Below are 56,776 nucleotides of genomic sequence, written 5' to 3' on the forward strand. Positions count from 1 at the left end.
ATTGCCGGCGAAGGTGACGTTCAGGGCGCCCGAGGTCTGGCCGGCCGCGACTACCACAGCGAGGCCATTGGACAGCGTGACGGTCAGGTCACTGGTGGGGGCCTGAGTGACGAACACGGTGTAAACCACTACGCCACCGGCTTCGGTGATGGTCGGCGTGGCGGTCAGGGTAATGGTGACGTTGCGCGGGTCGACGCCGTTGTTATCAGCGCCGGTCAGGGTGTTAGCCGCCGCATCTGCAGCATTTAAACCGTTGGTCGGATAACCGATGGTTGGGTCGACCACACCGGCCGTCGCTTCCAGCACGACAAAGCTATGGCCGCCGCCGACGGCGCCGTCTGCACCGGCTGCGGTCGGGCCTGCCGCAGTGGCTTCAAGATCTTGGGTCGGGTCGGCACCGGCGGCGATGGCTTGCTGCAGTTCGGCGACGGACGGTGCTGCTTGAGCGGTGGCGGCGCTGAGGTCGGTGGTCGAGTCAGGTGCATTGGCGCTCCACTGGGTGTCGCGGCCCAGGTCAATGACGCGGCCATCGGTCAGTTCCAGCGAAACGGCGCCCGCCGGGCCAGTGTCGACCAGCTCGCCGGCGAACAGACGATCACCTTCTACCAGCAGGCGGCGGATCCCTTCTGGGGATACTGCGAACACTTGACCGACAATGCTTTTGACGACCGCAACGCTGCTCATAAAAGACTCTCCGTGTATTGCCATTCAGGGGGTATCCACCCAGGAGACCGGCCCTGTCGCTGGTGCCGATTCAATAAGCTGGAGTACTTAATTTCTTCGAAAACTTACTGGCGTCAATTTTTTGATGGCGCGCCAGAAAAATTACTTTTCCGTCAAGGTATTGACCTATTGGGCGTCATCCTAAACAATCCGCCCGGTAATGTCACATTGATATTTAAGCGGCTTCGCGACTTTCTGTTTGCGCCCTCCGGCGCCCAATAAAAACGGGCATTTCGAGTTGCCACTCCCATGCAATATTTCAAGTTTGTTGCGGCTTTCAGGCAACCAATCCCCGGGGAAAAATCAGAATGCGTTTGCACTTATTCACAGCTGTGCCGTTTGTTCTCGCGGCAAGTTTCGTACAGGCTCAAACACTGCAAGAAGCCATGCAGAAGGCTGTGGATGTTCACCCGGAGATTCAGGCCGCCGTCAACGCACGTATCGCTGCCGACTATCAGGTCCGGGCAGCCCAGGGCGGTTACCTGCCTAAAATCGATTTGCTGGGCGGTTATGGCCGTGAAAGCTCCGACAACACGTCGACCCGCGCCGCCAGCAACAGCCATGACTGGAAAACCCTGAATCGCGGCGAGTCGAGCATTCGCCTCCAGCAAAACCTGTTCCAGGGTTTCGGGACGCAGAATGAAGTCGGGCGCCAGCAGGCCACCGCCAACTCTCGCGGTTATGCCCTGCTCAATACCACCGAGCGCACCGCGCTGACCGTTGCCCAGGTTTATCTGGATGTCCTGACTCGTCGCGAGATGGTGCAGTTGGCAGAAGACAACCTGAAGAGCCACGAGCGCATCTTCGACCAGATCAAATTGCGCACCAGCCGCGGGGTCGGCCGGATGGCCGATATGGACCAGGCCGAAGCCCGTCTGGCCCAGGCGCGCAATAACCTGCTGACCGAGCAGACCAACCTTGAAGACGCCAAAGCCAACTATGTAAGCGCCGTGGGCCAAGAGCCCGATGAACTGGAACGGCCGCAGGGCTTCGTCGCCCTGATGCCTGCCAGCCTTGATGAGGCACGCCGGCAGATGGTGGAAAGCAGCCCGGTGCTGCGCTCGGCCGAATCGGACATCGCTGCCGCTGAAAAGCAGTACGAATCCGCCAAGTCGACGTTCTATCCACGCTTCGACGCAGAGCTGCAGCGTTCGGCCAACAACAATGTCGGCGGCGAAGAAGGCCACGACAACGGTTACTCCGCGATGCTGCGCATGCAGTTCAACCTGTACTCGGGCGGCAGCAACAAGGCCGACCTGCAGTCCAAGGCCTCCCAGGCGTCCCAGGCGCTGGATATCCGCAACAATGCCTTGCGTGAGTTGAACCAGGAATTGAGCCTGGCGTGGAACGCCTACAACAACGCCACCTCGCAATTGCCGATCGCCCAGGAATACGTGGACCGCAGCACCCGCGTGCGCACGTCATACCAGCAGCAGTTCAGCCTGGGTGAGCGTACACTGCTCGACTTGCTCGACAGCGAGAACGAACTGTTCACCGCATCGCAGCGCCTGGCGCAGATCAAAAACCTGCAGTTGTACACGCAATACCGCATCAAAGCGGATATGGGCCAACTGCTGCGAAGCCAGGGCGTCGTTGCGCCGCTGGCATCGGTTGTGCAAAACGAAGTCAAAACGAAGGTGAACCTGCCAGGGATGAACTGATTCTTGACGGAGTTGAACCGTTCAACTGCATTAAGAGAGAGTCAGCTTGGATTCTGAAATAGGTGTGGCGCAACTCAACCATGACCCGCGCAGTCAGCATGACGACCCCTTGCTGGACGGGTTGCTGACGCTCTGTTCCCTGCATTACAAGCCCGCCAGCCGGGCGATGCTGACCACCGGCCTGCCACTGGCCGGACAGCGCCTGGGCCCGGATCTGCTGCCTCGCGCAGCGGCACGGGCGGGTTTGCAGGGGCGTTTGCTGCAGCGCAAGCTTGAGCAGATCCCAACCATTGCACTGCCGGCGTTGCTGTTGTTGAAGGAAGGCCGCAGTGCAGTGCTGTTGGGCTGGGAAGGTGACACCGCGCGCTTGTTGCTCAGCGAAAGCGAAGGCGGCGAAGTCCAGGTCAGCCGTGAGGCACTGAGTCAAGATTACAGCGGTCGGGTTTTCTTCGCCCAGCCGCAACATAAATTTGACGTTACCAGCGGCACGCTGATCCCCCGCGCGCGCTCCTGGTTCAAAGACACGCTCAAACGCTCGCGTTGGTTATATGCCGACGCTATCGCCGCCAGCCTGGTGATCAACCTGATCGCCCTTGCCGCGCCATTATTCGTGATGAACGTGTACGACCGCGTGGTGCCGAACCAGGCCACCGCCACCCTATGGGTGCTGGCCATCGGTATCTGTGGCGCTTACCTGTTCGACCTGCTGCTTAAAAGCATGCGCAGCCTGTGCCTGGACCTTGCGGGCAAGAAAACCGACCTGATCATTTCTGCGACGCTGTTCGAGCGCATCGTGGGCATGGCGATGAAAATGCGCCCGGCGCGGGTCGGCAGCTATGCGCAGAACATCCATGAATTCCAGGGAATGCGCGATTTCCTGACTTCGTTGACCCTCACCAGCCTCATTGACCTGCCCTTCACGCTGATCATTCTTGGCGTGATCGCGCTGCTGGGCGGCCATCTGGTGTGGATCCCCATTGTCGCTTTCCCGCTGGCGCTGGGTATCGGCCACTTTCTGCAAAAACCACTCACCGCGACCCTGGAACGCACCATGGCGCTGAGTGCAGAACGCCAGTCGAGCCTGATCGAAACCCTCGCCGGGCTGGATGCGGTGAAGGTCAACAACGCTGAAAGCGAACGCCAATACCAGTGGGAACAGACCATCGGCACCCTCAGCCGCCTGGAGCTGCGGGTCAAAGTGCTGTCCGGCCTGGCGATGAATATCACACTGCTGATCCAGCAAGTGGCCGGCGTGGCGATGATCATTTTCGGCGTGTATCAGATCATCGATGGCACCCTCAGCATGGGCGGCCTGGTGGCGTGCTACATGCTCAGCGGCCGTGCCCTCGGCCCGTTGGCGCAGCTCTCGGGCCTGCTGACGCGCTACCAGCAAGCCAAGGTGACGATGGTGTCGGTGGACCAGATGATGGAGCTGCCGCAGGAACGCAACTTCGAAGAGCGCCCCCTCAGCCGTAAAACGCTGCAAGGCGCGATGACGTTCCGTGAGGTCGACTTCACTTACCCGAACCAGCAGACGCTGGCGCTGCGCGGTATCAACCTGAGCGTAAAACCCGGTGAAAAAATCGGCATCATCGGCCGCAGCGGCTCGGGCAAAAGCTCCCTGGCCAAACTGCTGGTGGGTTTGTATCAACCTGACTCCGGCTCGCTGCTGGTGGATGGCGTGGATATTCGCCAGATCGATGTCAGCGAGTTGCGCCACAACATCGGCTACGTGGCCCAGGACATCCAATTGCTGGCCGGCACCTTGCGCGACAACCTGGTCTGCGGTGCACGCTATGTGGATGACGAGATGGTGCTGCAAGCGGCAGAGTTGGCCGGCGTGCATGAATTCGCCAGGCTTCACCCGCAAGGCTACGAGCTGCAGGTGGGCGAGCGCGGGCAAAACCTTTCAGGCGGTCAGCGCCAGAACGTCGCCCTGGCCCGTGCGTTGCTGTTGAACCCACCGATCCTGTTGCTGGACGAACCGACCAGCGCCATGGACAACACCGGTGAAGAGCGCCTGAAACAGCGCCTGCAGTCGGTGATCGAAAACAAGACGGTGATTCTGGTGACCCACCGTGCTTCGCTGCTGAGCCTGGTCGACCGCCTGCTGGTGATCGACCGTGGCCAGATACTCGCAGACGGCCCGAAAGCGGCCGTGATGGAAGCACTGAAGAAGGGGCAGATCAGTGTCGCTTAACTCCGGTTCGGGCCGCTTTAAACGCGGCATCTTCAATTACTTCAAAGGCACCGACTCCCTCGACGACCAGCCATTGCCCGAAGTGGAAAAGGCGCTGGTGGACGATGCACCGCGAATCGTACGCCTGACCATCTGGGGCGTGATCGGCTTCTTCGTGTTCCTGGTGTTGTGGGCGCACTTCGCGATTATCGACGAGGTAACCAAGGGCGAAGGCAAAGCGATCCCTTCCTCGCGCATTCAGAAAATTCAGAACCTGGAAGGCGGCATCGTCGCGCAGATCTATGTGCACGAGGGCCAGATTGTCGAAGCCGGCGCGCCGCTGGTGCGCCTGGACGACACGCGATTTGCCTCCAACGTCGGCGAAACCGAAGCCGACCGCGTGGCCATGGAACTGCGCGTCGAACGCCTGAGCGCGGAAGTCGACAACCGCCCGCTGAATATCTCCGATAACGCGCGCAAGACCGCGCCGAACCAGGCCTCGAACGAAGAGTCGCTGTACCTGAGCCGACGCCAGCAACTGGCGGACGAGATTGGCGGGTTGCAACAACAGTTGCTGCAACGTCAGCAGGAGTTGCGTGAATTCAGCTCCAAGCAGGAGCAGTACCGTAACAGCCTGGGCCTGCTGCGCCAGGAGATCGGCATGTCCGAACCGCTGGTGCAGCAAGGCGCGATATCGCCGGTAGAAGTACTGCGCCTCAAGCGCTCCGAGGTGGAAACCCGAGGCATGCTCGACGGCACAACCCTGGCGATCCCGCGCGCCCAGGCGGCGATCAACGAAGTGCAGCGCAAAATCGACGAAACCCGCGGCAAATTCCGCAGCGAAGCCCTGGCCCAATTGAACGAAGCCCGCACCAACCTGAGCAAGGCCCAGGCCACCTCAAAGGGCCTGGAAGACCGCGTCAGCCGCACCATGGTCACCTCCCCGGTGCGCGGTATCGTCAAGCAGATGCTGGTCAACACCGTCGGCGGCGTGATCCAGCCCGGCAGCGACATCGCCGAAGTGGTGCCGCTGGACGACACGCTGCTGGTGGAAGCGCGAATCCGTCCGCAAGACATCGCCTTCCTGCATCCTGGCCAGGAAGCCGTGATCAAATTCACCGCCTATGACTACACCATCTACGGCGGACTCAAAGGCAAACTCGAAACCATCGGCGCCGACACCGTGATGGACGAAGAAAAGAAGAACACCTTCTACGTCATCAAACTGCGCACCGACCGCAGCCACCTGGGCACCGATGAGAAGCCGCTGCTGATCATCCCGGGCATGGTGGCGTCGGTAGACATCATCACCGGCAAGAAAAGCATCCTGAGCTACCTGCTCAAGCCGATCATCAAATCGCGGGCAGAGGCATTGCACGAGCGCTGATATTTTCACGAGCAGTGAAGGGAAATGCAGGGAGATGTGCGAAAACTTGGGTTTTCGCAAAAATAGTCAGATTTCAGGGGTTTACAGAACCTCGGCAGTCGCTATAATCGTCGCCCTAACACGCCGGTATAGCTCAGTTGGTAGAGCAACTGACTTGTAATCAGTAGGTCCCGGGTTCGACTCCTGGTGCCGGCACCATACAAAACAAGGGCTTGCAGCGATGCAGGCCCTTGTTGTTTCTGCAATACTTACAATCACACGTACATTAGGCAACGGGCCGCATTCAACCCGCTATGCTTTCGACCATTTATCCACAGCCATTTCCCGACATGCGGTCAGGGACAGGAAAGTGACGACGATGCTCTCCGGAAAGATCAAAGTGACGTTTGAAGTTCCTGACGAGAGTGAAGCAGAAGACGGCGTTCGTCCTTTCATTTCGCTTGATACAATGGACCTTGTGGACGCGGCCATCGAGTCGGGTCTTCCAGACCACTCCCCTCTGGTCGGCCTCATACATGAAGCAGTGGAAGACCTGGACTTTCAGGAGTTGCTAGAAGCACACCTGTTGTCATGGGTGCCAGAGGACCGCCCAGCTGCGGCAGATGCCATCGCGGATTGGTTGGAATATCTGGCCAGGTTGATCCGTAAACAGAATGATCATTTGTCGCTGGACTTGAAGCCAAGACCGTCTCAGGGCCCTCGCTACTGAGCGACCACTGTCGCTCCTTCTCCTCCCACCTCACCCCGCCTTCCACACCGAACTAGCGTTCGGTGATCCCTCGTGCCTGTTCGTCAGCGCAACTCAAGGTTTACCGCACCCTCCATCTTTGTATAGCTAACTGCTTCACATGTAGACAATTGCTATACAAGCGGCTATTATCCGCTTCACGGGTCGGACACACGCCCGTGCGCTGCGCTTAACACCCGCGGCACCACTATCCCATTAGAGGAATGCACCATGAATCTTCAGACCAGCCGATTCACCACTCAATAAACGCGGGAGGTACACCCACGACTTCACAGGTTAAACAGGACTAAATCATGACTACACATAGCATGCCGTCTCTATCAGCTACCCCAGATAAAACCAAACCCGTCCCTATCAACATGAGGGTCGATTTTAAAAAACGAGACTTGATCGATGTGGCCGCAGCCATGTCGGGAAGCGATCGGACCAGCTTTATCCTGGACGCTGCTTGTAAAAAAGCAGAGGAAGTAATCCTGGATCAACGTCTGTTCATCCTTGCCGACAATGATTTCGACGCCTTTGAGCAAGCCTTACAGAACAATCCCGTAAGGAGTAACACATGGCTACAGAAATTGTTGAACAGGCCGACCCGCTGGAGCTAAGCCAGCCGGAGAAGCTTAATGAGCACCACAATGTCGACCAGTTCGACTGTGGCGAAGACTCGATAAATGAGTTTTTGAAGAAAAAGGCAATCAAGGCCCAGCTGGCCAAGACCGCTACCGTTCTTGTCACCTGCCTGAAAGGCTCCAACGTGGTCGTGGGTTATTACACGCTCTCGAACGGGACCATAATGCGGGCAGACGTTGTTCCCAGGAAGGCACAGCGCAACTCCCCAGACCAGCACCCCATTACCATTCTGGGCCGCATGGGAGTTTGTAAGACGCTCCAAGGCCAAGGCTTGTCGCTGGATCTCATTCAAGATGCCGTGTTGCGATCTCTCGCCGCATCTGAAGCGGTCGCGTCAACCGCACTCGTTGTGCACCCGCTGAATGAGCAGCTCGTGGGGCTCTACGAAAAGGCTGGGTTCCTTCGTAGTCCCCAGCTATCACCGATAGCGATGATGCTCCCTCTCGTCTGACTCTTCATTTTCAGACAGCACCCTGGCCGCAGGCATCTGCGGCCAGATACGCCACTGCGTTGATAGCGACCGCTACCAGTTCATGATCGCCAGCTCGCCTGTTTTTTCGGACACACCCTTCCGTGGGTTGGCCGTGCTATATCGGATATCCATCGCCTCCATGCGGAACCCTTCAAAAACCAGGCGGATATCCGGGTGATCATTGATGCTTACCATCACCTTGCCTTCGCAGGCGCGCATGAACTCCGCCATAAGTTCGTACTGATCAAAGCCAAACTCGACGCCGTAACCCTCTGTTTTCCAGTAGGGAGGGTCCATATAGTGAAAGGTGTGGGGCCGATCGTACTTTTGGGCGCACTTCAGCCACGGAAGGTTCTCGACGTACGTGCCTGACAGGCGCTGCCAGGCTTGCGACAGGTTTTCCTCGATCCGCAACAGATTGATAGGCCGGCCGGTGGTGGCAGTGCCGAATGTCTGCCCCGTGGCCTTGGCCCCAAACGCGTGGTGCTGGAGATAGAAGAACCTGGCTGCCTTCTGGATGTCCGTGAGTGTTTCCGGTACTGCCAATTTCTGCCACTCGAATATCTGCCGCGAGCTGAGCGCCCACTTGAACTGGCGCACGAACTCTTCCAGGTGGTGCTGCACGACTCGATAGAGATTCACCAAGTCGCCATTGAGGTCGTTAAGAACCTCAACTTTTGCCGGCTCCTCCCGCTTGAAATACTGCGCCGCTCCGCCGGCGAACACTTCGACGTAGCACTCGTGATCAGGGAACAGCGCCAACAGGCGTTTTGATAGCCGGCGCTTGCCGCCCATCCATGGAACGATTGGGTTTGTCATTTGCAATCCTTTGCAATGGGTTTTCGTGGTGGGTATTTATTTGCAGCTGATCGTCCATAGCTGATCAAGCCGCGTTGTATAGCATAACTTCAGTAAAAGCTTGATCGTGGGGCTCGTTTGGTTTCGAGTGATGGCCAATCGAAATCAATACCGTCCGTCCAATACTTATGCATTTGTGCATATTTTGGCTTGGTGCGATAGCTGTGTTTATGTACAGTGGTTTCGCGAACATTCTGTTTGCACATCAAGTGTTTGCTTGCCCACGCTATCGATAGCCACTGGAAGGCATTCTTAAGGGAACTAAACATCAAGGAGAAACACATGTCACCACCAGATATTACTCTGCCTCCCATTATCGTGACCCCTGATCCACCATTGCCCAATCCACCAGGGCCTCTGCCAGGGGGTGGGGTCATTGCTAAACCACTGCCATGGGACGGCAAGTTCGCTTCTGGCCCTGAAGTTTATGCATTTTTCAATCAGGAACGAATTACGAGCGATCGGTACACAATGTCTGTGATTGTAACCGTCGCTAGCGCTCAACGAAGTATGGAGCAATCCTATACGGCCTACTTGCCCCAATTGCCGGCTGATGTTGAAGCAGAGATCGCGGCAGGTGTAGGACCTAACCCTCTCTCCGAACTTGAGAAGGCCAACAAGGAGAAATCCGTTGTAGACGGCCTGATTGCGCAGAACACCGCAGAATTGGCTACCGCTAACGCAGCTGCTACCGCTTTTTTTGGTAGAAATGTGCTCGCGGTTGAGATGAAAAAAAGTGCGGTTTATTTTGCAAATATCTTTCAATCACCTAAAAACCCAAACAGGCCCCTTGATACTTATAAAAACTGGGAGGCGTCAGCTACGGCGGCGTATTCAGCAAAAATACTTGAGGAAAAAATACGAATTCTTACAGAAAAGTCCGCATTACTGACCCAGAATGTTGCTACGGCCCAGGCAGCAGAAGACGTACGTCTCGCGGCGGAGGCCGAAGCCAAGCGCATTGCCGATGAAGCGGCAGCCGCTGAAGCCGCCAGAATCGCCGCTGAGGTCGAAGCCAAGCGTGTTGCCGATGAAGCGGCTGCAGTTGAGGCAGCCAGGGTCGCTGCTGAGGCCGAGGCCAAGCGCATTGCCGATGAAGCGGCAGCCGCTGAAGCCGCCAGAATCGCCGCTGAGATTGAAGCAAAACGCGTGGCTGATGAGGCTGCCGCTGCTGAAGCGGCGAGAGTCGCGGCAGAGGCTGAAGCTAAGCGGATCGCGGATGAAGCGGCAGCAGCGGAGGCAGCCAGGATCGCCGCCGAAGCAGCTGAGCAAGCCCGCTTAGCTGCAGAGGCTATTCGCGTTGCCAATACGTTTCGTGCTCCAGGCCCAGCGTCAGCGGCTGCACCGTTTGTTATAACCTCGGCGGGAACCATAGCTGTCATTGAAGCGGCGGCAGTGACCTTGCAAACAGCTATCCGCTCTGCAATTGCCGCCTTGACCAGTTTGGCAGCTGGCACCGCCTCAGGTCTTCTGGTTGGGGTTTCTGCTTTAATCTATTCGCCCAAACTGGCTAATGGGGAGTTGCCTGAACGTTATACGTTTAGTACCCCTGTGTCGGATCTTACCCCTGAGCTAAGCCAAGATTTGCCAGCCATTGCCGCCGCCGGCGGTACCGTTGATTTGCCTGTTCGGCTTAGCTCGAAAACAGCTGCAGATGGGCAGTCAGAAGTCATTGTGGTAAAGACTGATGGTGTGACGATTCCTTCGAAAGTCAGGGTGGTGGCTGCTACTTATAACGCCGAACAGAACCTGTACAGTGTGACGACAGGAGACGCCCCACCAAGGACTTTGACTTGGACACCGATTGTCGACCCTGGTAACAGCTCGACCACCCTACCTGCCGAACAACCTGCTCCACCGGTCTACACTGGAGCTAGTGTAACGCCGGTTGAAGGAAGGATTGACACTTTCCCAGGGGTTGCAGACGCTGGTTTTGATGACTTCGTCACCGTGTTCCCGGCAGACTCGGGTCTGCCTCCAATCTATGTGATGTTCAGGGACCGGCGAGAGGATCCAGGCGTGGCGACAGGTGTTGGCCAACCTGTGTCGGGGACTTGGTTAGGCGCTGCATCACAAGGTGAGGGTGCACCCATCCCGTCGCAGATTGCCGATCAACTTAGAGGGAAGGAATTTAAGAACTTCAGAGAGTTTCGAGAAACCTTCTGGAAAGCCGTAGCTAGTGACCCAGAACTTGCGAAACAATTTATTTTGACAAACAGAGACCGCATGATCACTGGTAAAGCTGCAAAGTCCAGAAAAGCTGATGCTGTGGGTAAACGATCATCTTTTGAACTTCATCATATTGACGAAGTTGCGAAAGGCGGAGATATTTACAATATCGAAAACATTCGTGTTTTGACACCTAAGCGTCACATAGATATCCATAAGGAAGTAAAATAATGGAACTTAAAAGCAGTATTTCAGAATATACAGAAGCTGAGTTTTTGGAGTTCATGAAGGAGATATTTAAAGAAAATACCGCCAAGACCGATGATCAGCTAGATATACTTTTGGAGCATTTCGAAAGAATCACCGAACATCCTGAAAGCACAGACCTTATTTATTATGCAGCGACGGACGCAGAAAGCACGCCCGAGGCAATAACTAATAAGGTTAAAGAATGGCGGGCCGCCAATGGCAAGCCAGGCTTCAAAACAGCTTAATCAAAGCTAACCAAGCCTAGTCGCCAAAAAAAGGCGACTGGGCTTTTCGCTATTTGCAAACCTTTGACATTTTATTTGCCGCACCGTCAGCCACGAGTGTATAAGCGCAAAACCGTTACTTTACGTCGAGGCGCTGTGATCGATACCAGTCGTTTTTTTTGACTCAAGAGCAACGCGATGGTTTTGGGCGTTACGTCGAGTCCCCCAGAAGGGATGAGCTAGAGCGCTATTTTCACCTGAGCGATGACGACTACAAAGTCCTCGTGCCACTGCGTGGCGAATACAACCGTCTCGGTTACGCCGTACAACTGACCAGCCTTCGTTATCTCGGGGCCTTCCCCGATGACTTTTCAGCCATTCCACAGGAGGTACTGCAAATACTCAGTAAACAGTTGGGTGTTAATGATTTGACTTGCGTCCTGCTCTACGCCGAAACACCTCAACGTCCCGCCATGCCGTCGAGATTCAGGACCGCTACGGTCATCGAGTACTTTCTGACGTAAGTGTCGGCTTTCGGTTAACCCGCTGGCTATATGCACTCTGCTAAACAGGGACGGTTCGTCCGGGCGAGTTGTTTAACCGAGCAACAAACTGTTTGCTGACACATAAAGTCCTGTTGCCAGGTGTCACCGTTGGAACGATTTATTACCCAACTGCGCAACCGGGTGGAAGAGCGTCTCTGGCTTACCTTGGGACGTAGCATAACCTCTGACAGATGCAGCAACTTCAAGCGTTGTTGGTCGTGGCTGAAGACACTCGCGCCTCGCGCCTAGATGAATTACGCTCCGGCCCCGTGATGGTCAGCGGCCCCTCTCTAGTCAGAGCGCTGCGGCGGCTGGATGATGTGCGCGGGCTGGGTATCACCTTACCGCCTGCTGCAGATCCGGCAGCATTTCCTTGCAAGTGTTTTTTGTGATGGGTGCGCATTTCAGTCAACTATACGATGTAGTCTTCAGAAGCATTTGACATGTAACTCTCCTTGGCAAAGCGCAGCACAGGTGTACTGCTGGATGATCCGTCAGTCCGCCGCCCTTCTGCGGTACAGCTAAATGTAATCCAAATACTAGATTTCACCAGCAGCGCGATTTTTTCGGTGGCTGGATCTACCCCGCGCTCTTTCTCAATCTCGAGCTCTTTTAGGTTCAGCTTTGCCCAGTATTGGGCAGTTGCTGATACGCACCCTCTGTGGGCTCGTCTGGCTGATGGCTGTCACCATCAGTGGGCATGGCATGGGCTTTTTCCTTGGCCTGGCGTTGCATTTCTGCCTGATGCTGAATCTGACGCCAGCGCGAGATCTGCCGGTCGACTGCCTGGTCATAGTCCAGGGCTGACATTTTGTTTTGCGGGAAGTCTTGAACGGCATCCCACGCAGCCTGATCTAACCGCAGGACAATCTCATCATCATTATTAACTACAATAAAGTACAAATTGACGGTACTACAGCCTCGGTAATGAATATCGAGCCTTTGATTGACAAGCTAACTTCATTTGGATGCAACGTATTCAGTGTGGATGGACATAATACAAAAGAGATCATTGACACTATAACTTCCATCAAGCAAAAAAATACTGAAGGTCCTTCTGTGCTGATCGCTCATACGATTAAAGGGCAGCATCAGCTTTTGCGCAAAAGATCTCAGCTGGCACTATAGAGTTCCGACCAAATTGGAATTGGATTTTGTAAAACAAGAATTGGATTTTCACTGAACATTATAAATTTAGGAGACGCACAGATGAGGGATTTGAGAGATATCATCAATAACTATATTATTTTAAACGCCGAAATCGCGGATATTTACGTTGTGGCCGTAGACTCGGCTATCTCTTCAAATCTTCACGTGTTCAAGAGCCGACTGGGGCATCGTTTTATCGACGTAGGAGTGGCTGAACAAAACGCCTTCGATGTCGCTTCTGGACTTGCCCGAGAAGGGGCAACGGTATTTGTGTTTGGAATTTCTACCTTTTTATTGTACCGAGCGTATGAACAGTTTCGCTCAATAATTTGCGAAAACAAGCTCAAGGTTATATTTGTTGGCCTTTGGTGTGGCCTCTATTACTCCGACCAAGGATATACACACTTACAAATAGACGACATTAACGTCACCCGATCACTACCGAACCTAAACATATATTCGCCTTACAGCGCTCCCAGTGCGGAGTGCTGCCTTGAAGATGCGCTTGAGTATATGGGCCCGTCATATTTAAGAATTGAGAATCCGCTCCCCGATGGCGATTATCTCGACGACTATATGGCCTTTGACCATTCCACACTCAACGGCTCCAAGGCGCTAGCGATACTCGCGACAGGCCAGTCGGTGAAACGAAGTTTATTAGCCTCAAAAAATATTAATTCGACTCTAAAACTTGATATCCCAGTATATCCATTGAGCAACTTGGACGTTAAGCGCTTGCAGTCACAAACTCAAGCGTATTTGGGCAGTTACCAACACCTGCTGATCGTAGAAGAGCACTTGGCTTTCTGCGGAGTAGGGGCCTATATAGGTTTTCTGTCAGCCGCGAGACAGTCCGGCAGCCGAATACATTGCTTGGGGGTTGGTGATCCGATTGTCCGAAACCAAACCTATGACCGGGCTTTAGAATTTCACACACTTAATACACCTGGCATTATAAAAAAATGTTTTGAGATATTGGAGGTTTAACCGATGAAAATTTATATTAACGAAGGTAGTTTCGGATTTGATATGTCGCCGTTGGAAAAAATAGACCTGATCTCCAATTCGGAATTTTCTGGAATTGGTTTTTGGTTCGAAAAGCTTGATCTTTGGTTTCATCAGGCAAATGCAGACCCTCAGGAGTTCAAATCTCTATTGCAGACAAAAAATGTCGACGTAATTGAGATTAACTTCTTAAGATGTCTTTTTACTCATGACTATGAGAATCCTAAATTGCAACATGAAATTTCGAGAGGTATTTATTATGCGAAGCTATTCGGGGCGCCCTTTCTCACAGCTGCGACATTTGGAGAAGATCTTCAACCGTCTCTTTACCGAGAGAACATCAGTAAGTTAGCAGAAAAGCTAGAGCAAGAGGGGCTTTCCCTAGCAATCGAATTCCTACCTTGGACGGAGATCCCCTCAATCACAAAGTTACAGGAGTTAATTGCCGTTGTTGACAGAGATAATGTAGGCATCCTTTTAGATACCTATCATTTCTTTATGGGGGACCCGGACTTGGACGCGCTTAAGAGGATACCACCGGAAAAAATCTTTCTAATCCATGGCAATGACCTACTTAGAGATACCGATCTTTTTTCGAAGCTATCATTGATCGAAATAACCCGCGGCTATCGAGTAGCACCTGGACTGGGCGACTTTCCTCTTAATCAGTTTTTTAAAACTCTTCGGGAAATGGGTGTAAACGCTCCAGTCAGTCTGGAGGTATTGAACAAGGACTCAACATCACAGTACCACATTGAATCCGTGCTTAATTCTTATACTTCAACATTGCACCAGATAGGAGCGTAAGTCATGCATTCAGAACACTTTACCGCAGTGGTAACGGGTGCGGGAGGTACAATTGGCACATGCATATCCTCTCATTTGGCAGGTCTGGGTTATAATTTAGTAATCATTGATACTCACAAAAACAATCTGGATGCTCTTCAATCGAAGATTCAAAGAGAATACCCTGAAAGACAAGTCCTTGCACTAACCGTTAACATCACTTCACCCCAAGAAGTGATACAAGCGTCACGGGTGGTCCAAAATAGATTTTATGGTATTGACGTACTGATCAATAACGCGGGTATTTCTCCAAAGCTATCCAATGGCATGCGAATACCGGCCCTGAGTATCGATGATGACGAGTGGGACCTCGTAATGGAAACCAATTTAAAAAGTGTTTTTTTGATGTGTAAATATTTCTTCGATGTGCTCAAACGCGATAAAGGGAAAATTGTAAATATTGCCTCCATGATGGGGGTCACTGGCTCTGGCGTTGACACTAACCAAATATTTCCCTATAGCGTATCAGCAGCACACTACAGTGCATCAAAAGCTGGCGTGATAAATTTGACAAAATCATTGGCGCGAGAATTCAGCGAATCGAATGTCCCGGTCTACGCTATTGCTCCCGGTGCGGTTTCTGGTGGGATGGGCAAATTCGACGAAAGCTTCATCAAAAACCTGAAGGAGCAAATACCCAGTCATCAGCTTGGCACCCCTGAAGAAATTGTGAACACTCTCAATTTTTTGCTTACCTCCGGCATGAGCTTGACCGGGCAGACCTTGCACGTTAATCATGGATGGTTCATGGGAGGGTAGTCATGTCAGCGCAAAAAATTTACTCGGGAAAATACATCGAAATCTCTCACTGTCGAGACTGTGAAATTCTTGGCTATATGATAATTTCGTTTAAACGGACCGTATCTAAACTCGGGGAGCTCAGCTCGGCTGAAGGTACAGAATTGATGAATGGTTTAGCGTTTGCGGAACGGGCCTTACAAAGTGCTTTCTCTCCTGAAAAGATATATATAATGCGTATTTCTGAGCTAAATCCTGAACTGCATTTTCATGTTTTTCCAAGATACGCGTCTGTGACCAAATTATATTTGGTGGAACACAATGAACCTACTATTGATGGTCCTTCTTTTTTCAGCTGGGCTCGGAAGCGGTTTAGCCGTTCAGTGAACGAGCCTAGCCAAGAGATGTTGGATGCTCAGTCAATACTCACGGAAACCCTTGGCGCTTACTTTTCACGGCCTTTGTAATCATATGCAATCACCCTAAAGCGGGGAATTATTGGAGCGATATGAGCCTTGCTACCTCATAAAATACGGGCTGTATTAGGATAATCGTAGAGGTATATTTTTTTTGAAAAAGCCATAATTTTTTGCAAAACAGACAGTTATTTTTCTATTCGACTCCTGGTGCCGCACCATACAAAACGAAGCCTCTGCAGAAATGCAGGGGCTTTGTTGTTTTAGGGATATTCATTCTCAATCGCCCCTTCTCCCTTTACCTTCCTGCCTGTTGACCCACCTCTTTTCGCGCCAAAACTCCAGATTTCATCCTTTATGCTAAATTATGTACTGGCAATAATTATGGCGTATTCATAAAAAGGGATAATTGCATGAGCAGCATTTTTCAGCGCCCTGAATTGGCTGAATCAATGGCAAACCAGCTTCTCAATCCTGGCGTATTAGATGAAGGTCTGCGCTCGGGTCTTTTTCTGTCTGGCCTGCGCCGTACGGGTAAAACGACCTTCCTGCGTAATGACCTCATCCCAGCCCTGGAGGCAGCAGGCGCATTGGTGATTTATGTCGACCTCTGGAGCGACACGCTGGCCAACCCGGCAACGCTGGTGCACAACGCCATCCACAAGACCCTGAAAGAACTGCAAACTCCGGGCTCATCAATCCTGCAGACGCTCAAGCGAGTCAGCAATGTCGATCTGGGCGCAGCAGGATTCAAGTTCGGTTTCAAACTCGACAGCATCGGCGACGCCGACGGCCCTACATTGGCGCAAGCACTCACAGAGGTCGTCGACCAGGCAAAGGCCGATCTCGTGCTCATCATCGACGAGGTGCAACATGCCATTTCCTCCGACGATGGCAACCGACTGCTACTGGCCCTCAAGGCTGTTCGTGATGCAATCAACCCACGCCCGAATACGCCGGGCTACTTCCTCTTTATCGGCACAGGCTCCCACAGGGCTCAGGTAAGCGAGCTGACCGCCAAACGCAACCAAGCGTTCTCCGGCGCGACATCGGCCGCGTATCCGCTGCTAAAGGGTGATTACGTTGAATTCCTGCTCAACCGACTGGCAATGACGGTGAAAAAGGAAAAGCTCCCCTCCCTTGAAGCCGCCGTCGAAGCCTTCAATACCCTGGGCAATCGACCTGAGGAAATGCTCAAGGCATTGCGTCAACTACTCCAGCAGGACGGTGACCCTGATCTTTTCCTCCCCGTGATTGCCAGTACCTTACGCTCGGCAGCGGCAAGCATTGAGCTTGAAAAAGTCGAACAGCTGGGCAGCCTGGCTCAGGCGATTTTCAACAAAATCGCAGCTGCCGAAGGCGATGCTCGAGGGATTTTCTCTACCGATGCAGCTGCAGAATACTCAAAGACGGTAGATCGCGAAGTGCGGGTTGAAGAGATTCAACCGATGGTGATTGCACTCGTGGCGGAGAACATCATCATGCGGCGAGGGCATGGAATTTATGCGATTACGGATCAGTTTGTTCAGGAGATTTGGCTGGAGGAGCGGGCGTTGATTGAGGGGAGTTAGCAGCGACTGGACAAAGCGCTTTGCCCGCTCCCAGCAGTTTTCGGTATAACCAACATCCCCCCGCGTTGCGAACGGACTCCCATGAATGCTCTAAAACTCATCGCTCTCCTGGTGATTTTCCCGCTGCTGTTGACTGCCCTGGGTAACTGGGAGCGTCAACGCGCTGAGGAAACGACCAAGGCAATGGCCGATTACCGCAGCAATGTGAGCATCGCCAGGCAGCAGCTGCGAACGCTCGCGGCCAAAAACCCTACGGCGAGTATCGACCTGGCCACTGGCAAGATCAGCGTGGAGTTGGCTCTCTCGCGGCTGGACAAGGTCGAAGCCGAGTTGCCCACTGCAGAGCATGTGAACCGTGCCATGCGCATGTTGGCGCCTTGGGTGATGGGCTTCGGTTTGCTCGCGGCGGCGATCGGCCTGGCGGCGTTGGCCGGGACGCACTGGGCGGGGCGGCGGGCGTTGCAGTCGCGAGAAACGTTATTACGCGTGTTCTCCCAAGGCAGTCGGTTGTTGCCCTATGGGCTGGTGAGCCATGCGGTAGCGATGGCGGCGGCGGTCGCGCTGGCCTTGTGTTACGAGGGCCTGGGGATGTGGCATGTCGGCCGGCTGGGCAGTGGCGAAGTGAAGCTGATGGCGGTGCTGGGGGTGATTGCGGCGTTCTGCCTGTATTCGATCTGGTTGTTGCTCAAGCAACTGCGCCACATGCTGGGCATGTTCACGCCCGCGCCCATGGAGATATTCGCGCGCGAGGTGATGCCTGAGCAGGCTCCGGGCTTGTGGCTCCAGGTGAATGAATTGGCCGTCAAACTCGGTGCATTGCCGCCGGATCACATTGTGGCGAGCCTGGCCCAGGGCTTTTACGTGACGTCCAGTGACGCCACGTTGCTGCCGACGCACACCTCGGTGCGCGGGCGTACGCTGCATGTGCCGTTGCCGTATCTGGGGCTGTTGAATCCGGCGGAAATCAGTGCGGTGATCGGCCATGAACTGGCGCACTTCGCGGGGCAGGATACGGAATACAGCCTGCGCTTTCTGCCGATCTACGATGGGGTCAATCGCAGCCTGGAGGCACTGCACGACACCCTGCTGGCCAGCGATCTGATCCAGGGCTGGCTGATGCGTCCGTCGTTCCTGTTCGGGGTATTTTTCATACAGCGCTTCGACCACGCGGTAAACCACTGGAGCCGCGAACGCGAGTTGCTGGCCGATGCGGCCGGCGCCCGGCTGGCAGGCAATGCGGCGGCGGCCTCGGCGCTGTTGCGGGTGTCGGTGTTGCAACCGCACATTGAAGACGCGTTGATCAGCCAATGCGAGACGGCCTCGACAATGGACCTGACCGACGCTGTGCTGGTCGCGTTGCGCGCGCAAGGGTTGCAACTGCCACCCGAGGCGCTGGACATTCAACAGCCGCACCCGACCGATTCCCACCCCTGCAACGGCGAACGCCTGCAGGCTCTGAACGTTTCGCTGGAAGAGGCCAAACGCAACGCCACCCGCGCGGTGGATGTCGAAGCGGCGAAGGCGCAGCTCGAGGCTTTCTTCAACTCGGCAGCGGCCCTCAGCGAACAGCTGTCCGAGGACTTGATCAAGGCAGTGACCGCCGAAGACGAGGCACAAACTGAACTGCTGAAAACATTGGCCGCTTCCGCTCAAGGTGAGCACGCCCTGCATGAGGGCGGCCAGCGGCGCGCGCTGGTCACAGCGGTATTGGCGGTGCCGTTTGCGGTGCTTGGGCTGGTGATCATGAGCCTGCCATGGCTCGCCCCGGCGCGCGTGAAAGGCACGCCGCTGTCGACCTTCGGTGCCGGCGCGGCCATCGCCAGCATCGCGTTGATGTTTGTGTGGCTGGGCGTGCGTCGTTACAAGCGTGCTCCGCAGATCGCGCTGCGCCTCACGCCGGAGCATTTTGTATTTGCCAACCTGGCGCAGCCGCTGCCGATCGAGCATATCGCTAATGTCTCGCTGCAACCGATCCAGGGCATCTGGCTAACGCTTGAACTCACGGACGAAGCACCGCTGCCCGAGCTGCGCAAAACGGCGTTTGGCGTGCCGGGTGTGCGGCTCAACAAGAAGAAGCGCCTGGTGGTGCTGCAGATGGCGCAGTTGTGCATCGATAACCGAAAGATCGAGCCTTACGAAGGGCTGACGCTGATCACCGACTACGTGAACGCGTCGCTGGCGCGCAGTATTTTGCAAAGCCGTCAGGACTGATCGGCACGCATAAAAAAACCCCGAACCAGTCGGGGTTTTTTATGGCCTGAAGTCAGGCGCAACGCGCGATCAATCAGAACACGTTGATCGGGTAGTCGGCGAACAGACGCAGTTCGTTACCACCTACGTTGTAGTTGCTGGCGTTGTTGGAGACGCGCAGCCAGGACGCACGAGCGCGCAGGCTCAGGTCTTTGGCTGGGCCGCTCTGAACGACGTATTTGAACTGGTTGAAGATTTCACGCTCGGTGCCATCGCCACGGTTGGTACCGTCGTCGATGTTGGTACCGCGCACGTAGGCCACGTTGTAGGTCAGGCCAGGCACGCCGAAGGTGGTGAAGTCCAGGCCGTAGCCGACCTGCCAGGAACGTTCGTCCTTGCCGTTGAAGTCGGACCAGTAGGAGTTGGCCAGCAGGATGGTGTTGCCGCCGTCGCCGATGCCGCCAGCATTGCGGTAGCCGCCGTACAGGTAGCCGGTGTCGCCGGTGCTGCGCTGGTGCGCGACGGTGAAGCTGTGCGGACCAACCGCCCAAGTGGCGCCCAGGCTCCAGATTTTGTTATCGCGGGCGTCTTCGTCACCCTGGTTTTGCAGAGCGAAGCTCTTGTCCAGCTTGGTGTTGTAGCCGTTGAAGTCAAAGGTCAGCGACTGTTTCTCTGGCAGGGCCAGCACATAGTTGACGTTGACGTATTGCTTTTTCAGCACGTCCTGCATGTCGGAGGCATACAGCGCGGCCGACAGACTTTCGGTGAATTTGTAGCTGCCGCCGATGTAGTCGATGCTTTTCAGACGGCCGCTGTCGGTGCCTTCAGCACTCTTGCGCGCTTCCTTGGTGAAGTGACCGGCGTCCAGTTGCAGGCCTTCGATCTCTTTGGAAACGATCGAGGTGCCGGTGTAGGTTTCGGACAACAGACGGGAGTTGTCGTAGGCCAGAACCGGTACGTTAGGGAACTGATCACCGTACTTGAGCACGGTGTTGGATACCCGGAACTTCACGGCAGCGCCGCCCTTGGCCAGGTCGTCGGCGGCTGAGCCACTGTCACCCTGCTTGAAAAAGTCAATACCGCCAGCGCCGCTGCGGCCTTTACCACCGTCCAAGCGAATAGCGTACTGACCGATCACGTCCACACCGACACCGACGGTGCCCTGGGTGAAGCCGGATTCGAATTTGCCGATGAAGCCCTGGCCCCACTCGGCTTTGTCTTGCTTGCCGTTTTTGTAGTCACGGCTGATGTAGGCGTTACGTGCAGCGATATTCAGGTGGCTGTCTTCGACAAAACCCTTGGATTGGTCCTGGTCGTTGGCCATTGCTGTCGATGCGCTCAAAATCCCCAGAGCGATCAGACTCATCCGTTGCTTCAACATATTCTTGTATTCCTTATTACGGGTTGAGTACGCGCTGCAACACCAGGCTCCATGTCACTTTTCTGGTGTCGACTTTCCAAAAAAAGAAGGCCCGCGGATGTGTGAACATCGCGCGAGCCTTTTTTTATTGGAAGAGTCATGGCGGTTAGCCACAGGCGTTGGGCGCAATCCTAGTCGCGCGCTGAACGATGTGTCAATTTCGTGAATCGTCTGTATTTAGGCGAAATAATTCTAAGCAGCCGCTGATGGCGTGTTTAAAAACGACACTTAGTTGCGCATCAGTTCGCACAACGCGTGCACTTCATCCTCACTGAACAACCCCTGCGGGTAGCGTTCACTCAATACACTGCGCGGGTCGGGCTGCCCGACGTGCCGCGTGCTGTTTTCCTTCAACCAGAGCGCCAGTGCATGGATGGCGTCACCGTCGACCCGCGAGGGGTGAAGCGGGCGTCCGTACATAGGATTGATTTCGGCGTTCATTTCAGCGCTCTCTCCGACTGCGTGAGCGGCTAACTTACTCAAGGTTTATGACAGAACTGCGCAGTCATCACCTTGGGCCACTGCTATGGCAACACCGATACAAGAGCTATGCCAAGACGCTCTGTTCACCGGTGCCCGCGCATAAAAAAGCCCGCAACCTTGCGGGGCCGCGGGCTTGCCTTGCACGCTGAAAACGCGTAGCGACAGGCCGTCGTCAGTGCGCTGTTACAACTGCACTCAACTTTTGTGCGCAGCGGGCTGCTGTTGGGTCAGGCAGTGGATGTTGCCGCCACCCAGTAACAGTTCACGGCCGGGCACCATCACCACTTCATGCTGCGGGAACAGGTTCTGCAAAATATTCCTGGCGTCGTGGTCGAGCGGGTCGTCGAAGCTCGGCGCAATGATGCCGCCGTTGACGATCAGGAAGTTAACGTAGGAACCCGCCAGCCGCACGGTCGGATTGCGCTCCTGGGAGCCATCCACCGGATCGACACCGGCGCACTCTGCTTCGGTGGCGTACAACGGCCCCGGAATCGGCATCTTATGCACTGTGAACGAGCGGCCCTGGGCGTCCGTGCTGTTTTGCAGCACATCCATGGCCGCGTGGCAGCGTGCATAGTTGGGGTCCTGCGGGTCATCGGTCCAGGCCAACAGCACTTCGCCGGGCCGCACGTAGCAGCAGAAGTTATCCACATGGCCGTCGGTTTCATCGTTAAACAAACCGTCCGGCAGCCAGATGATCTTATCCACAGCCAGGTTGGCGCTCAGCACCGCTTCGATCTGCGCGCGGTCGAGGTGCGGGTTGCGATTGCGATTAAGCAGGCATTCCTCTGTGGTGATCAGGGTGCCTTCGCCATCGACGTGGATCGAGCCGCCCTCCAGCACAAAACCTTCGGTACGGTAGCGGGGCGCGCGCTCGATCTCCAGGATCTTGCCGCCTACCTGCGCATCACGGTTCCACGGCGCGTACAGGCCACCGTCGAAACCGCCCCAGGCATTGAAGTCCCAGTTCACCCCGCGCACTTCGCCACTGTTGTTGATCACGAAGGTCGGGCCGGTATCGCGCACCCAGGCGTCATCGCTGGACATTTCCACCACGCGAATGTTTGGCACATCCAGGCGCGACCGGGCGTTTTCGTACTGGCCGGCGGATACACACACGGTCACCGGTTCAAACCGCGCAATGGCCTTGGCCACGGCCACATGAGCGGCCTGCGCCGGCTTGCCGCCCAGGCGCCAGTTGTCCGGGCGCTCGGGCCAGATCATCCAGGTCTGGGTCTGCGGCGCCCATTCGGCGGGCATGTGAAAGCCATCGGCGCGAGGGGTGCTGTGCAAAGTGGTCATGGCGATCAGTGCTCCGAAGGGTGTGGGCCGACTTTATAACGGATAAAAATCGGCTTTAAAAGCAAATCAAGGGCAGAAATAAGAGCCTTCTCTATTTATCCTCGATAAGAATCGACTATTTACAACTGTTCATCGAGCACCTTCGACAGCATATCGACGAAGAAATCCACACTATGCCGAGAGGTGACCATCGGTGGTTTGATCTTGAGGATGTTCAGAAAGTCGCCGGTAGGCTGCATGAAAATGCCCAACTCACGTAAACGGTCACACAGCAATTTGGTTTCCTCGGTCGCCGGTTCCAGGGTTTGCCGGTCGCGCACTAACTCCAGGCCCAGATAGAAACCGGAACCGTGCACGGCCCCGACCAACGGGTGACGCTCGATCAGGGCTTCCAGACGAGCTTTGAAATGTCCGCCCACGACTTGGGCGTTTTCCCACAGTTTTTCTTCTTCCATCACATCCAGCACCGCCATGCCGATCCGGCAGCTGACGGGGCTGCCGCCTGAGGATGAGAAGAAATAACCTTCGGCCTCCAGCGCTTCAGCGATTTCGCGGCGGGTAATCACCGCACCCAGTGGCTGGCCGTTGCCCATGCCTTTGGCCATGGTGATGATATCGGGCACTACGCCCTGCTCCTCAAAGCCCCAGAAAAAACGCCCCATGCGGCCATAACCGACTTGCACTTCATCGGCGATACACACGCCGCCTCGGGCGCGCACCAGGCCATACACTTGCTGCAAGTAACCCGGCGGCAGCGAGATACCACCGGCATTGCCATATACCGGCTCGCAGATGAACCCTGCCAACTGGCGTTTGCTGGCGGCGATTTTCGCCAGGTTATGTTCCACGCTTCTTACGTAGTCCGGCGCACTGTCCTGCCCGCGGAACTCACCGCGATAGGTATTGGGCGCGGTCACCGGGTGCACCCAGTCCGGGCGGCTGCTCAAGGCCTGAGGGTTGTCGGCAATCGAGGTGGACACCGCGTCCGCCGCCACCGACCAGCCGTGATAGGCCTCCAGCACACTGAGCATGTCGCGCCCGCCGCTGAAGGCCCAGGCCAGGCGGATAGCCAGGTCGTTGGCCTCGGTGCCGCTGTTGACCAGAAACACACGGTCCATGCCCTCCGGCGCCAGGGCCAGCAAGCGTTCGGAAAACTCCGTGACCGCCGCGTAGTGAAAGCGCGAGTTGGTGTTGAGCAACGACCATTGCCGCGCCGCTACCGCGGCCATGCGTGGATGCCCATGGCCCAGCACCGCCACGTTGTTGAGCATGTCCAGGTAGGAACGCCCGTGCATGTCGATCAGGTGGTTGCGCCAGCCGCGCTCGATGCGCGGCGGGTCGGTGTAATAGTGCTTCTGCGAGCGGGCGAAACTGGCGTCCCGGCGGGCCAGCAGGGTCTGGGCGTCCAGTTCAGGCTCGGCGTCGCAGGCCAGCCCCAGCACAGCGCCGGGCGACGGGCACAGGGTTTGCCAGGCCTGCGCGCGCGAGGGGGTGCAAAACAGCGGCGGTTCGAGGTCGGCAAGGCACAATTGCACGATCAGCGGCGCCACCACCTCACCCAACCGTTGCCCCTCGACCAACAATGCACCGGATTTGAGCGAGGTGCTCACACCCCACACACGCACGCTCAACTCGACGCCCTGCAGGCGCACCCGCCCGTCGGCCTCGTGGTGCAGCGTACCGGCAAAGGGCGCTTCCACCCCTGTGCCATGCGGCACGTGCAGCTCCACGTGCAGAGCAAAGGTATCCGCCTCGGTGGCAGTGTCAGGACGGGTACGCGACAACCGATATTGCCCATATCGGCTGGCCGCCAACCCATGCAGCGTGGCCGCTTCGTCCAGCAACCTGCGATCGACGCCGGGCGTCTCCCAATTGCCGGCCTCGAAGTGTGGGCTGAGCACGCCCAGGTCGATCAACGCGAATTCGCGGCCGACCAGCTCCGGTAACAGCGGGGCGAAGTCCTGGCTGGCGATCGGTGTCGGCGTTTCGCCAACGCTGCCCAAAATCGCCGCTTCCATCAGCTCGAACGGCACCGAGGTGGCAACGTGGAAGATTTCCCACTCGTGTTCGGCATTTTTCAGCAAGTAGCTGTTATCCGGGTCCAAATGTTGCTGCTGCTCACTGCTCAGTACCAATACCGCCGCCCGTGCGACGATCAACGGCCACAGCGCCTGCAACTCCTCGCGTTGCAAAGGGGTCACGGCATGGCAGGCCTGAATCGCCGGCAAAATCGCAAAGGGGTCGCCCTCGGCGTGGTGCAGCAAGGCCGCGCAGGTCACCGACAGGTCAGCGATGCGCCAAGTGTGAACCAGGTCGCCAAAGTCGATTACCCCCTGGATCTGCCACTGACGCTGGGCATCACGCTGCCACAGCACGTTGTCATCGGTGATATCCATATGAACGGCTTGCCACGGCAGGCGCTCGACCAGGGGCCGAATACGGGCTTGGACCTGCGCGCTCACGCGCTCCAACGCCTCGCGATGCGCAAGGTCTTGCAGGCTGGCCAACAGGTGGGCGATCAGCTCCAGAGCATGGCGCGGGTCCCACTGCAGGGTGCGCTCAAGGCCCCCATGCTCGAACGGCGCGAGCGCCAGGCTCATGCGGCCGCACAGGTCACCGAAGCCGGCCATCACCTCGCGACCCAGGTGGGGCCTGTGGGTCAATGGCTGGCCGTCGAGATAGTCCAGCAGGCGCAAGTGCAGGGTTTGTCCGCCGATTGCCAGGGTGAGCAATTCATCGCCGGCCAGGGTCTTGATCACCTTGGGCACGCGCACATCGGCGTGGGTCTGCAAATGACTGAGCGCCGCGTGCTGAGCCTGCAGCTCCAGCGCCGCGTAGTCACCTCGACAGATTTTCAGAACAAACCGACCCTGGGGGGTGTCGACTCTGTAATTGAGGTCTTGCTGGCTGCCGAGCGACTGCAAAGTGCCAGCAAGGCCATAGTGCTGCGCCAGGAGTTGAGTTGCTTGATCGGGGCCTACTTGCGGGCAAGGTAGACTGGCGCGATGGATCAACGTGGCGAGCAGCATGATGGCGATCTCTGTTTTTATCAGGCGCCTATATCGCCATTGTTCATTGGGTTAAGCAACCCCCGGTGCCAACTGCACTTGCGCTGCCCGACGCCACAACTCAAGCTATGCCCCACTCGCTCGATGTCCGTCTAAGGAAAAGGCTCCCCGACATGCGTATTCTCATCACCGGCGGTGCCGGTTTTATTGGCTCTGCCCTTATCCGTCACCTGATCCAAAACACCGAGCATGAAGTGCTCAACCTCGACAAACTCACGTATGCCGGCAACCTGGAGTCGCTGACCAGCATCGCGTCCAACAGCCGCTACGAGTTCGTCCAGGCCGATATCATCGACCAGGCCACCGTCAGCGCCGTGCTGGCGCGCTTCGAGCCCCAGGCCATCATGCACCTGGCCGCCGAATCCCACGTCGACCGTTCGATTGACGGCCCGTCGGATTTTATCCAGACCAACATCGTCGGCACCTACAGCCTGCTCGAAGCTACCCGCGCCTATTGGCATAAGCTGGCCGAACCTGCCAAAAGCGCTTTCCGCTTCCATCATATTTCCACCGATGAAGTGTATGGCGACCTGCACGGGGTGGACGATCTGTTCACCGAGACCACGCCTTACGCACCCAGCTCGCCCTACTCCGCCAGCAAGGCCGCTTCCGACCATCTGGTGCGCGCCTGGCAGCGTACCTATGGCCTGCCTGTGCTGCTGACCAACTGCTCGAACAACTACGGGCCGTTCCATTTCCCCGAAAAGCTGATCCCGTTGGTGATTCTCAACGCCCTCGCGGGTAAGCCATTACCGGTCTATGGTGATGGTTTGCAGGTGCGCGACTGGCTGTTCGTCGAAGACCACGCCCGCGCCCTGCTGAAAGTGGTCACCGAAGGCGTGGTTGGCGAGACCTACAATATCGGCGGGCACAACGAGCAAAAGAACATCGATGTGGTACGCGGTATCTGCACCCTGCTGGAAGAGCTGGCACCACAGCGGCCCGCAGGCGTCGCGCAATTCAGCGACCTGATCACCTTCGTCAAGGATCGTCCAGGTCACGACCAACGCTACGCGATCGACGCCAGCAAGATCGAACGCGAGCTGGGCTGGGTTCCGGAAGAAACCTTCGAAAGCGGCCTGCGCAAAACCGTGCAGTGGTACCTCGATAACCTGGAATGGTGCCGCAGGGTCCAGGACGGCAGTTATCAGGGCGAACGTTTGGGCAACACCGACATGAAGGATCTGATTGCATGATGAAGGGAATCGTATTGGCCGGTGGCTCCGGCACGCGTTTGCACCCCATTACCCTGGGCGTGTCCAAACAACTGTTGCCGGTGTACGACAAGCCGATGATCTACTACCCGATCTCAGTGCTGATGCTGGCGGGGATCAAGGACATCCTGGTGATTTCCACACCGGTGGACTTGCCGCAATACCGCAACCTGCTGGGCGATGGCAGCCAGTTCGGCGTGCGATTCAGCTACGCGGAGCAGCCGTCGCCTGATGGCTTGGCCCAAGCGTTCATCATCGGCGAAGAGTTTATCGGCGATGATCCGGTCTGTTTGATCCTGGGCGACAATATCTTCCACGGTCAGCATTTCGGCGATCAATTGCGCACCGCCGCCAATCGCCCGTCCGGCGCCACGGTATTCGGTTACTGGGTCAAGGATCCCGAACGTTTCGGTGTGATCGACTTCGACAAGGAAGGCCGTGCGCTGTCCATCGAAGAAAAACCCGCCAAGCCAAGATCCAGCTACGCCGTGACCGGCCTGTACTTCTATGACAACGATGTGATCAAGATCGCCAAGGCGGTCAAGCCTTCGCCTCGTGGTGAACTGGAGATCACCGACGTCAACAATGCTTATCTCAAGCGTGGCGACCTGCATGTTGAACGCTTTGGCCGTGGTTTTGCCTGGCTCGACACCGGCACCCACGACAGCTTGCTCGAGGCCTCGACGTACGTGCAGACCATCGAACATCGCCAAGGGTTGAAAGTGGCATGCCTTGAAGAAATCGCCTACGAAAATGGGTGGATAGACCGCAACCACCTGCTGCAGCGCGCCAAATATTTCGGCAAGACCGGCTATGGTCAATACCTGTACTCGCTGGCGGGAGATAGCCAGTGAACGTGGTTGAAACCTCACTTCCCGGCGTTGTAATCCTCGAACCCAAAGTCTTTGGCGACGATCGGGGGTTTTTCTACGAGAGCTTCAACGCCAAGACGTTTAAACAGGCCACGGGGCTCGAACGCAATTTCGTTCAAGACAACCATTCGCGCTCGCAAAAAGGCGTGCTGCGGGGTTTGCACTATCAGTTGAAACACACACAGGGAAAACTCGTGCGCGTCACCGCAGGTGAGGTACTCGACGTGGCTGTGGACATTCGTCGCAGTTCACCGAACTTCGGCCAATGGGTGAGCGTCCGTTTGTCGGCTCAGAACCATCGTCAGCTTTGGGTGCCCGAAGGTTTTGCCCATGGGTTCGTGGTGTTGAGCGAATACGCAGAGTTTCTCTACAAGACCACTGATTACTATCAGCCCGGTGCTGAGCGCTGCATCGTGTGGAACGACCCAACGCTGGCAATCGATTGGCAACTGACCGAGACGCCGCAACTGTCCGTCAAGGACCAGGCGGGCAAACGTTTGATGGAAGCTGACCTGTTCCCATGAAAATCCTTATCACCGGCCAACACGGTCAAGTCTCCCAGGCGCTGCAGCAGCAGCTCCCCCCGCTCGGCGAGCTGATCGTGCTGGGTCGCGATCAATTGGATCTGACCAACGCCGACCAGATTCGCCGGCAGGTCCGTGCCCATCGCCCCGACCTGATCATCAATGCCGCCGCCCACACGGCGGTCGACCAGGCCGAAAGCGAGCCGGAGGTGGCCTTCGCGATCAATGCCACCGCCCCCGGCATCCTGGCTGAAGAGGCCAAGGCCCTGGGCGCGCCGCTGATCCACTACTCCACCGACTACGTGTTCGACGGCAGCAAGGCGGCGCCGTACACCGAAGCGGACACGCCGCACCCGTTGGGCGTGTATGGCCAGAGCAAGCTCGCCGGCGAGCAGGCGATTACGGCAGTGGGAGGCGAGCACCTGATCCTTCGCACCAGTTGGGTCTACTCCAACCACGGCAAGAACTTCCTGCTGACCATGCAGCGGCTGTTGCAGGAGAAGCCGCAGATGCGCATCGTCGCCGACCAGATTGGCGCGCCGACCTGGGCCGGTACCATCGCAGGCAGCACCCGCGCCCTGATCGAACGTTGGCAGGCCGGGGATGCCGGAGCATGGGGGGTCTACCACCTGACCGCCCAGGGTGAAACGTCGTGGTTCGGCTTTGCCGAGGCCATCGGCGAGTACCTGCGGGCCACCGGCAAAGCCTGCGCCGAGCTGGAAGCCATCCCTTCCAGTGCTTACCCGACGCCCGCCAAACGCCCGTTGAACTCGCGCCTAGACTGCAGCCGTCTGCAACGCGAATGGCACGTCAGCCAACCGTACTGGCTGGACGCACTGCGCGAGTGTCTTGCACAGCCGCACTAGGCATAATGCGCCTGTACCCACAGGCGCATGACTCCCATGACTCCACCCCTTCCGCGAAGACCCCGCTGGCGCAGCCTCGCGCTGCTGGCGTTGTGCCTGGCACCGCTGCTATGGCCGCTGGAGCACCTGGCCGAGCGCTACTATCGCAGTGAACTGGCCGGGCAGAACCGTCAGACCCTCGACCTATACGTCGCCAACCTGCTGGGCACCCTGCACCGCTACGAAGTGCTGCCGCAGATCCTCGGCGACCTGCCCGCCTTGCGCAGCGCACTGGCGGCGCCGCAGGTCAGCACCAATCTGGCCAACGCCAATCAATTGCTCAGGGACGTCGCCGCGCAGGCCGGTGTGGAGGTGATGTACCTGATGGACACCACCGGCAAGACCCTTGCCGCGTCCAATTGGGACAAACAGGACAGCTTTGTCGGACGCAATTTCTCGTTCCGGCCGTATTTCAGCGAAGCCATGGCCGGGCGCCTGGGACGCTTTTTCGGGCTGGGCACCACCTCCGCCAAACGTGGGTATTTTTTCGCCGCAGCGGTGCGCGATGGGGAAAAAATCATCGGTGTGCTGGTGGTCAAGGTCGACCTGGACCACACCGAAAGCCTGTGGGGCAACACCCCGGAACAACTGCTGGTCACCGACCACAACGGTGTGGTGATCCTGACCTCACGCCCGCAATGGCGATTTCGCGCCACGCGGCCGCTTACCCCCGAAGAACGCCAGGCCATCATCGCCATCCAACCCTACCCGACGCGCGACCCACAGCCGCTGAACCTGAGCAGCAGCGCCTGGCTGCGGCAGTCCACGGCCATCGCCGAAACCGGCTGGAATGTAGAAATTCTCGCGCCGAAATCCTTGATCAGTCGCCCGGTGCGCACCGTGGTGGCCGTGGGCGGCGCGGCGCTGCTGGCGTTGATGCTGTTGCTGGGGTTGTTGATGCAGCGCCGCCGACATTATCTAGAACGCATCGCTTTCGAAGCCAAGGCCCGCCGCGAACTGGAAATGCGTGTGGCCGAACGGACCAGCGACCTGGAAGGCCTTAACCGGCGCCTGAAACAGGAGGTGCTGGAACGCGAGCACGCCCAGCAGGAACTGGTACGCGCCCAGGATGACCTGGTGCAGGCCGGCAAGTTGTCTGCGCTGGGGACCATGTCGGCGAGTATCAGCCATGAACTCAACCAGCCCCTGGCCGCAATCCGCAGCTACGCCGAGAACGCCGAAATCCTGCTCGATCATCAGCGCACAGACGACGCGCGCGGCAACCTCAAGCTGATCAGCGAGCTGACCGGGCGCATGGCCTCGATCATCGCCCATCTGCGCGCCTTTGCCCGCCGCGACCGCCACGCGCCTGAAAGCGTAGCCCTGCAACCCGCGCTCGACGATGCCCTGGCGCTGCTGGCCAAACGTCGCCGCTCGATGGAGGTGGAGCTGATCCGCGATCTACCGGAAGCCACGCTATGGGTGCAGGCCGGCGAGACTCGCCTGCGCCAGGTACTGGGCAATCTGCTGGCAAATGCCTTGGACGCACTGACCGAAAAAGGCCCGCCGCGCAAACTCTGGCTGAGTGCCGAAACCACCGCCCAGGGCGTCAACCTGTACATTCGCGACAACGGCCCGGGCTTTTGCATGGAAGCCCTGGGCCGCGCCAGCGAGCCGTTCTACACCACCAAGACGCGCACCCAGGGCCTGGGGCTGGGCCTGGCCATCTGTGAAACGCTGATGCGCGCCTTTGGTGGCGAACTGTTGTTTGCCAACCACAAGGAAGGCGGCGCGCTGTTAACCTTGAAATTGCGCGCCGGCTCGCCGGGCGTCAGTCTGCAACCGTCCGAGGACCGCAGTGTATGAGTATCGATAACCAGATTCAGGTGGTGCTGATCGACGACGATCCGCACTTGCGTCAGGCCCTGTGCCAGACCCTGGACCTGGCCGGGCTGAAAGTCCTGCCACTGGGCGAAGCCACCGGCCTCACCGCACAGCTGTCGCGAGACTGGCCGGGAGTGGTGGTCAGCGATATCCGTATGCCCGGTATTGACGGCCTGGAGCTTTTGACCGAACTGCACGGCCAGGACCCGGACCTGCCGGTGCTGTTGATCACCGGCCACGGTGATGTGCCGCTGGCCGTGCAAGCCATGCGCGCCGGCGCTTACGACTTCCTCGAAAAACCCTTCGCCAGCGACGCCTTGCTCGACAGCGTGCGCCGCGCCCTGGCCCTGCGTCGACTGGTGCTGGACAACCGCAGCCTGCGCCTGGCCCTCAGCGACCGCCAGCAACTGAGCACACGCCTGGTGGGGCATTCGCCGCAGATGCTGCGCCTGCGCGAGCAGATCGGCGCCTTGGCCGCGACCAGGGCCGATGTGCTGATCCTGGGCGAGACCGGCGCCGGTAAAGAAGTGGTGGCGCGCGCGCTGCACGATCTGTCGAGCCGACGCAGCGGGCCGTTCGTGGCGATCAACGCCGGGGCGCTGGCCGAATCGGTGGTCGAAAGCGAACTGTTCGGCCATGAACCCGGCGCGTTCACCGGCGCACAGAAGCGCCGCATCGGCAAATTCGAGTTCGCCAATGGCGGCACGTTGTTTCTGGATGAAATCGAAAGCATGAGCCTGGATGTGCAGGTCAAGCTCCTGCGCCTGTTGCAGGAGCGCGTAGTCGAGCGCCTGGGTGGCAACCAGTTGATCCCGCTGGACATCCGCATCATTGCCGCCACCAAGGAAGACCTGCGCCAGGCCGCTGACCAGGGCCGCTTCCGCGCCGACCTGTATTACCGTCTCAACGTCGCGCCGCTGCGCATTCCACCGTTGCGCGAACGCGGCGAGGATGCGCTGATGCTGTTCCAGCACTTCGCCGACGAAGCCAGCAGCCGCCACGGCCTGCCGCTGCATGAATTGCAACCGGGCCAGCGCGCATTGCTGTTGCGCCACAGCTGGCCGGGTAACGTGCGGGAACTGCAGAACGCCGCCGAACGCTTTGCACTGGGCCTGGAACTGGCCCTGGACAGCTCGGCCGACAACCCCACCGGCAGCGTGCTGACATCTACACCGGGCGGCTTGAGCGAACAGGTCGAACAGTTCGAAAAAAGCCTGATCGCCGCCGAACTCGCCCGCCCTCACAGCTCCCTGCGCAGCCTTGCCGAAGCCTTGGGCGTACCGCGCAAGACCTTGCACGACAAACTGCGCAAGCACGGGCTGAACTTCGCCGACAGCACTCATCAGGGTGCCGACGACGAATGACCCTTCCCATCCGCCAAGAGGCCGCCATGAGCCGCGACAGCCGTTACCTGGAATCCATCCTTCACCACGACATTCCCCTGACCCGGGAAATGGGGCTCAAGGTGCTCGACTGGCAACACGGCCAGTTACAGCTGCACCTGCCCTTGCAAGCCAATATCAACCACAAGAGCACCATGTTTGGCGGCAGCCTTTACTGCGGCGCGGTGCTGGCAGGCTGGGGCTGGCTGCACCTGCAACTGCGCGAAGAAGGCATCGAGGACGGGCATATCGTGATTCAGGAGGGGCAGATCAGCTATCCGCTGCCGGTGACACGGGACGCCACGGTGATTTGCCAGGCGCCCGAGGACAAGGTGTGGAAGCGCTTTTGCGCGACCTACCAGCGCTATGGTCGGGCGCGGTTGACGTTGGATACGTGGATCGTGAACGAGGGGAGTGACGAACGAGCGGTCGCCTTCACCGGCCAATACGTTCTGCACCGTTAGAAGCCCATACACAAAACAACTCTGGGAGCGGGCCAGCTCCCCCAGTCAGATTCCTTAAGGTGTTAAGAACGCGCCAAGCTCAACAAACGCTCACGCCACGCCGCCTTGGCCGGCAGCGCCAAAAAGAACGGATTGAGCAGCGATTCACGCGCCGGATAACTGAACGGCGCACCGCTCAACTCCAGTACTTCGCCACCGGCGCCTTCCAGCACGCCCTGGGCGGCAGCGGTGTCCCATTGCGATGTCGGCGCCAGGCGTGGATAGCAATCGGCACTGCCTTCAGCCAGCAGGCAAAACTTCAGCGAGCTGCCGATATTGGCCAGCTTCAACTCACCCAACCCCTCACTGAGCCCTTTGAGCAGACGCTCTTGCTCAGGGCTGCTGTGTCGACGACTGGCCACCACCGTAAAGGACTCACCCAGCCCCGGCGCTTCGCGCACCTGAATCTGTCGAGGGGCTTCGTTGACGTCCGACCGCCACGCTCCCAGGCCAGCGCCACCGAAGTAGCAACGACCACTGGTGGGCATCGAGACCACGCCAAACACTACGCGCCCTTCTTCGATCAGCGCGATATTGACGGTGAATTCTTCGCTACCGGCGATGAACTCCTTGGTGCCGTCCAGCGGGTCCACCAGCCACCAGCGCTGCCAGGCGGCACGCACGCTCTGGTCGATATCGGCATCTTCCTCGGAGAGCACCGGGATGCTCGGGTCCAGGGCCGTAAGGCCGTCGAAAATCAGATGATGGGCCGCCAGGTCCGCTGCCGTGACCGGCGAGTCGTCGGCCTTGGAGGTCACGGCCACATCGGCGCGCCAGTACGGGAGGATTACTTCTCCGGCCTGCCGGGCCAATTCAATCACAGGGGCAATAAACGGGTGGCCCAGAAACAGTTCGCTCATGCGGTGAAGGCTCCGCGCTGGGTCAACAGGTCACGAACCAGGTACAGCGCGGCCAGGGCGCGGCCTTCGCTGAATTGCTCGTTCTGCGCCAGGCTCGACAGCTCCCGCAGGTTGACCTTGTCCACCCGCATCGGCTCGGGCTCATCGCCTTCCAGGCGCTCTTCATACAAATCGGTGGCCAGCACCACTTGGATTTTCTGGCTCATATAGCCCGGCGACAGCGACAGCTCGGTAATGTGCTCCAACTGTCGCGCACCGTAGCCGGCCTCCTCCTTGAGTTCCCGGTCCGCGGCGGCCAGTACGTCCTCGCCGGGCTCGATCAGGCCCTTGGGCAGTGACACTTCATATTCGTCCGTGCCGCCGCAGTACTCTTCCACCAGCAACGCATGGTCCTCATCGATCATCGCCACGATCATCACTGCGCCGTAACCCGCACCCCGCCCCACCAGGCGCTCGTAGGTTCGTTCAACGCCATTGGAGAAGCGCAACTGCACTTCCTCCACGCGGAACAAACGGCTACTGGCGACTATTTCGCGGGCGAGAACAGTGGGTTTCTGGCGCATAAGCGGCTCCTTGGCGTGATCGGGTTACTATACCGTGGCTTTTCTGATTGTCTGCGTCGGATATCTTTACTTACGTGAGAACGCCCCATGCCCTCTTTGCCCTGGCACGCCATCGACACCGTCCTGCTGGACATGGACGGCACCCTGCTCGACCTGCATTACGACAACCATTTCTGGATGGAACACCTGCCTCAGCATTACGCCGAGTTGCATGGCGTCAGCCGCGCCATGGCTGAGATGGAACTGCAGCCCCTGTTCGAGCGTAACGCCGGACAGTTGCAATGGTATTGCCTGGACTTCTGGAGCGCGGAACTCAACCTCCCGGTACGCGAACTCAAGCTGGAGACCGCGCACTTGATCGCCCTGCGCCCGGATGCCGACACGTTTTTGCAGGCCGTCAAACAGGCCGGCAAGCGGGTCATCCTGATCACCAACGCTCACCGCGATTCGCTGTCGTTGAAGTTGGAACGCATCGAGCTGGCACCCTATTTCGAACGGTTGATCAGCTCCCACGACTACGGTTTCGCCAAGGAAAACCCGCAATTCTGGGACGCTTTGCAAGCGGATATCGATTTCGACCCGGCCCGCAGCCTGTTTATCGACGACACCCTGCCGATTCTGCGCAGCGCCGGGGCGTTCGGCGTAGGGCATTTGCTGGCGGTGAAAGAACCGGATAGCAAGAAGGGGCCAAAGGACACGGGCGAGTTTGCAGCGGTGGGCGACTACCGCGATCTCATCGTCGGGCTCTGAACCAATGTGGGAGGGGGCAAGCCTCCTCCCACATTTTCAACCCTGTATTACTCAGGAATACGCAGCGTCTGCCCTGGGTAGATTTTGTCCACATCTTTGAGCATTGGCTTATTGGCCTCGAAGATTTTGTTGTACTGGTTGGCGTTGCCATACACCGCCAGGGAAATCGCGCTCAGGGTATCGCCCTTTTTCACTACGACGAAACGGGCAGCGGCAACAGTCGGGCCGGTTACGGTGATCTGGTCATCCACACTGGCCACACCTTGAATGTTACCCAGCGCCAGCAGGATCTTCTCTTTCTCTTCCTGTGTGGCCACTTCACCGGTGACAGTCACTTTGTCACCCTCCACCGTGGTCTGCACGTTCGGATTACCCAGACCCACCTTGGCTACGTGTTCCTTCAACTGCTCACTGGCGTTGGCATTGCCCGGCGTCAACAGGTCGATCAACTTCTCGCCGGCTTCCTTAACAAAGCTTAAAAGACTCATGGTGCGCTCTCCTTGGGATTTGAGTTCCAGATGCCCAAGACTAGACCAGTCATACACAAATGCGTTCCAGCCCGACCAAAGACCCAAACGCGCTAGAATCCCCCCGCCATTGGAATAAGCCCTGGAGCGAAGATGGACATCAAACAGCTGAAATTCCTCATCGCCCTCGACGAGACCCGTCACTTCGGCCAGGCCGCGGCACGTTGCCATATCACCCAGCCCACCTTATCCATGCGCCTGCGCAGCCTGGAAGAGGAGCTGGACTTGCCGCTGGTCAATCGCGGCCAGCGTTTCGAAGGCTTTACGGCCCCCGGCGAACGGGTCCTGGCATGGGCACGCACCGTGCTGGCGGCGTACGACGGTTTGCAGGCCGAAGCGGCGGCGTGTCGTGGCAATCTGGTAGGGACGTTGCGCCTGGGGGTTGTGCCGCTGTCGAGCTTCGATCCTTTGGCACTGATGCAGCAACTGCACAAAGAACACCCGAGCCTGCGCTTTGAGCTGTCGGCACTCAGCTCCGAGCAGATCCTTGAGCAACTGGCCAGCAATCGCCTGGACCTGGGTGTTTCTTATCTGGAGCGTCTGGACACCGAACGCTTCGACTCCCTGGCCTTGGGCGAGACCCGTATGGGCCTGCTGTACGACCAGCGTTTCTTCAGCTTCGGCGACACACCCTTGAGCTGGGAAGCGCTGATCGAACTGCCGCTGGGCATGCTCACCAGCGGCATGCATTTTCGCCAATCCATCGACCACAACTTCCACAGCCGCGGCCTGCACCCGCAACCGCTGCTGCAGACCGATGCCGTCCATCAGTTATTACAAGCAGTACATGGCGGCTTGTGCTGCGCGGTGATGCCGTTGGAAGGCGGGTTGGACGCGCTGACCGAACACCTGCGCCTGCAACCGATCGAGGATGCCCATACCCTGGCCCGCCTGGGGCTGATCATGCGCCGCAGCGCGCCGCGTTCGGCGCTGGCCGAGGCGTGTTTCGCGCTGTATCAGAAATCGCTGGCCTCGCCTTGATCGACGTCATCTATCGCTAGATCAGTACTGGCAATTAGACGCGACGCTTTGTCGCGCCTAGTCTAACCACTGATCAATCCGTCGGTGGTATCGCCCCATGAACGCCCAGCGCCCAACCTGCGCGGCGCCTGCAGCAGATGCGCCCGCGTCGGCCAGCCAGAGCTATCAATACTGCACGCTTGACCGCACAAACGTCGACAGCACCGCGCTGGCCGAAGAAGTGGCGCTGGCGATCGCCTATAACGACATCAGCCAGGCCGTGATGCTGGTGACCCCGACCGATCTGGAAGACTTTATCGTCGGTTTCAGCCTGGGCAGCGGCATCATCGCTGACATCAGTGACATGTATGACCTGAAACTCAGTGGCTCGGGCTCCGCCCAGTACGCCCACGTGCAGATTTCCAATCGCGCGTTCTGGAACCTCAAGCAACAGCGCCGCCAGTTGGCGGGCACCAGCGGCTGCGGCCTGTGCGGCGTAGAAGCCGTGGAACAAGCCCTGCCGGATCTGCCAGTGCTGCCCGGCGCGCCTCTGCCGCCCGTTGAGTGGCTCGATGGCCTGCGTCACCGCATCAGCGCTTTCCAGCCCCTGGGCCAGCACAGCGGTGCGGTGCACGCGGCGGTCTTTATGAATAACCAGGGCGAATTGTTGCTGGGCCGCGAAGACATCGGCCGGCACAACGCCCTGGACAAGTTGATCGGCGCGTTGATCCGCCAACAGATCCCAACCGACGGCGGCGTGGCGATTGTCACCAGCCGTTGCAGCCTCGAACTGATTCAGAAAGTCCTGCGCGCGGGCATCCAGACCCTGGTCAGCCTGTCGGCGCCCACCGGCCTGGCCCTGCAATGGGCCCGCCGACACAACCTCAATCTCATCCACCTGCCGCAGAAAAGTGCGCCGCGGGTCTACAGCCCTGCGATGGAGAACCAGCCATGAGCAATCATCATCAAGCCGACCAAACCCCGACCCCGCGCTACAAGCCGTACAAAGGCCCGGCCGGCGGCTGGGGCGCGCTGATCAGCGTCGCCCATGCCTGGCTGACCAGCGACAACGCGTTGAAAAACCTGCGCATGATGCTCAAGACCAACCAGAACGGCGGCTTCGACTGCCCAGGCTGCGCCTGGGGCGACTCGCCGGAAAGCGGCATGGTCAAGTTCTGCGAAAACGGCGCCAAGGCGGTCAACTGGGAAGCCACCAAGCGCCGCGTGGATGGTGCATTCTTCGCCAAGCACAGCGTCACCGCCTTGCTGGAGCAGAGCGACTACTGGCTGGAATATCAGGGCCGCCTGACCGAGCCGATGCGCTACGACCCCGCAACCGACCGTTACAAACCCATCAGTTGGGAAGCGGCCTTCGATCTGATCGGCAAGCATCTCAATGCCCTGCCCAGCCCGGACATGGCCGAGTTCTATACCTCCGGACGCGCCAGCAACGAAGCCGCGTACCTGTATCAACTCTTTGTACGCGCCTACGGCACCAACAACTTCCCGGACTGCTCGAACATGTGCCACGAAGCCAGCGGCGTGGCCCTGGCGCAGAGTGTGGGGGTCGGCAAAGGCACGGTGACCTTTGATGACTTCGAACATGCCGACGCGATCTTCGTCTGGGGTCAGAACCCTGGCACCAACCATCCGCGCATGCTCGAACCCTTGCGCGAGGCGGTAAAGCGCGGCGCCCAGGTGGTGTGCATCAACCCACTCAAGGAGCGCGGCCTGGAACGCTTCCAGCATCCGCAGCATCCACTGGAAATGCTCACCAACGGCGACAAGCCGACCAATACCGCGTATTTCCGCCCGGCACTGGGCGGCGACATGGCCATCTTGCGCGGCATGGCCAAGTTCCTGCTGTTGTGGGAACGCCAGGCCCAGGCCGAAGGCAAGGAAGCCGTGTTCGACCACGACTTCCTCAATGAACATACCGCCAACGTGCTGGATTACCTGGCCAGGATCGACGACACCTCATGGGACGAGATCGTCGAGCAATCCGGCCTGTCCCTGGTGGAAATCGAGCAGGCGGCGCGCATGTACGCCAAAGGCAAGAACGTGATCATGTGCTGGGCGATGGGTATCACCCAGCACCGCCACTCGGTGCCGACCATTCAGGAAATCGCCAACCTGATGCTGCTGCGCGGCAATATCGGCCGTCCGGGCGCAGGCCTGTGCCCGGTACGTGGTCACAGCAACGTGCAGGGCGACCGCACCATGGGCATCAACGAGCGCCCGCCGGTCGCGTTCCTTGATGCGCTGGAGCGCCGCTTCCAGTTCCAGGTGCCGCGCACCAACGGCCACAACGTGGTCGAAGCGATCCACGCCATGCTGGAGGGCCGCTCCAAGGTGTTTATCGGCCTGGGCGGCAACTTCGCCCAAGCCACGCCGGACAGCACGCGCACCTTCCAAGCGCTGCGCAACTGCGACCTGACCGTGCAGATCAGCACCAAGCTCAACCGCAGCCATCTGATGCACGGCAAAGAGGCGCTGATCCTGCCGTGCCTGGGCCGTACCGACATCGATATCCAGGCCGAAGGCCCGCAAGCGGTGACGGTGGAAGACTCGTTCAGCATGGTCCACGGCTCCAATGGTCAATTGCAGCCGCTGTCGAGCCTGATGAAATCCGAGCCGGCGATTCTGGCCGGCATCGCCGCCGCGACCCTGGGCAGCCAGCCGGTCGATTGGAACTGGCTGGTAGCGGACTACCGACGCATCCGCGACCTGATCGCCGACACCATCCCAGGCTTCAAGGACTTCAACGAGAAGATCAAAAACCCGGGCGGTTTCTATCTGGGTAACTCCGCAGGTGCGCGCCGCTGGAACACCCCATCGGGCCGTGCCAGCTTCCGCCCGAACGTGCTGCCCAAGGACCTGATCCACGAACGCACCCACGCCACAGGGCGCGTGCCGGATTTGATCATGCAGTCGATGCGTTCCCACGATCAGTACAACACCACCATTTATGGCTTGGACGACCGTTACCGTGGGGTCAAGGGGCAGCGTGACGTGTTGTTCGTCAACGAAGCCGACATTATCCGACTGGGCTTCAAGCCAGGACAGAAGGCCGACATTGTGTCGTTGTGGGAGGATGGACGCGAGCGCCGGGTGAAGGGCTTCACTTTGCTGGCATTTGATATTCCAGCGGGGCAGGCAGCGGCTTATTACCCGGAAGTGAACCCGCTGGTGCCGCTCGAAAGCACAGGCGATGGCAGCCATACGCCAACGTCGAAGTTTGTGGCGATCCGCCTGGAAGCGGCGAGCGAGAGCGGTTTGATCCTGTCGCGTTCGGCTTGACCGATCATTTCGGACACAAAAAAAGGCCGCTTTTATATAAAAGCGGCCGTTCCGAAGTAGCTAATGACTCGTAAAAATCACTTAAGTTCCATAGTTAAAACAGTAACTTAGAGAATTGTGTACAACTCGTGTTACTGGTCGGATTTCTATTGTCACAATGTCAATACAGCCTCAGGATCGCGCCGTCATCCCCTTGAGGTTTCCCGAATGAAGTTCTCCTCGATTCTCTTGTTGTCCCTTGGCCTGGTCAGTGGCGCAGCCATGGCCGGTGGCACCACCGAAGCCGGTGTGGGCGGCGCATTGGGCGGGGTTCTAGGTTCTGTCGTCGGCCAGCAGCTGGGCGGCAACACCGGTTCGACGATCGGCGCAGCCCTCGGCGGCGCGGGCGGCAGCGCGGTCGGCGCCGACAAACGCAGCCGTGGCGAAGCAGCCATTGGCGGCGCACTGGGCGCAGCCGGCGGTAACGTTGTGGGCCGCAGCGTCGGCGGCAGCACAGGTGCACTGGTCGGCTCCGCAGCCGGCGGTGGCGCGGGTGGTGCATTGGGCAACTACATGGGCAACAAGAGCGACGACGATGACCGTGGTTATCGTGGTCGCGACGACCGTCGCTATTATCGTGACGATCACCCAGGCCGCGGTCACGCCTACGGGCATCGCAAGAACAAACATCACTACCGTCACCGCTAAGCTCTAAAGAACACCTCAACACCCCTGTGGGAGGGGCTTGCCACCTCCCACATCGGCTTGTTCGGTCAGGCCACCAACCTCTGCAATGCCTCGCGTAGCACTCCCGGAATCGTCACCGGCTGGTTTGTCCCCCGATCCACGAACACATGCACAAAACGCCCCGCCGCACAGGCTTCCTGCTCGCCTGCCTTGAATACCGCCAACTCGTATTGCACTGAGCTGTTGCCCAACTTGCCCACGCGCAGGCCGATATCAATGCGCTCCGGGAAAGCAATCGACGCAAAGTAATCGCACGCCGAACTGACCACAAACCCGACCACTTCCCCGTCATGGATATTCAGCCCGCCCTGTTCAATCAGGTAGGTATTCACCGCCGTGTCAAAAAAGCTGTAGTAGGTGACGTTGTTCACATGGCCGTACACATCGTTGTCGTGCCAGCGCGTGATGATCGGCTGGAAGTGAGGGTAATCGGCACGTTGCGGCACTGAGTCAGGCATGGAGACCTCTCATGAAAGGGAAGTTACAGGTCATGCAAATGAGCCTCGGCCCATTCGCGTACGTCGGCGTAGGGGTAGTCTTCCAGCGCAGCGAAACCCGGAATGCCCCGCGCCTTTAACTTGGTAAACAACGGTACGCTGATACCTCCCAGGAAACGCGTCAGCCGTTCAGCGCCGGGCAGTTGGCCGGTATGTTCATGATGCCTGTGGATAAAATCACCGCACAGCCCCATGAAGTTTTTATCCACAAGCGGCGGCAGACCCGGCGGTGCCGGCAGATGCGCGACATGCCCGTGGCACACCGAGCAATGCCCGCAGCGTTGCGGCGCGTTTTCATCACCAAAATAATGGGCCAGCCGCTGGCCCAGACAGTGCTCGGTGGCGAACAGATCGAGCATGGCGTGAATCCGCGCCACCTCCGTCACCTCGTGCTGCTTGAAGCCTGTGTATAACTCGGCGCTCAACCGCTGTGGGTCAAAATCGGTATTCAGCAGGCTGTAGACCTCCGTCATCTGCTTGCTTTCCAGCTCGATCAGCCCCTGTTCCTGGAAGTAATCCAGCGCCTTCACCACCCGGCTGCGCTCGGCGTTGTGCTGCTGGTAAAGCGCATCGAAATCCACCGTGGCCCAGGTTTTCGCGCGCTTGCACACTTGGATGATCGCCGCGACAAACTGTTGCCGCTCACCGGCAAAGCGCGCCAATAAAGCCTCGGGGTCGACCAGATACTTGAAGCGGTATTCCGCGTAAAACGCGTAGCGCGGCGCGATCACGCCCTTGAGCTCCAGTTGCACCAGCAGCGTCTTGAGCGGTAGCTCGCGGATATTGCTGTGATCCGACAGCGACCTCAGCAGGAACTCCCACTGCCCCTCGCTACGCGCCGCCTGCAAGTCTTCGAGCACGCGGCGAATACCCTCCTGCTCAGGCGTGTCGCCGTAGACGAAGTTCTCCAGCACATTGAGGCTGTCGCGGTTGGCCAGCACCAGGCAGTCCGAAGCCTGGCCATCACGCCCGGCGCGGCCGATTTCCTGGCTGTAGTTCTCGATGGACTTGGGCAGGTCGAAGTGCACCACATTACGGATATCGCTTTTATCGATGCCCATCCCGAACGCGATGGTGGCCACAATGCAATTGGAGCGCCCGTCCATGAAGCGCTGCTGGATACCTTCGCGTTTATCGTGGGGCAAGCCGGCATGATAGGCCTCGGCCTGGATGCCGTTACGGTTCAGATGCTCGGCAATCTGCTCGGCGGTTTTCTGCAGGGTGACGTAGACGATGCTCGGCTGGTTGGCCCGCTCGCTCATCCACTGCACGAGACGGCGGCGCTTGTCTGCACCGTTGACCGGTTCGACCAGCAAATCAAGGTTCGGTCGATAGAAGCCCGTGGTGACTACGTCGTCCGGCGCAATGGCGAACTTGGCCTGCATATCGGCGATCACCTTGGGCGTCGCTGTCGCCGTCAACAGCAACGCTTGTGGGATCTTGAACTGGCGTTGGTAATCCGGCAGCTTCAGATAGTCCGGACGGAAGTTGTGGCCCCATTCGGAAATACAGTGCGCCTCATCCACCACCAGCAACGAGATCTGCACACTTTGCAGGAAGTTGCGAAAGCGTTCGTTCTTCAAGCGCTCCACGGAAATCATCAGGATTTTCAGCTCGCCGGAACGCGCCCGGGCCATCACATCATTGGCATCCTCTCGGCTTTGCGCCGAATCGATACTGCCTGCTGAAATACCGTGGCGTTGCAGGAAGCCCAACTGGTCCTGCATCAGCGCCAACAGCGGCGACACCACCAGCGTCAGGTGCGGCAGCAGTACCGCCGATAATTGATAACACAGGGACTTGCCCGACCCCGTAGGGAAAATGGCCGCAGCCGAACGGCCGGCCAGTACGGCGTTGACCGTTTCTTCCTGACCCAAACGAAACTGTGGATAACCAAAGACCTGCTGGAGGGTGTCGTGCATAGGCTGTCACTCCATTGACCGCTGAAGGTGGCTTAAAAACGTAGCCCAGTCAGTTCAGCGAATCGAGAAAGGTCGCATGGAAAAAAGAGACAGGATGATACACAGGGTGCAGCAATGGCCTTGGGCCAAGTTCGACGAATTCGACTGTGGCTGTAGGAACACTACAACCCAAAGGTGGGAGGGGCTATCGGGAGCCCCTCCCACATTTTCAAAACTGCACTACAGCTGAATCAGCGATTCCGCACCCGCTCGATCGCCGTGTCATACACCGGGTTGGCCTTCTGTTCCTTGGCTAGCTGGTAATGACGCAACGCATCCGCAAACTGCCCCGCCGCTTCGTAGATCCGCGCAATGTTGTAGTAGGCACCGGCACGCACGGTCGCTGCATTCGCGCCAGTGGCCAAGGCGACGGCCTTACGATTGGCCCAGATCGACTCGGCGGTGTTACCGGCCTTCTGATAAGCCAGGCCAAGGTTGCCGTAGGCTTTGCCGAAGCCGTTGTCCAGATCGATCGCCTGATGGAACAACTCGATGGCCTGATCCAGATTGCCGGCCTGGTAGGCCGCTTCACCTTGCACGTTCAGACGTTTCGCGTCCGCTTGTGCGGAGGAGCTGACGACCACGGCGGTCACGGCAACGCTGTCATCCAGCAACGGTTTGACTTCGTTGAGCACATCCTTGGCGTCCACCTTTACACCGCTGAAGGTATTGATGTCCTGGAAGTCGCCGCTGCCGGTCATGCGGAATACCGTCCATAGGTTGCCACTACGGTTTTTCGGCACGTAGTAAGTGCGCACCAGCGACTGGCCCATGTACACAAACACTTTGGCTTCGCTGTTCGACAACTGGCGTGAACTCGGATTGGCGATATTGGTGAAGTCATGCACCGCATATACATAACTTTCGCCATAGTGTTTTTTCTGCAGGGTGATGGTTTCCGGGCCATAGCTGTCGACGTCGTCCACGTCCAACTCGGCGTCAGTCCCCTGCTTGTTTTCGAAATAAATGTTATTGCCCGGGAAAATCATGTGGGAGTCGAGATCTTCCGGGGTCTTGCCCCACGTCAGCACGACGCGCAGCCCGTCAAGGTTTTCCATGACCGGGCTGATGGCATAGGTCATGCCTGCGCAAGGGCACTTGACCACCAGGTTGGAATAGCCCGGCTTCTTGATGATCAACAGGTTGCTCGCATCATCGGCGGCTTCGCTGGTCAGGGTCACTTGGCCCTGGGCGTTGGTGCGGCCCACCACGTTCTGCGCACCATTGCGCTGCAGCAATACTTCGGCATCGGCGATTTTCTGATCCTTGACCACCGCGCTGAGCACTTCAATCGGCAACTGCTCGGCCTGAACGGAAAAAGCCACCGCACACAATGACATCGCCGAAGCGACACGAAGCAAACTCATGCTTAACTCCCTTTAAATGATGGGCGGAATCGCCCTACAAGATTTTGCGGTGAAACATACGCTGAATTCAGCCCCATGGCGGAGTATTTATACAAAATGTGACGCGGTTTTTATCCCGCCTTTCCGCTGACGCATTGAGCTACAATCAAGCCTTGCCACCCAGGAGGACGCTGTAATGAGCGAACTGACGTTTGAGCAAAAACAGGATCACTACCACAAGATCCGTCGCTCCAATTACCTGGCCAGCCTGCGCCTGGAAGGGTTCGAGACCCAACCGGCCGATGTCGACAAACCCCTGCCGACCCGCGAAGCCGTGCTTGCCAAGTACCGCAACACTCCACGCTGATGCTCGACAAATACGGGGTGGGCCAGGACCCGTACTGCTACCCCGGTAGCAGCGTCCTGCGCAACCGCCTCGATTTGCTCGACGAACAACGCCTGCACCAGGCCGAGCGGGAACTATCCGAAATCGCGGTAGGCAGCCTCCCGCTCTTCCCGCCGCCCTACGACCTCGAACGCCTGCAGTACATCCACCGGACGCTGTTCGGCGACATCTACGACTGGGCCGGTGAACTGCGCAGCGTCAACATCCGAAAAGGCGACACCCTGTTCTGCACCCCGGAACGCATCCAACCGGAAGCGGCGAAGATCATTCGGCACATGGAAGATGCAAACTGGTTTGTGGGCGCGAGCCAAGCCGAACTGGTGACGCAGGTTGCCGAGGCGTATGGCGACCTCAACGTGATCCACCCGTTCCGCGAAGGCAACGGCCGGGCGCAGCGGATTTTGTTCGAGCAAATCATCGTCAATGCAGGGTTTTCAGTGAACTGGTGGCTGGTCAAACACGCGGCGTGGATACCGGCGAATATTGATGCGGTGGCGTGTGATTATCGGGGGTTGGAGGCGATTTTTGAGCGGTGTATCAGCAGGCCTGTAAGGCAGTGATCGTTCCTCACGCGCTGCGTGGGTCCTCGGCACGGGTGACGCAGAGCGTCACGGGATGCATTCCCACGCGGGAGCGTGGGAACGATCTGAAACAGCCTTTGCCTGTATTGCACCATTGCACCGCACCCACCTATAGTTCGCCCCTCGCTGCAAAATCAGCGATCGGGTTTGGTCACCCGATTACAGAGATCGCATACGCACCCTCAGATGTCGTAGGCACTTACGTGCCCACACGCTTCATGGCGGCTGTGTTTGGGACGCCTTCGGGCGTGCCGGGTGATCCCTGCCGGTTGACCAACCTGGACACAGTCCGCCGCCCACCAACGCATCCGCGCAGCTACGGACCTGCTGGAAACCTTCTCCTGCCTGACCTTCGAACACGCCAACCTCAAAGACATCTCCCACATCACCAACGCCTTGTACCTGCTCGTCCAGGACGGCTGTGATTTGTTGGAAGCGGCGCAACATGTACAGCTGCAACCCGAACAACCGCAAATCTAAGCAACACGCTTTGAGCGAGCTTGCTCGCGAAAATCGTCAACGATCGCGCGGTAAACCAGAAGAAACGCGGCGTCCTTGAGTTTTTCGCGAGCAAGCTCGCTCCTACAAACCACAAATTCCGGAAACGGTTGTAGGAAACCTCCAAACACAGCGACATCCCCTTCCCAAACTGCTCCAAACACCCGCTTGACCCTCTACAGAAGTTACCCGTAGCTGAATGAAAATAGCGCGGTCTCAACTTTCTCGGCAGAAACCTGTGAACATCGAAAGGACTCAACACATCGGCCACTATGGCGTCATCTTCACAGTGATTCGCTTCACTGTAGTGCCTGACAATCGGCATGCTTTGGCCAATCTATGCCTGCTTGAAACAAAAACGGCAGCGCGACAAGTGCGCGATCAGATAAGTGGGCTGTACGAAAAAATGCTGGCCAGAGACTTGCCAAGCAAAATGGCGGTCGCGATTTCCCATCCTTTGAGACGGAATCAGGCCGATCGGTTAAACGACCAAAACGTGCTCATCAAAAACATAATCTCCGGAGCGGTTAAAGCATCGGGGATTGCCATTTCAACCGTAACCGCGGGCTTCGTTGGAGATTCGATTTTCGGCAAGCTTCGTAGATATCACGCTGGAGACATCATCATCGGTCTGGATGCCAGTGTGAGCGGAGGCATAGGACCTCAGCGGTCAACACTCTCAATGCATGTCTACTCAGACGAGTCTTAGTGACATGGCCCTTTACCTTCAATCCGCTTCCTTTCTCATTATCTATTTGGTGCTGCACTACCAAATCACAGACCCCATGCTCAGAAAGCACTTCGCAGTCACATTTATTACAATAGGCCTTATTTTGACGTTCCTACTACCCTATGTAGCGGTGATCCTCAGAATGCCCCTGCTACCTGTCTTTGTATTCTTAATAGGCTTGGCGCTCTTCATCACTCGAAACAAATACCGCCTCCAACGCAACCAGCCCCTTCATCCACTCCTGCGTGCCCCCACCATGAACCTCGCCCCGAACCTCCCCGAAGACCCCGTGATGCAGCAACTCCTGCAGCTGCTGCACGAAGAAATCGGCCTGCCGAAACACAAGACCATCCGCCTGCAAACCTCACTTAATTTCGACCTGGGCTGTGACGGCAGTGAAGCCAAGCAGCTCATGGAAAAACTGGAGCAGGAGTTCGCCCTCGACCTGGGCGACTACGACACTTATCGCTACTTCAACCCGCCGGTCTTTGACGTGTTCCTCAAGCGTCGCAGCAAAGGGCATGGCGACAAGGTCCCACTGACTATCGGTATGCTCTACCTGGCCATCAAAACTCACAGCTGGGACACGCAGACCTTGGAAAATCTGAGCTGAGCGCTAAAACACTTAGCCTTCCGACACGGATATCCGCTTCAGCCTGACGCCGCCCATAAAAAAGCCGCCCACAAAGGGGCGGCTTTTTCACAGCGGCCGAATCTTACAACTTCGGACCCGCAGCCTTGATCGCATCGCTCACTTCGAACTTCTTGAAGTTCTCGATGAACAGGCCGGCCAGGGCCTTCGCTGCTTCATCGTAAGCGGCCTTGTCAGCCCAGGTGTTACGTGGGTTCAACAAGCCGGTCTCAACGCCCGGTACGGCCAGTGGCACGTCGAGGTTGATGGTGTCGAGGTGTTCGGTTTCAGCACCGATCAACGCGCCGCTCTGAATCGCTGCGATCACGCCGCGCGTGGTCGGGATGTTGAACCGTTTGCCGACACCGTAGCCGCCGCCGGTCCAACCGGTATTGACCAGGTAGACCTTCGAGCCGAAACCACGAATGCGCTTGATCAACAGCTCTGCGTATTCACCGGCCGGGCGTGGGAAGAACGGTGCGCCGAAGCAGGTGGAGAAGGTCGACTTGATACCGCTGCCCGAGCCCATTTCAGTCGAGCCCACCAGTGCGGTGTAGCCGGACAGGAAGTGATAGGCCGCTTGCTCTTCGCTGAGGATCGACACCGGCGGCAGTACGCCAGTCAGGTCGCAGGTCAGGAAGATCACCGCGTTAGGCTCGCCGCCCAGGTTTTTCTCGGAACGCTTGGCAACGTGCTCCAGCGGATAGGCGGCGCGGCTGTTCTGGGTCAGGCTCACATTGGTGTAGTCGGCGTGCTTGGCCTCGTCGATCACCACGTTTTCCAGCACCGCGCCGTGCTTGATGGCTTTCCAGATAACCGGTTCGTTCTTCTCGGACAGGTCGATGCACTTGGCATAGCAACCGCCTTCGATGTTGAACACAACGCCTTCGCCCCAGCCGTGCTCGTCGTCGCCGATCAGGTAACGGCTTTCGTCGGCGGACAAGGTGGTCTTGCCGGTACCCGACAGACCGAAGAACAGGGTCACGTCGCCTGCTTCGCCGATGTTGGCGGCGCAGTGCATTGGCAGCACATCGGCGGCCGGCAGCAGGAAGTTCTGCACCGAGAACATGGCTTTCTTCATTTCACCGGCGTAACGCATACCGGCGATCAGCACTTTTTTCTGGGCGAAGTTGAGGATCACGCAACCGTCGGAGTTGGTGCCGTCACGCTCCGGCACACACTCGAAGTTGGCCACGTTGAGCACTTGCCATTCGTCACGGCCAGCAGGGTTGTACTGGGCCGGGTTGATGAACAGGCAACGACCGAACAGGTTCTGCCAGGCAGTCTGGGTGGTCATTTTCACGGGCAGGTAGTGGTCTGCCGAAGCACCTACATGAACGTGGGAAACGAAATGCTCTTGCGCATTGTTGAACGCTTCGACACGCGCCCACAGGGCGTCGAACTTGTCGGCCGGGAACTTGCGATTGATCGGGCCCCAGGCAATGGCGTCCTGGGTGGAAGGCTCTTCAACAATGAAACGATCGACTGGCGAACGGCCGGTGCGGTGACCGGTTTCTACAACCAGCGCACCCGTATCGGCAAGCACGCCTTCACCGCGCTGCAGGGCTTCTTTAACCAGATCGTCAACACTAAGATCGGTGTATACGGCGTTGTTGGCTTGCGTCATGAGGTTCCCCGTCGGCCTATGGCCGAGTGCTCCAAACGTTTTGTAGTAGAAAGTTGCGCACTACTACCGCGAAAAAAGTGGGCCGGATTATGCCAGAAAAGCCCAAAAAGAGTAGGGCCCTCCCGTCAGAACAGCGCTAATACGGCAATCGACAGGTGATTTACCTGTGCTTAAACGTTTTAGTGTCGGGTACCGGAAGGGGTGTCGACGCCTGCGCCAGCGAACAATTGGGCGACATCAGCGGCATCGAACAGATAGCGCTGGTTGCAGAATTGGCAGTCGATCTCGATAGTGCCGCCGTGTTCCACCACCAGATTCTGCGCATCTTCCAGTCCCAGGCTGACCAAGGCGTTCGCCGAACGCTCGCGGGAGCAGCTGCAACGGAAGCGCAGGCCCTGCGCGTCAAACAGCCGCACGGCTTCCTCGTGGTACAGACGATGGAGAATGGTTTCGTTGTCCAGGCCCAGCAGCTCTTCGGCTTTCAGGGTGTCGGCCAGGGCGATGGTATGGCGCCAGCTTTCCGCACGATCGTCGTCGTCCTTGATGCGATCGGCCGGCAATTGCTGCAACAGCATGCCCCGGGCGCGTTTACCGTCGGCGTTGAGCCAGAACTTGGTGCCCACCTGCTGGGACATTACGAAATAGTTGGTGAAACATTCCGACAATGTCTTGCCATCGAGGTCGACGATGCCCTGGTAGCGCTGGCCCTGAGTCGGATCGACGGTGAGCGCCAATACGCCGTTGGGCATCAGGTCCGACAAGGTTGCGTCTGCGGCGATCAGGGCGGCGTCGTAGCGGGCCAGGCCGCGAATGTCGCGCTCGCTGGAACATTCGATCATCAACAGCGGAATCGGGCCTTCGGAACGCGCCTGCAGGATCAGCAAACCATCGAACTTCATGGTGCCCACCAGCAAAGCCGCCGCGGCCATCAGTTCGCCCAGCAGTTGCGCGACCGGTTCTGGATAAGCGTGCTTGGCGAGGACTTCGGCATAGCTGAGCTCCAGCGACACCAGTTCGCCGCGCGCGTCGCTGTCGTCGAAGATGAAGCGTTGGGTGAAGTCGTTATGCGGCAAATCAGTCATAGGTCTGGGTATCTGAAGTGATGACAAAATGGTTACAAAGTTTATAAAATTAAACGCTTTGGCACCAAATTGGTGCGATTTCACAGAGCGAAGAGGGACAGTTTATGAACAATCCGGGTTTGTTCCAAGCCAAGTGGAACCTCGGGGGGTGGGCGCTGTGCAATCTGATCGCCGTCGGGCTGCTGTGTTTCTGGCTGTGGCCCACGGGGCAGATGCTCTGCGTGGCTTTCGACGAATGGCTGTTCCATCTGCTCAATGATCCACTGGCCAGCAGCTCAGCCTGGCTGCATCTATGGGCCGTGGCAAGCCTGCGCCCGTTCGATGCAGTGGTCGGTGTGATTCTGCTGGCCCTGCTCATTCGCGGCGACTGGGTATTCAAGGCGTTGCAGGTACGCCAGGCGTTTTTCGGTTTCATCGGCATTCTGCTGCTGTTGCTGTTTATCCGCATGCTGTTTTCCAAGCTCGCGGCGCAGATGGGTTGGCAGCACAGTAGCCCGTCGATGGTGATCAGCGGCGCCATTCAGATGAGCGATTATTTCCCCGGCCTGGAAAAAACCTGGGAATTGAAGGACCGCTCAAGCCAGAGTTTTCCGGGTGATCATGCCTCAGTGCTGCTGATCTGGGGGATGTTCATGAGCGTATTTGCCAAGCGCGTCGGCCAGATACTGGTCATTTGGGGCTTGGCGTTGTTGTTCATGATGCCGCGCCTGGTCGCCGGCGCGCACTGGGGCCAGGACGACTATATCGGCGGTGTGCTGCTGGCGCTGCTGGCATTAGGCTGGGGGTACTACACGCCGTTTGCGGCGAAGGTGTCGGGGGTGTTGATGCGGGTGACAGCACCGTTGTTCAGGTTGCTTGGTAAACTGCCATTGATTGGTCGATTGAGCGTCATGCGCACAGCCTCTTAACGCCGCAGGCCTAATGTGGAGGGCTTGCTCCCCCCACATTGACCGCGTCTTAACGAGGGTTGTACGCAATCAGTCATCACTGCCGCTGCCGCGAAACTTGAACAAATCGCGGCGCTGTTTCTTGCTCGGCTTGCCATCAGTGGTCATCCCGGTGGCACCCGCCTTGCGCATGGCTGCCGCATTTTCGCGCTTGGCAATGCTCGCTTCGGTTTCGGTGTACAGCGCCTGTGCTTCGGGTGCGCCACGGCGCACGATGGAAAGTGCCTGGACCACGACGGTCTTCTCGTCAAAACCTATCCGAATCTGCAACTCATCACCGACACGTGGCTCTTTGCCCGGTTTACAGCGCTCGCCTCGATGATGCACCTTGCCGCTCTCAATGGCGGCCTTGGCCAAGGCACGTGTTTTAAAAAAACGCGCCGCCCATAGCCACTTGTCCAAACGGACCTTTTCTTCCTCTTCCTGCTTTTGAGCCACTTGAATTCCTCGCTTTGAAAAATGTCGCAACTTTACCGTTGAAACCCTTCGACGCATAAATCCCAAGGCTCACCTAAGATACGCCAGGTAGCACCCCGTTTTCGCGAGGATACGCCGTGACCGACTTCCCCATTTCACTCACCTCGCCGGGCCAACGGTGCGTGGGCTGCCAGCAGAGCGAACCCCTCGGGTTCGATTTCGCGTTTGCCTACCAACCTATCGTAGACCTGCGGGACCATTCGATCTTCGCCAACGAAGCGCTGGTGCGCGGCGTCAATGGCGAAGGCGCACTGTCGGTGCTGCAGCAGGTCAACGAAAGCAATCGCTATCGCTTCGACCAGCGCTGCCGCACCCAAGCCATTGCAGGCGCTGCGGCGCTGGGGATGCACACTCACCTGTCGATCAACTTCATGCCCAATGCCGTGTATCGCCCGGAGCTGTGTATTCGCAGCACGCTGGAGGCTGCACGCGCGCACAATTTTCCGCTGGACCGGCTGATTTTCGAAACACTGGAGAGCGAGCACGTAGATAACTATCGCCATTTGACCAATATTCTGCGTGAATACCGCCAATTCGGCTTCAAGACCGCCATCGACGATTTCGGCGCGGGCTATTCGGGGCTGAATCTGCTGGCCGATTTCCAACCTGACTTGATCAAGCTTGATATGGCGCTCATTCGCGATGTCGACAAGGATCGCGTCCGCCAGGTAATCGTCCGGGGGATTGTCACAATCTGTGAGCAGTTGGGCGTTACTGTCATCGCCGAAGGTATCGAAAGTGCCGGGGAGCGAGACTTCCTGTCCGACTGTGGAATATTTCTGATGCAAGGCTATTGGTTCGCCAGGCCCGCATTCAATGCTTTGGCCAAGATTCCTTCCCAGGCCTGGGCGAATTGACCGGTTACCCATATTGAAGACATTTGACCATTTGACCGTTGTGGGTCTGCGTGAGTGGGTGGCCCTTCCCGACCTGGGAGTGGCAGGGCTGCGCGCGAAGATTGATACGGGTGCCAGCACTTCCAGCCTGCACGCCACCGACATTGAGCCATTCGAGCGCGACGGCGAAAAGTGGGTGCGTTTTACCGCACACCTGGGCAGCGTTGTGCAACTGCGCCATCGTCGCTGTGAAGCGCCCCTGGTGACGATGAAAACCATCAAGAGCTCCAACGGCCATGCGCAGGTGCGTTATGTGATCAGCACCACGCTGGCGTTGGGTGATCGGGTATGGCGGGTGGAATTCACCCTGGCCTGCCGCAAAGCCATGCGTTACCGCCTGTTGCTGGGCTCCAAGGCGCTGATCGACGGCCAATTGGTGGTCAATCCCGGCGTCAAGTACGTTCAAGACAAGCCGGTGTTCCCGGTCTCTACTATTTCTGCCCCAGGTGCTGCATGAAGATTGCTGTGCTGTCGCGAAACCCGCGTCTGTATTCCACCCGCCGCCTGGTCGAGGCCGGCACTGAACGTGGCCATGAAATGGTGGTGATCGACACGTTGCGTGCCTACATGAACATTGCCAGCCACAAGCCGCAAATTCACTACCGGGGCAAGCCTCTTGAGGGATTTGACGCGGTCATCCCGCGTATCGGGGCATCGGTGACGTTCTATGGCTGCGCCGTTTTACGGCAGTTTGAAATGATGGGGGTATTCCCGCTGAACGAATCGGTTGCCATTGCGCGTTCGCGGGACAAACTGCGCTCGTTGCAATTGCTGTCTCGCCGGGGCATCGGCTTGCCGGTCACCGGTTTTGCCCATTCGCCCGACGACATCCCGGACTTGATCGAAATGGTCAACGGCGCACCGCTGGTGATCAAGGTATTAGAGGGCACGCAAGGCATCGGCGTGGTGCTGTGTGAAACCGCCACCGCGGCCGAGTCGGTGATCGAGGCCTTCATGGGCCTCAAGCAGAACATCATGGTGCAGGAATACATCAAGGAAGCCGGCGGGGCGGACATCCGCTGCTTCGTGGTGGGCGACAAAGTCATCGCCGCCATGAAGCGCCAGGCCAAGCCGGGTGAGTTTCGCTCCAACCTGCACCGCGGCGGCAGTGCCAGCCTGATCAAGATCACCCCGGAAGAACGCATGACCGCGCTGCGGGCGGCCAAGGTGATGGGCTTGGCGGTAGCGGGGGTGGATATCCTGCGTTCCAATCATGGGCCGCTGGTGATGGAGGTGAATTCCTCACCCGGCCTGGAAGGTATCGAGACCACCACCGGCAAGGATGTGGCGGGGATCATCATCCAGCATCTGGAAAAAAACGGCGGGCCGAATATGACCAGGACAAAGGGCAAGGGTTAGGGACGCCGCTGTTAGCTTCAAGCGATAAGCTGCAAGAAAGGGCAAAAGCTGTCGGCCTTTCGCTTGCGGCTTAAAGCTTGAAACTTGCCGCTGTCTCTATACCGCATCTCTTGGCAGCATCAGCCCAAGCGGCAAGCGCACCCTCGCTTCCAGGCCGCCGCCTTCGCGGTTACGCAACTCGACATTGCCACCATGCATCGAAGCAATCCGTCGCACGATCGCCAGGCCCAGGCCCGTCCCCTTGCCGCCACGTGCACGATCCCCTCGGGTGAACGGGTTGAAGATACCTTCCAGCTCCGCAGGATCAATGCCGGTGCCGCGGTCCATCACGCTCAGCACCACATACGGGGCAGTGCTGTCCCCGGACACGTACGCTGCCACTTCCACATCCGAACCGGCGTGATGGAGGGCGTTGCCGATCAGGTTGTTCAACAGGCGCTTCATCGACACGCGCCGCAGCGCGAACGGTTGGATCGGCTGCAGGCGCATGCGCACCTGCTCGCCGTTCTGGTTATAGGGCGCGACGACCTCACGCACCAGCTCGGTCAGGTCGACTTCCTCGACCATTTCGTCACGGCCATCACGGATAAACGCCAGGAACTGGTCGAGGATCGCGTCCATGTCTTCAATGTCGCGGACCATGTCAACTGTCAGGTCGGTAGGATTGCCCATCAACTCAAGGGACAGGCGCAGTCGCGTCAACGGCGTGCGCAAGTCGTGAGACACGCCGGCCAGCATCAGCTCGCGTTCGCGGCCGGCCTGTTCGACGTCCTCCGCCATCTGGTTGAAGGCGCTGTACACCTCAGTCATTTCACTGGGCGTATCGCTGACTGGTAAGCGCACACTGCGGCCCTGGCCCAGTTGCCGGGCAGCGAACACCAGACGCTTGAGCGGCTGGTTGAGCTGGCGCACGAAGATCCACGCGGACGCGGTTGAAAGCAGCCCAATGGCCAGGAACCAACCCAGCACGTTCCAGATTTTCTGCCCGCGCAAAGGGTGCGGATACAGCGGCACCTTCATCCAATCCTCGCCCAGGCTTGGCGCACGTACCCACAATGCGGGCGATACATGCATGCGCAACCGTACTTCGGTGTCCTCCCCCAGTTCGGCCTGCATCTGCCGCTGGTAGATTTCGCTGTAGGGCCAGTGCTGCTCGCCTTCCGGCACCCCGGCACCGGCCACGCGCACCAGCGTGGCGGCCTTGGCGATCTTCTCGCGATTCTCGGGGTCGGCGGCCCAATAGGCACGCAGCGTCAACGCGACACCATGGCTGTATTGCCGGTCCACCAGCACGTCCTCGTTCATCAGCAGATAAACCAGGGTAAGAGCCTTGGAAAACAGAACGACGATCAGCACCAGCCAAAGGGTGCGGGAGAAGAAACTTTGCGGGAACCACAGCGGGGTTTTCATAGAGGACAGCTGGACACCTTGCAGGAATGAGCGGCGCTCGCAGAATTGCAGACGCCAGGCATCCCGTCGACCTTTATGGAGTCAAACGCCAGGATGCCCGCACCTGCAAGTCATTGATCACTTTGTAGCAGTGCCATCCGGCACGAACACATACCCCACACCCCACACCGTCTGGATATAACGCGGTTTGGACGGGTCCGGTTCGATCATCCGGCGCAAACGTGAGATCTGTACGTCGATGGAACGCTCCAGCGCGTCCCACTCGCGACCACGGGCCAGGTTCATCAGTTTGTCACGCGTGAGCGGCTGACGCGCGTTCATGACCAGCGCCTTCAGCACGGCGAATTCGCCGGTGGTCAGCATGTGCACTTCTTCGCCGCGCTTGAGCTCGCGGGTCGCCAGCGACAGCTCGTAGTCGCCAAACGTGACGCTCTCGTCTTCACTGCCCGGAGCGCCCGGCACCGCCGGTGCCTGACGACGCAGGACCGCTTTGACACGCGCCATCAACTCATCGGGATTGAACGGCTTGGCCAAGTAGTCATCGGCGCCCAGTTCGAGCCCCTTGATGCGGCTAAGCTCGTCGCCCTTGGCGGTGAGCATGATGATGGGAATCTGGTTGTTGGCACCGCGCAGGCGCTTGCAGGCGGTCAGGCCGTCTTCGCCGGGCAGCATGAGGTCGAGCACGACAAGATTGAACACTTCACGCCCCAGGAGGCGGTCCATCTGCTCGGTATTCGGTACCGCGCGGGCTCGATAGCCTTTGGAGTTGAAGAAACGCTCCAGCAGGCTGCTCAGCCCCGGATCGTCATCAACGATGAGAATTTTTTCGCCTTCAGCAGTGTGTGCAGTGCTGCTCATTGGATGCTCCTCTTATCTCGGCGCGCATTATGGCCTAGCTGCCGTTATACGCACCGTGTGCATTGTTAGCAGATTTTTCCTCTACTGCCAGCGAACCCGCGCCCTACAACCTCCTGGCACAGTACCCCCCAAGGGCAGAACGCCGGTTATAATGCCGCGCCTTCGTGCAGGGCAACGTCAGATCGTTACCGTTTACTGCAGGGCTTTTTTCACCCGCTTGTCGTGATTTTTTCGATTTCGAGGGTCAATAGGCTGCCTTTGACCCAGGCAGCGGCGCCGGTCGGGCCGCTCAACCAGTCTCGCAAGGCCTTGTTTTCCGGGCTCGCGAGCTGCTTTTCAGAATTTCAGGTGGTTTTATGGACAGCATCAACAGCCGCATTGCCGAGGAACTCGGTGTACGCCCACAACAGGTCGAAGCGGCCGTCGCGCTACTGGACGAAGGCTCCACGGTGCCCTTTATTGCCCGTTACCGTAAAGAAGTGACCGGCAGCCTCGACGATACCCAATTGCGGCATCTGGAAGAGCGCCTG

At 58.2% G+C, this 56,776-nt stretch carries 55 protein-coding genes, 1 tRNA gene and 1 pseudogene (2 of these 57 running past the window's edge); 39 read left to right on the forward strand and 18 right to left on the reverse strand.

Going from position 1 to position 56,776, the window contains the following annotated elements:
- A protein-coding gene (locus tag OSC50_RS23190) for an Ig-like domain-containing protein (protein ID WP_266245455.1) crosses the window boundary here: on the reverse strand, positions 1–684 show its 5' end (the start). 16,635 nt of this gene lie to the left of the window's left edge; 684 of the gene's 17,319 nt are visible here — the first part of the coding sequence; the start codon lies at positions 682–684; its stop codon lies beyond the left edge, outside the window.
- A 347-nt stretch (positions 685–1,031) separates the two neighbouring features.
- Between OSC50_RS23190 and OSC50_RS23195 the strand changes: the two genes are divergently transcribed.
- The 7 genes from OSC50_RS23195 (at position 1,032) to OSC50_RS23225 (ending at position 7,776) form a co-directional block, all read left to right on the forward strand.
- The gene (locus OSC50_RS23195) at positions 1,032–2,384 is read left to right on the forward strand and encodes a TolC family outer membrane protein (RefSeq protein ID WP_181080986.1); all 1,353 of its coding nucleotides are present in this window, start codon (positions 1,032–1,034) and stop codon (positions 2,382–2,384) included.
- A 46-nt stretch (positions 2,385–2,430) separates the two neighbouring features.
- Positions 2,431–4,584 carry a type I secretion system permease/ATPase gene (locus OSC50_RS23200; protein WP_181080987.1) on the forward strand — a complete coding sequence of 718 codons (2,154 nt, stop codon included), beginning with the start codon at positions 2,431–2,433 and terminating at the stop codon, positions 4,582–4,584.
- Positions 4,574–5,950, forward strand: a complete 1,377-nt coding sequence (locus tag OSC50_RS23205; protein WP_253509984.1) for an HlyD family type I secretion periplasmic adaptor subunit — start codon at positions 4,574–4,576, stop codon at positions 5,948–5,950. The genes OSC50_RS23200 and OSC50_RS23205 overlap by 11 nt, the downstream gene beginning before the upstream one ends.
- A 122-nt stretch (positions 5,951–6,072) precedes the next feature.
- Positions 6,073–6,148: transfer RNA gene (locus OSC50_RS23210), tRNA-Thr, on the forward strand.
- A 22-nt stretch (positions 6,149–6,170) separates the two neighbouring features.
- On the forward strand, positions 6,171–6,659 hold the full coding sequence (locus OSC50_RS23215) for a hypothetical protein (protein WP_266245452.1): 489 nt from the start codon (positions 6,171–6,173) through the stop codon (positions 6,657–6,659).
- A gap of 332 nt (positions 6,660–6,991) precedes the next feature.
- Positions 6,992–7,300 carry a type II toxin-antitoxin system TacA family antitoxin gene (locus tag OSC50_RS23220; RefSeq protein ID WP_181080989.1) on the forward strand — a complete coding sequence of 103 codons (309 nt, stop codon included), beginning with the start codon at positions 6,992–6,994 and terminating at the stop codon, positions 7,298–7,300.
- Positions 7,258–7,776, forward strand: a complete 519-nt coding sequence (locus tag OSC50_RS23225) for an N-acetyltransferase (RefSeq protein WP_181080990.1) — start codon at positions 7,258–7,260, stop codon at positions 7,774–7,776. The genes OSC50_RS23220 and OSC50_RS23225 overlap by 43 nt, the downstream gene beginning before the upstream one ends.
- Before the next feature lie 72 nt (positions 7,777–7,848).
- Here the strand turns inward: OSC50_RS23225 and OSC50_RS23230 are convergent, their stop codons facing one another.
- Positions 7,849–8,616, reverse strand: a complete 768-nt coding sequence (locus OSC50_RS23230; protein ID WP_253509983.1) for a DNA adenine methylase — start codon at positions 8,614–8,616, stop codon at positions 7,849–7,851.
- A 321-nt stretch (positions 8,617–8,937) separates the two neighbouring features.
- Between OSC50_RS23230 and OSC50_RS23235 the strand changes: the two genes are divergently transcribed.
- The 3 genes from OSC50_RS23235 (at position 8,938) to OSC50_RS26325 (ending at position 11,821) form a co-directional block, all read left to right on the forward strand.
- Positions 8,938–11,055, forward strand: a complete 2,118-nt coding sequence (locus tag OSC50_RS23235) for a pyocin-S2/colicin E7-DNase domain-containing protein (RefSeq protein ID WP_181080992.1) — start codon at positions 8,938–8,940, stop codon at positions 11,053–11,055.
- A complete protein-coding gene (locus tag OSC50_RS23240; RefSeq protein WP_181080993.1) occupies positions 11,055–11,318 on the forward strand; it encodes a bacteriocin immunity protein in 264 nt (87 codons plus the stop codon). The genes OSC50_RS23235 and OSC50_RS23240 overlap by 1 nt, the downstream gene beginning before the upstream one ends.
- 158 nt (positions 11,319–11,476) lie before the next feature.
- Positions 11,477–11,821 carry a DUF4158 domain-containing protein gene (locus tag OSC50_RS26325; protein ID WP_258197718.1) on the forward strand — a complete coding sequence of 115 codons (345 nt, stop codon included), beginning with the start codon at positions 11,477–11,479 and terminating at the stop codon, positions 11,819–11,821.
- Positions 11,822–12,460: 639 nt separating this feature from the next.
- Here the strand turns inward: OSC50_RS26325 and OSC50_RS23250 are convergent.
- Positions 12,461–12,745, reverse strand: coding sequence for a hypothetical protein (locus OSC50_RS23250; protein WP_253509981.1), 285 nt, complete (start codon positions 12,743–12,745; stop codon positions 12,461–12,463).
- On the opposite strand from OSC50_RS23250, the gene OSC50_RS26090 reads away from it, so the two are divergent.
- The 7 genes from OSC50_RS26090 to OSC50_RS23280 all read left to right on the forward strand — a co-directional run bounded on the left by OSC50_RS26090 (position 12,746) and on the right by OSC50_RS23280 (position 19,778).
- The gene (locus OSC50_RS26090; protein ID WP_350355786.1) at positions 12,746–12,970 is read left to right on the forward strand and encodes a thiamine pyrophosphate-dependent enzyme; all 225 of its coding nucleotides are present in this window, start codon (positions 12,746–12,748) and stop codon (positions 12,968–12,970) included.
- 81 nt (positions 12,971–13,051) lie between these two features.
- Positions 13,052–13,978: a transketolase family protein gene (locus OSC50_RS23255; protein WP_181080995.1), complete on the forward strand. Its 927-nt coding sequence runs from the start codon at positions 13,052–13,054 to the stop codon at positions 13,976–13,978.
- A gap of 3 nt (positions 13,979–13,981) precedes the next feature.
- Positions 13,982–14,803, forward strand: a complete 822-nt coding sequence (locus OSC50_RS23260) for a sugar phosphate isomerase/epimerase family protein (protein WP_253509980.1) — start codon at positions 13,982–13,984, stop codon at positions 14,801–14,803.
- 3 nt (positions 14,804–14,806) lie between these two features.
- Positions 14,807–15,601 (forward strand): SDR family NAD(P)-dependent oxidoreductase, encoded by a 795-nt coding sequence (locus OSC50_RS23265; protein ID WP_266245447.1) that lies wholly within the window; start codon positions 14,807–14,809, stop codon positions 15,599–15,601.
- Between the two features lie 2 nt (positions 15,602–15,603).
- Positions 15,604–16,047 carry an HIT family protein gene (locus OSC50_RS23270; RefSeq protein ID WP_181080998.1) on the forward strand — a complete coding sequence of 148 codons (444 nt, stop codon included), beginning with the start codon at positions 15,604–15,606 and terminating at the stop codon, positions 16,045–16,047.
- Positions 16,048–16,409: 362 nt separating this feature from the next.
- Positions 16,410–17,567, forward strand: a complete 1,158-nt coding sequence (locus tag OSC50_RS23275) for an AAA family ATPase (protein ID WP_266245445.1) — start codon at positions 16,410–16,412, stop codon at positions 17,565–17,567.
- A gap of 81 nt (positions 17,568–17,648) precedes the next feature.
- On the forward strand, positions 17,649–19,778 hold the full coding sequence (locus OSC50_RS23280; protein WP_266245444.1) for a M48 family metallopeptidase: 2,130 nt from the start codon (positions 17,649–17,651) through the stop codon (positions 19,776–19,778).
- 73 nt (positions 19,779–19,851) lie between these two features.
- Here OSC50_RS23280 and OSC50_RS23285 read toward each other — a convergent pair whose 3' ends face one another.
- The 4 genes from OSC50_RS23285 to OSC50_RS23300 form a co-directional block, all read right to left on the reverse strand.
- Positions 19,852–21,138: an OprD family porin gene (locus tag OSC50_RS23285; RefSeq protein ID WP_266245443.1), complete on the reverse strand. Its 1,287-nt coding sequence runs from the start codon at positions 21,136–21,138 to the stop codon at positions 19,852–19,854.
- A 267-nt stretch (positions 21,139–21,405) separates the two neighbouring features.
- Positions 21,406–21,618 carry a hypothetical protein gene (locus OSC50_RS23290; RefSeq protein WP_181081002.1) on the reverse strand — a complete coding sequence of 71 codons (213 nt, stop codon included), beginning with the start codon at positions 21,616–21,618 and terminating at the stop codon, positions 21,406–21,408.
- Positions 21,619–21,855: 237 nt separating this feature from the next.
- A complete protein-coding gene (gene aguA, locus OSC50_RS23295; RefSeq protein ID WP_181081003.1) occupies positions 21,856–22,962 on the reverse strand; it encodes an agmatine deiminase in 1,107 nt (368 codons plus the stop codon).
- A 119-nt stretch (positions 22,963–23,081) separates the two neighbouring features.
- Positions 23,082–25,991 carry an aminotransferase gene (locus OSC50_RS23300; RefSeq protein WP_253509977.1) on the reverse strand — a complete coding sequence of 970 codons (2,910 nt, stop codon included), beginning with the start codon at positions 25,989–25,991 and terminating at the stop codon, positions 23,082–23,084.
- A gap of 152 nt (positions 25,992–26,143) precedes the next feature.
- On the opposite strand from OSC50_RS23300, the gene rfbB reads away from it, so the two are divergent.
- The 7 genes from rfbB to OSC50_RS23335 are packed head-to-tail and all read left to right on the forward strand — an operon-like array spanning position 26,144 to position 33,215.
- Entirely contained in the window at positions 26,144–27,226 is a 1,083-nt protein-coding gene (gene rfbB / locus OSC50_RS23305) for a dTDP-glucose 4,6-dehydratase (protein WP_266245441.1), read from the forward strand.
- Positions 27,223–28,098 (forward strand): glucose-1-phosphate thymidylyltransferase RfbA, encoded by an 876-nt coding sequence (rfbA, locus tag OSC50_RS23310; RefSeq protein ID WP_266245440.1) that lies wholly within the window; start codon positions 27,223–27,225, stop codon positions 28,096–28,098. The genes rfbB and rfbA overlap by 4 nt, the downstream gene beginning before the upstream one ends.
- Positions 28,095–28,640, forward strand: a complete 546-nt coding sequence (gene rfbC, locus OSC50_RS23315) for a dTDP-4-dehydrorhamnose 3,5-epimerase (RefSeq protein WP_266245439.1) — start codon at positions 28,095–28,097, stop codon at positions 28,638–28,640. Before rfbA ends, rfbC begins: the two co-directional genes overlap by 4 nt.
- Entirely contained in the window at positions 28,637–29,506 is an 870-nt protein-coding gene (gene rfbD, locus OSC50_RS23320) for a dTDP-4-dehydrorhamnose reductase (protein ID WP_266245437.1), read from the forward strand. Before rfbC ends, rfbD begins: the two co-directional genes overlap by 4 nt.
- A 36-nt stretch (positions 29,507–29,542) precedes the next feature.
- Positions 29,543–31,351 (forward strand): sensor histidine kinase, encoded by a 1,809-nt coding sequence (locus OSC50_RS23325; RefSeq protein WP_181081009.1) that lies wholly within the window; start codon positions 29,543–29,545, stop codon positions 31,349–31,351.
- Positions 31,348–32,733, forward strand: a complete 1,386-nt coding sequence (locus OSC50_RS23330; protein WP_181081010.1) for a sigma-54-dependent transcriptional regulator — start codon at positions 31,348–31,350, stop codon at positions 32,731–32,733. The genes OSC50_RS23325 and OSC50_RS23330 overlap by 4 nt, the downstream gene beginning before the upstream one ends.
- Positions 32,734–32,759: 26 nt before the next feature.
- Complete coding sequence (locus OSC50_RS23335) at positions 32,760–33,215, forward strand: YiiD C-terminal domain-containing protein (RefSeq protein WP_266247447.1); 456 nt, start codon at positions 32,760–32,762, stop codon at positions 33,213–33,215.
- Positions 33,216–33,277: 62 nt separating this feature from the next.
- Here the strand turns inward: OSC50_RS23335 and cysQ are convergent, their stop codons facing one another.
- Together cysQ and nudE are read right to left on the reverse strand one after the other, a co-directional pair.
- Positions 33,278–34,114 (reverse strand): 3'(2'),5'-bisphosphate nucleotidase CysQ, encoded by an 837-nt coding sequence (gene cysQ, locus OSC50_RS23340; protein ID WP_266245436.1) that lies wholly within the window; start codon positions 34,112–34,114, stop codon positions 33,278–33,280.
- On the reverse strand, positions 34,111–34,677 hold the full coding sequence (gene nudE, locus OSC50_RS23345; protein WP_266245434.1) for an ADP compounds hydrolase NudE: 567 nt from the start codon (positions 34,675–34,677) through the stop codon (positions 34,111–34,113). The genes cysQ and nudE overlap by 4 nt, the downstream gene beginning before the upstream one ends.
- A gap of 87 nt (positions 34,678–34,764) precedes the next feature.
- Here nudE and yrfG point away from each other — a divergent pair, with 87 nt between their 5' ends.
- Positions 34,765–35,427 (forward strand): GMP/IMP nucleotidase, encoded by a 663-nt coding sequence (gene yrfG / locus OSC50_RS23350; protein ID WP_266245433.1) that lies wholly within the window; start codon positions 34,765–34,767, stop codon positions 35,425–35,427.
- Between the two features lie 47 nt (positions 35,428–35,474).
- Here the strand turns inward: yrfG and lysM are convergent, their stop codons facing one another.
- Entirely contained in the window at positions 35,475–35,915 is a 441-nt protein-coding gene (gene lysM / locus OSC50_RS23355) for a peptidoglycan-binding protein LysM (protein WP_181081014.1), read from the reverse strand.
- Between the two features lie 132 nt (positions 35,916–36,047).
- Here lysM and OSC50_RS23360 point away from each other — a divergent pair, with 132 nt between their 5' ends.
- From OSC50_RS23360 to OSC50_RS23375, 4 genes are all read left to right on the forward strand, one after another.
- Entirely contained in the window at positions 36,048–36,935 is an 888-nt protein-coding gene (locus OSC50_RS23360) for a LysR family transcriptional regulator (RefSeq protein WP_181081015.1), read from the forward strand.
- 97 nt (positions 36,936–37,032) lie between these two features.
- Entirely contained in the window at positions 37,033–37,869 is an 837-nt protein-coding gene (gene fdhD / locus OSC50_RS23365; RefSeq protein WP_266245432.1) for a formate dehydrogenase accessory sulfurtransferase FdhD, read from the forward strand.
- On the forward strand, positions 37,866–40,214 hold the full coding sequence (locus tag OSC50_RS23370) for an FdhF/YdeP family oxidoreductase (protein ID WP_266245430.1): 2,349 nt from the start codon (positions 37,866–37,868) through the stop codon (positions 40,212–40,214). The genes fdhD and OSC50_RS23370 overlap by 4 nt, the downstream gene beginning before the upstream one ends.
- A gap of 207 nt (positions 40,215–40,421) precedes the next feature.
- Positions 40,422–40,901: a glycine zipper domain-containing protein gene (locus tag OSC50_RS23375; RefSeq protein WP_181081018.1), complete on the forward strand. Its 480-nt coding sequence runs from the start codon at positions 40,422–40,424 to the stop codon at positions 40,899–40,901.
- A gap of 65 nt (positions 40,902–40,966) precedes the next feature.
- Here OSC50_RS23375 and OSC50_RS23380 read toward each other — a convergent pair whose 3' ends face one another.
- From OSC50_RS23380 to OSC50_RS23390, 3 genes are all read right to left on the reverse strand, one after another.
- Positions 40,967–41,398: an acyl-CoA thioesterase gene (locus OSC50_RS23380; protein WP_266245429.1), complete on the reverse strand. Its 432-nt coding sequence runs from the start codon at positions 41,396–41,398 to the stop codon at positions 40,967–40,969.
- A gap of 23 nt (positions 41,399–41,421) precedes the next feature.
- The gene (locus tag OSC50_RS23385) at positions 41,422–43,359 is read right to left on the reverse strand and encodes a RecQ family ATP-dependent DNA helicase (RefSeq protein WP_266245427.1); all 1,938 of its coding nucleotides are present in this window, start codon (positions 43,357–43,359) and stop codon (positions 41,422–41,424) included.
- A 230-nt stretch (positions 43,360–43,589) separates the two neighbouring features.
- Entirely contained in the window at positions 43,590–44,765 is a 1,176-nt protein-coding gene (locus OSC50_RS23390) for a tetratricopeptide repeat protein (RefSeq protein ID WP_266245426.1), read from the reverse strand.
- Positions 44,766–44,940: 175 nt separating this feature from the next.
- Between OSC50_RS23390 and OSC50_RS23395 the strand changes: the two genes are divergently transcribed.
- The 5 genes and pseudogenes from OSC50_RS23395 to OSC50_RS23415 all read left to right on the forward strand — a co-directional run bounded on the left by OSC50_RS23395 (position 44,941) and on the right by OSC50_RS23415 (position 47,572).
- The gene (locus OSC50_RS23395) at positions 44,941–45,111 is read left to right on the forward strand and encodes a YhfG family protein (protein ID WP_080761377.1); all 171 of its coding nucleotides are present in this window, start codon (positions 44,941–44,943) and stop codon (positions 45,109–45,111) included.
- Positions 45,111–45,710, forward strand: coding sequence for a putative adenosine monophosphate-protein transferase Fic (locus OSC50_RS23400; protein WP_181081022.1), 600 nt, complete (start codon positions 45,111–45,113; stop codon positions 45,708–45,710). Before OSC50_RS23395 ends, OSC50_RS23400 begins: the two co-directional genes overlap by 1 nt.
- Positions 45,711–46,022: 312 nt before the next feature.
- Positions 46,023–46,211, forward strand: a pseudogene (locus tag OSC50_RS23405) (hypothetical protein); the annotation flags it as partial.
- Between the two features lie 256 nt (positions 46,212–46,467).
- The gene (locus OSC50_RS23410) at positions 46,468–46,938 is read left to right on the forward strand and encodes a hypothetical protein (RefSeq protein ID WP_266245424.1); all 471 of its coding nucleotides are present in this window, start codon (positions 46,468–46,470) and stop codon (positions 46,936–46,938) included.
- Between the two features lie 277 nt (positions 46,939–47,215).
- Positions 47,216–47,572: a DUF1493 family protein gene (locus OSC50_RS23415; RefSeq protein WP_181081024.1), complete on the forward strand. Its 357-nt coding sequence runs from the start codon at positions 47,216–47,218 to the stop codon at positions 47,570–47,572.
- 103 nt (positions 47,573–47,675) lie between these two features.
- Here OSC50_RS23415 and OSC50_RS23420 read toward each other — a convergent pair whose 3' ends face one another.
- A complete protein-coding gene (locus tag OSC50_RS23420) occupies positions 47,676–49,217 on the reverse strand; it encodes a phosphoenolpyruvate carboxykinase (protein ID WP_253509961.1) in 1,542 nt (513 codons plus the stop codon).
- Between the two features lie 179 nt (positions 49,218–49,396).
- On the reverse strand, positions 49,397–50,299 hold the full coding sequence (hslO, locus tag OSC50_RS23425; protein WP_266245423.1) for an Hsp33 family molecular chaperone HslO: 903 nt from the start codon (positions 50,297–50,299) through the stop codon (positions 49,397–49,399).
- A gap of 104 nt (positions 50,300–50,403) precedes the next feature.
- Here hslO and OSC50_RS23430 point away from each other — a divergent pair, with 104 nt between their 5' ends.
- Positions 50,404–51,207 carry a phosphatase PAP2 family protein gene (locus tag OSC50_RS23430; RefSeq protein ID WP_181081027.1) on the forward strand — a complete coding sequence of 268 codons (804 nt, stop codon included), beginning with the start codon at positions 50,404–50,406 and terminating at the stop codon, positions 51,205–51,207.
- A 69-nt stretch (positions 51,208–51,276) separates the two neighbouring features.
- On the opposite strand, the gene OSC50_RS23435 is transcribed toward OSC50_RS23430, so the two are convergent.
- Positions 51,277–51,684 (reverse strand): RNA-binding S4 domain-containing protein, encoded by a 408-nt coding sequence (locus tag OSC50_RS23435; RefSeq protein WP_181081028.1) that lies wholly within the window; start codon positions 51,682–51,684, stop codon positions 51,277–51,279.
- A gap of 116 nt (positions 51,685–51,800) precedes the next feature.
- On the opposite strand from OSC50_RS23435, the gene rimA reads away from it, so the two are divergent.
- Genes rimA through rimK form a run of 3 tightly spaced genes read left to right on the forward strand, consistent with a single transcriptional unit; the run spans position 51,801 to position 53,978 of the window.
- On the forward strand, positions 51,801–52,580 hold the full coding sequence (rimA, locus tag OSC50_RS23440) for a S6 modification regulatory phosphodiesterase RimA (protein ID WP_266245422.1): 780 nt from the start codon (positions 51,801–51,803) through the stop codon (positions 52,578–52,580).
- A gap of 13 nt (positions 52,581–52,593) precedes the next feature.
- A complete protein-coding gene (gene rimB, locus OSC50_RS23445) occupies positions 52,594–53,076 on the forward strand; it encodes a retropepsin-like aspartic endopeptidase RimB (protein WP_005783815.1) in 483 nt (160 codons plus the stop codon).
- Positions 53,073–53,978, forward strand: coding sequence for a 30S ribosomal protein S6--L-glutamate ligase (rimK, locus tag OSC50_RS23450; protein ID WP_003171022.1), 906 nt, complete (start codon positions 53,073–53,075; stop codon positions 53,976–53,978). The genes rimB and rimK overlap by 4 nt, the downstream gene beginning before the upstream one ends.
- A gap of 96 nt (positions 53,979–54,074) precedes the next feature.
- Here the strand turns inward: rimK and OSC50_RS23455 are convergent, their stop codons facing one another.
- Complete coding sequence (locus OSC50_RS23455; RefSeq protein WP_266245421.1) at positions 54,075–55,388, reverse strand: ATP-binding protein; 1,314 nt, start codon at positions 55,386–55,388, stop codon at positions 54,075–54,077.
- Positions 55,389–55,505: 117 nt separating this feature from the next.
- Positions 55,506–56,246: an osmolarity response regulator transcription factor OmpR gene (ompR, locus tag OSC50_RS23460; protein WP_181081031.1), complete on the reverse strand. Its 741-nt coding sequence runs from the start codon at positions 56,244–56,246 to the stop codon at positions 55,506–55,508.
- A 356-nt stretch (positions 56,247–56,602) separates the two neighbouring features.
- Here ompR and OSC50_RS23465 point away from each other — a divergent pair, with 356 nt between their 5' ends.
- A protein-coding gene (locus tag OSC50_RS23465; protein ID WP_266245419.1) for a Tex family protein crosses the window boundary here: on the forward strand, positions 56,603–56,776 show its 5' portion. The gene runs 2,151 nt beyond the window's last position; the window shows 174 of its 2,325 coding nt (coding positions 1–174); it begins with the start codon at positions 56,603–56,605; its stop codon lies off the right edge, out of view.

Source organism: Pseudomonas quebecensis, assembly GCF_026410085.1.
Taxonomy (GTDB): domain Bacteria; phylum Pseudomonadota; class Gammaproteobacteria; order Pseudomonadales; family Pseudomonadaceae; genus Aquipseudomonas; species Aquipseudomonas quebecensis.

What these genes read in the sequence shown, in the direction of transcription:
- OSC50_RS23260 (WP_253509980.1), top strand. Translation starts at nt 13,982, where the DNA reads ATGAAAATTTATATTAACGAAGGTAGTTTCGGATTTGATATGTCGCCG.
- aguA (WP_181081003.1), bottom strand. Translation starts at nt 22,962, where the DNA reads ATGACCACTTTGCACAGCACCCCTCGCGCCGATGGCTTTCACATGCCC.
- OSC50_RS23335 (WP_266247447.1), top strand. Translation starts at nt 32,760, where the DNA reads ATGAGCCGCGACAGCCGTTACCTGGAATCCATCCTTCACCACGACATT.
- OSC50_RS23195 (WP_181080986.1), top strand. Translation starts at nt 1,032, where the DNA reads ATGCGTTTGCACTTATTCACAGCTGTGCCGTTTGTTCTCGCGGCAAGT.
- OSC50_RS23275 (WP_266245445.1), top strand. Translation starts at nt 16,410, where the DNA reads ATGAGCAGCATTTTTCAGCGCCCTGAATTGGCTGAATCAATGGCAAAC.
- OSC50_RS23240 (WP_181080993.1), top strand. Translation starts at nt 11,055, where the DNA reads ATGGAACTTAAAAGCAGTATTTCAGAATATACAGAAGCTGAGTTTTTG.
- rfbA (WP_266245440.1), top strand. Translation starts at nt 27,223, where the DNA reads ATGATGAAGGGAATCGTATTGGCCGGTGGCTCCGGCACGCGTTTGCAC.
- OSC50_RS23215 (WP_266245452.1), top strand. Translation starts at nt 6,171, where the DNA reads ATGCAGGCCCTTGTTGTTTCTGCAATACTTACAATCACACGTACATTA.
- yrfG (WP_266245433.1), top strand. Translation starts at nt 34,765, where the DNA reads ATGCCCTCTTTGCCCTGGCACGCCATCGACACCGTCCTGCTGGACATG.
- OSC50_RS23280 (WP_266245444.1), top strand. Translation starts at nt 17,649, where the DNA reads ATGAATGCTCTAAAACTCATCGCTCTCCTGGTGATTTTCCCGCTGCTG.
- OSC50_RS23395 (WP_080761377.1), top strand. Translation starts at nt 44,941, where the DNA reads ATGAGCGAACTGACGTTTGAGCAAAAACAGGATCACTACCACAAGATC.
- OSC50_RS23420 (WP_253509961.1), bottom strand. Translation starts at nt 49,217, where the DNA reads ATGACGCAAGCCAACAACGCCGTATACACCGATCTTAGTGTTGACGAT.
- OSC50_RS23285 (WP_266245443.1), bottom strand. Translation starts at nt 21,138, where the DNA reads ATGTTGAAGCAACGGATGAGTCTGATCGCTCTGGGGATTTTGAGCGCA.
- OSC50_RS23230 (WP_253509983.1), bottom strand. Translation starts at nt 8,616, where the DNA reads ATGACAAACCCAATCGTTCCATGGATGGGCGGCAAGCGCCGGCTATCA.
- ompR (WP_181081031.1), bottom strand. Translation starts at nt 56,246, where the DNA reads ATGAGCAGCACTGCACACACTGCTGAAGGCGAAAAAATTCTCATCGTT.
- OSC50_RS23375 (WP_181081018.1), top strand. Translation starts at nt 40,422, where the DNA reads ATGAAGTTCTCCTCGATTCTCTTGTTGTCCCTTGGCCTGGTCAGTGGC.
- OSC50_RS23265 (WP_266245447.1), top strand. Translation starts at nt 14,807, where the DNA reads ATGCATTCAGAACACTTTACCGCAGTGGTAACGGGTGCGGGAGGTACA.
- OSC50_RS23380 (WP_266245429.1), bottom strand. Translation starts at nt 41,398, where the DNA reads ATGCCTGACTCAGTGCCGCAACGTGCCGATTACCCTCACTTCCAGCCG.
- OSC50_RS23385 (WP_266245427.1), bottom strand. Translation starts at nt 43,359, where the DNA reads ATGCACGACACCCTCCAGCAGGTCTTTGGTTATCCACAGTTTCGTTTG.
- OSC50_RS23430 (WP_181081027.1), top strand. Translation starts at nt 50,404, where the DNA reads ATGAACAATCCGGGTTTGTTCCAAGCCAAGTGGAACCTCGGGGGGTGG.
- OSC50_RS23330 (WP_181081010.1), top strand. Translation starts at nt 31,348, where the DNA reads ATGAGTATCGATAACCAGATTCAGGTGGTGCTGATCGACGACGATCCG.
- OSC50_RS23220 (WP_181080989.1), top strand. Translation starts at nt 6,992, where the DNA reads ATGACTACACATAGCATGCCGTCTCTATCAGCTACCCCAGATAAAACC.
- OSC50_RS23300 (WP_253509977.1), bottom strand. Translation starts at nt 25,991, where the DNA reads ATGCTGCTCGCCACGTTGATCCATCGCGCCAGTCTACCTTGCCCGCAA.
- OSC50_RS23290 (WP_181081002.1), bottom strand. Translation starts at nt 21,618, where the DNA reads ATGAACGCCGAAATCAATCCTATGTACGGACGCCCGCTTCACCCCTCG.
- fdhD (WP_266245432.1), top strand. Translation starts at nt 37,033, where the DNA reads ATGAACGCCCAGCGCCCAACCTGCGCGGCGCCTGCAGCAGATGCGCCC.
- lysM (WP_181081014.1), bottom strand. Translation starts at nt 35,915, where the DNA reads ATGAGTCTTTTAAGCTTTGTTAAGGAAGCCGGCGAGAAGTTGATCGAC.
- OSC50_RS23270 (WP_181080998.1), top strand. Translation starts at nt 15,604, where the DNA reads ATGTCAGCGCAAAAAATTTACTCGGGAAAATACATCGAAATCTCTCAC.
- cysQ (WP_266245436.1), bottom strand. Translation starts at nt 34,114, where the DNA reads ATGAGCGAACTGTTTCTGGGCCACCCGTTTATTGCCCCTGTGATTGAA.
- OSC50_RS23325 (WP_181081009.1), top strand. Translation starts at nt 29,543, where the DNA reads ATGACTCCACCCCTTCCGCGAAGACCCCGCTGGCGCAGCCTCGCGCTG.
- OSC50_RS23390 (WP_266245426.1), bottom strand. Translation starts at nt 44,765, where the DNA reads ATGAGTTTGCTTCGTGTCGCTTCGGCGATGTCATTGTGTGCGGTGGCT.
- rimK (WP_003171022.1), top strand. Translation starts at nt 53,073, where the DNA reads ATGAAGATTGCTGTGCTGTCGCGAAACCCGCGTCTGTATTCCACCCGC.
- OSC50_RS23255 (WP_181080995.1), top strand. Translation starts at nt 13,052, where the DNA reads ATGAGGGATTTGAGAGATATCATCAATAACTATATTATTTTAAACGCC.
- OSC50_RS23225 (WP_181080990.1), top strand. Translation starts at nt 7,258, where the DNA reads ATGGCTACAGAAATTGTTGAACAGGCCGACCCGCTGGAGCTAAGCCAG.
- nudE (WP_266245434.1), bottom strand. Translation starts at nt 34,677, where the DNA reads ATGCGCCAGAAACCCACTGTTCTCGCCCGCGAAATAGTCGCCAGTAGC.
- OSC50_RS23235 (WP_181080992.1), top strand. Translation starts at nt 8,938, where the DNA reads ATGTCACCACCAGATATTACTCTGCCTCCCATTATCGTGACCCCTGAT.
- hslO (WP_266245423.1), bottom strand. Translation starts at nt 50,299, where the DNA reads ATGACTGATTTGCCGCATAACGACTTCACCCAACGCTTCATCTTCGAC.
- rfbD (WP_266245437.1), top strand. Translation starts at nt 28,637, where the DNA reads ATGAAAATCCTTATCACCGGCCAACACGGTCAAGTCTCCCAGGCGCTG.
- rfbB (WP_266245441.1), top strand. Translation starts at nt 26,144, where the DNA reads ATGCGTATTCTCATCACCGGCGGTGCCGGTTTTATTGGCTCTGCCCTT.
- OSC50_RS23400 (WP_181081022.1), top strand. Translation starts at nt 45,111, where the DNA reads ATGCTCGACAAATACGGGGTGGGCCAGGACCCGTACTGCTACCCCGGT.
- OSC50_RS23455 (WP_266245421.1), bottom strand. Translation starts at nt 55,388, where the DNA reads ATGAAAACCCCGCTGTGGTTCCCGCAAAGTTTCTTCTCCCGCACCCTT.
- OSC50_RS23415 (WP_181081024.1), top strand. Translation starts at nt 47,216, where the DNA reads ATGAACCTCGCCCCGAACCTCCCCGAAGACCCCGTGATGCAGCAACTC.
- OSC50_RS23370 (WP_266245430.1), top strand. Translation starts at nt 37,866, where the DNA reads ATGAGCAATCATCATCAAGCCGACCAAACCCCGACCCCGCGCTACAAG.
- OSC50_RS23360 (WP_181081015.1), top strand. Translation starts at nt 36,048, where the DNA reads ATGGACATCAAACAGCTGAAATTCCTCATCGCCCTCGACGAGACCCGT.